Raw genomic sequence first — 56,229 nt, forward strand, 5'->3', positions numbered from 1 at the left:
CGACAGGATTTGTTTGGACACTCGTTTATTTCGTACTAGGTTCTTTATTTGGACAACATATTGAAAGAATTGTAGCAGTTGCGATAGAGTATGGTATGTATTTTGGCGGAAGTATTGCATTGATTGTGAGTGTGTTTTATTTATACAGACAAAAAAGAAATACAGTGATGAGTAAATAAAGGAGGCGAAAGCCTCCTTTTATTATTAATATGGATTCATTTATTGAAGTGCGGATGCAAAGCCCTGTTACATTAAGAAAAAGTTAAGAAACCGTACGAGTTTTTATTAAGAAATGCTCTCTATACTTAGAAAGGTCTTATAGAAAAACATAATGAAAGGCGGAATATAGATGAAAAGATTTATTTTTGGATCATTACTGGTTATCGTCGCAGGAGCGGCATATTTATTAAAGGGGAATGCTGCAGTGGATTCCATGAATCCGTTTCTTAAATTAGAATATCGTTATGCGGTAATTGATAACGATGGAGAAGATTTAGGTGAAAATAAAGGCCGTGCATACACAGTGAACACATATGATAAGGATGGAAATAAAAAAGAGATAACAATTGATGGAGTGGATACACTGCAAAAAGGTTCCTACTGGCATGTAATTACGAGAGGAAAGTCTGTGCACGATAAAGTGCAAATAGAAGAAGAAATAATTCCTGATGGCGCGAAGGTGAAGTTAGGATTATAAGTATAGAACCGATTCTCAATAGGGGAATCGGTTTTGTTATTTTATGGTAACATGTAGAAGGGGGAGTGAGAGTTATGCTACTCATTGTTAGTCTTATATTGATTGGGATTATGTGCAGTATGAGAATAGTATCCTTACATATGATAGAACGAGAAAAGATAGAAGAGAGATATGTATATTGCCCAAAATGTGATGCGAGAATTAGAAAAGGGAATGCTGCGCCTTTTTGTTCAAAATGTAATTTAATATTTTAGAGAAGGTAAAAAGGCAACAACGAACATATTTCATTTCGTTGTTGCCTTTTTTTATGAAGAATAATAACAACTTTCTATGTTCCACTGATAATTTCTATAGTTACCTCCGCAAGAATAGTGGGTTTTTTTAAATAAAATCATTTTTAATAATTTTATTTTGGAGCTACAGACGTTGAAACATAAAATTGTTACTTATTAGTATCTATAACACTTTAAAGTGCGTACTTTTTATTGTGTTGTAGATAAGACATAATTACATACGTGAGAGGGAAATGAGTAGTGTAGAACTAAAAAGCATATACGTTATTTTTCATAACTATCGTGTTTTGATCGGTCATCCCTTTTCACATTATTTACATCCATTAATCATTTTTATATAAATTTTAGGAGGAGATTTTAAATGAAAGATTTATTAAAAGGTACACTTGGTTTTGGTACGGCACCACTAGGTAATATGTACCGTAATATTCCGGAAGAAGAAGCAATCGCAACAGTGGATGCCGCTTGGGATAATGGTGTTCGTTACTTTGATACAGCTCCACTTTATGGATCTGGTTTAGCAGAGATTCGTCTTGGTGAAGCACTATCGAAAAGAAATCGTGATGAGTACTTCTTAAGTACAAAAGTAGGTCGAATTATTTCAGATGAATTGGAAGATCCATCTACACGTGATTTAGGTGAAAAAGGCGGACTGTTCGAATTTGGTCGTAAAAATAAAATTATCAATGACTACAGTGCGGACGCAACTCTTCGTTCTATTGAAGACAGTTTAAAACGTTTAAAAACAGATCGTCTAGATTTTGTTTATATTCATGACGTAGCACAAGATTTTTATGGAGATGAGTGGATTTCACAATTTGAAATTGCTCGAACAGGAGCATTCCGTGCACTTACGCAATTACGTGATGAAGGTGTAATTAAAGGCTGGGGACTTGGAGTGAATAAAGTAGAATCAATTGAACTTATGCTGGACTTAGAAGAAGCAAAACCAAATGTATCTTTACTAGCTGGTCGCTATTCATTATTAGACCATGAGCGTGCATTAGAACGTGTAATGCCTGCAGCTGTAAAAAATAATATGGACATTGTTGTTGGTGGACCATATAGCTCAGGTGTTCTTGCTGGAGGAGCTCACTTCGAATACCAAAAAGCGTCACCAGAAATCATTGCAAAAGTTAATAAAATGAAAAACCTTGCAGATCGTCATGGAATCAGTATTAAAGCTGCTGCTTTACAATTTGCATTGGCTAATCCAGCAGTTGCTGCTGTTATTCCTGGTGCAAGTAAACCGGAACGAATTGCAGAAGACCAAGCTGCATTGAAAACAGTGATTCCGGCAGCATTCTGGGAAGAAATGCGCGAACAAAAATTGGTTGCAGCTAATGCACCACTACCAATCAACGTTAAATAAAAAGGAGAGTAATTAACATGGCAAACACTATTACATCTATTGAAATTCCAGCTTCACCTGAACAAGTATGGAAATTAATTGGAGGTTTTGATGCACTTCCAGATTGGTTACCGTATATTCCTAGCAGTAAAGTAACTGAAGGCGGACGTGTACGTCATTTAGCTAATCCTGATGGCGATGCGATTGTAGAACGTTTAGAAGCATTTAATGAGAAAGAGCGCTACTACACATATTCAATTATGCAAGCACCATTCCCTGTAACTAATTATTTATCTACAATCCGTGTTAAAGAAGGTAAAGATGCTAACACATCATTAGTTGAATGGTCTGGTAGCTTCACTCCTGTAGAGGTTACTGATGAAGAGGCAATTAATCTATTCCATGGAATTTATAAAGATGGTTTAGAGGCATTACAACAAGCATATTTAGCTTAACCAATTTATTAAACATTTGAAAGTCTGCAGTGTAACAACTGCAGGCTTTTTTATGATTAGTGCATTTCTTTTTAAGAAAATATCTCTATACTCAATGCTGTTACTTAAAGAGGACAGAAGCACATGCAGATCGTGAGCGTTACATCGTTCTTCGAAAACTAGGTGTCACGAAAAAAGAAATGAAAAAAGCAATCGCAAAACAAATGAGATTTATCTTCTTCATTCCTTTAGTAGTTGGTATATTACACACTTTATTTGCGCTAAAAGGATTAGCGACAGTGATTCCGTATGAAATTGCAGTTCCGTTACTAATTAGCATCGGTGTGTATAGTGTTATTTATATTGGTTATTATTACTTAACAGTTCGTTCTTATTTCAGGATTGTTAGTAAATGAAAATAAGGTATACAGTTTTTGAAAAAGCGAAAGAGAGCATAGTGAAAATTATGTTCTCTTTCGCTTTTTTTAGTTAAAATGAGGTGTAAATGAAGATGGTATTTAAATGGAGTGTTACATTTGGAAATTCTTATCATAGCAGGATGTCTATTAATTGGTATCACTTTAATCAGTTTCAGTATTTATCGATTTGTAAAAGAATTAAAAGAAAAAAATTCAAAGAGAGAGAAATGGAAAGTAGTAGCTGGAAATTTGATAGAGTTATTTAGTGATCCATTGCACGGAGCGCCATTCTATTTTTTAACTGGGGGTCTCTTTTTGGTAATCGGACTGTTATTTCTTTCTATGGGAATGGGCTGGCTTGAAATTGATTAAGGCGTATTAACAAAGATATTTCATAGTTGTATTGCGAAGAGGAGAGAGCAAATGCCGGTTATAAGAGATATACAATTGAGTTTTCTAAAAGTAAAAGAGCATACCAGAAACATAGAGGCATTACAGTTAACATCTACAAGCAACTACGATGAAGATATCTCTTTTGGTAAAGAGACGAGCTGTATTACTTCTTTATATTGTCGACATATGCCAAAGTTAAGAATGGAGTATGAGAAAGGGATTTTGATTCATTGTGTGGATGATATTTCATTAATCGATGAGTGGGAGAAGAAATATCGAATTTTCCCTGAATATATGAATGCTTTTGTGGAATATGGGAGTGTGAGGGATTTTCCATACTTATCAGATAGAGAGAAAAAAGAATTAGCCCTTCAAATCGTTCATGCGGAAATGAAGCGTTTAGCTGTGAAATATGATTGGGATATAGAAGAGTTAGAAAAAGTGAAGAATAAAATACTAGAATTGAATTATAGAAACGAGTTCGTATATATAAAAAAGAGTAGTCCGAATAAAAAATACGTATGCAGTATAACATGTCAGCATGAAGTGGCTTATGCTGACGTGTACTTAGAAATAAGAGAGTATAGAACGAGGCGGTTAATCAAAAAGGAAAAGCTTATCAAAGAAGATATGTATAAGATGTTTCATCATGTTAGTGAAGTGGCTTGGAAGTTAAACCATAAAGTACTGCTGATGAACGATAAAGGAAAAACTGTATGGATGTTAACCTTTTTAGAGAAAGATATCCCAGCTAATTTAGTTTGGAAGATTGAAAGAATAGATTGAAAATAGATGAGAAGTGGAGTGCATATGATGGAGACACAAATCGTTATTGGAGTACCTGGTTTATGGAAAGATAGAACAGAATTAATACAAGAAGTTGTGAGTAAAAGTAACTATATATTAGCGGGAAATGTTATGCACCATAAGGAGAAAGAGATTGGTTTTGAAATTGATATATATGAACAAGACCCTTCTTTGAGAGAGGCTTTCTTCTATGCAGGTGGTGAGCGTTTTGATGAAGAATTGCTTCAGGAGTTGGAGAAGCATACTTATACAGTGTATGTTATTGCAAAAGTTGACGATACAGAGAGATTACAAGAAGTAATTGATGTAGGAATGGAACTTTTAAATGCAGGTGGACTTGCTTTAAAAGTTGAAACAGCAGGTGTGGCTTATTCGAAAGAAGAATGGCAAGAGCTTGCAGAGAATAAGGAAATATTCCCGATGTATTCGCACCTTGTAACTTTAGTTGGAGATGAAGAGGACGGTTACTATTCATGTGGAATGCAAGCATTTAATCTACCAGACGTTGTTTTAGACGGAGGGATAGATCCGGAAGTAGCTGTAGATTTATTAAATGATTTTAACCTACATAATATATTGGAAAAACCTAATTTGAAAGATGGAGATACAATTAGTTTCACAGAAGATGCTCCAGTGTATCTTTTATCTCATTATATAGATAATCGTTATGAACAAGAGGATCCATTTTATAATCCGTGTGGGGTATGGAAGTTAGAGAGTGCTTCGGCAAAGAAATCTATCTTTCAAAAATTGGGGAGTGTGCTAAAAGGATGGAAAAATACATAAAAGAACAGAGGAGTATATGTGATAAATATAAAGCGGAGTATGTAGAATCTCCGAATGACTTGAAATTAGGAATAGCGCAAAATGTGAAAGATGGTATCGCTCCGATTAATGGGTTACGAATGCCTATAGAAAACGGAACGACAGGTTGGTACATTTGGGCTGGTGAAGAAATGGGGACAGAAGAAGATTTCTTTCTTCCTTTACACGTTCAACATATTGATGAATGGGCACCTGAAATAAAGAAGTATTTAGGGTTACCACCTGGTTGGAGATTTTTAATTGCTGGAGATGAAGAGGACGTGTGGTATGATCCGAATTTGTTTGATGAAGATTTAGAAGAGGATGCAGATGAATGGGAAGAAAATATGCTACAAGAGTATGGATGGTACATGCATAGCATATTAGCAGAAGATATTGATGGCATCCATGCTAATTATCATACGCATGGTCTAAGAGATAACTTTAATCATCAAGATTTACAAATAACATTAAATATGGATTCTGAAGTCGCGCATGATGTTTTTTGTTCCATAATAGAAGAAATAAAGAGCGGAAAAAAGTTTGAACAAGGGATTGAGTATACGAATATTATTGAAGGATATCCCATTATTATGAAGTCTTTCGCAGAGATGGATCGAGAAGTTTTGAGGGTTTTATTACCTGATGAAAGAGGGATTCTTCCTACGAGTCCAGAGTGTGATAAATGTTATAAGACTCAATTGGATGATATTGAGGAGAGTTGATAAAAAAGAGCTTGAAACTATTCAAGCTCTTTTTTTATGACTATTTATGTCCTAAAATATGCTCAATCTCATGCAAACTTAATTTACTTGCCTTAGCAATCGTTTCAAGTGGTATACCAAGATCATACATATTCTTAATCATTTGAAATTTCCCCTGTTGGACTCCTTCTTTTCGACCTTGTTCAATGCCTTGTTCAATGCCTTGTTCAATGCCTTGTTCAATGCCTTGTTCAATGCCTTGTTCAATGCCCTGTTCAATGCCTTTTTCAAGCCCTTTTTTAATTCCTTGTTCCATTCCTCTTTTTATTCCTTCTGTCTCTGCATGGGCGAATTTTGCTGCTTCATCCATTAAAACTTTCTCCCTTGCGTCATAGGCTTGCCGGAAAGAAGAATCTTGACTCATACGTTCCCATTTATTGATCGCTTTTTGTAAAATAGGATCTTGGTTCATAGCAATATCCTCCAATAGTTTAGTTAAGTGCTCATCCTCATTTGCTGAAAGCAATAAAAGCCAACGAACAAATGGATCTTTCCACGGATTTACTTTTTCTTCATGCCATTGTTCAGTTAACTTTGGAATTTCTATAATGTGGATTTCTATGTCGTCACTTAGGAGTTTTTTTTGTTGTGTATTCCATAATATGCTCGTTGTATGGAAGGCTGGGTGTTCCGAAAACATTACGAAGTTTAGTAAGTTTATGGTGATGGTTTTGTGAAGTGCACTGTAGGGCATCCCTTTTTGTAGTTGAGATGTGTATAGTCTTCCCCAATAATATAAACTGCGTTTAACCATATCGTGATTATTATTGAGTTGTATTTCTACATTGACTTTTGTTCCTGTGTCTAATGTCGCTGAAATGTCTAAAATAGATAACTTATCCTCTTCATATTCCCTGTGTAAATGTGGATCTTCTAGTTGTAGAGAAGCAATGGGCGACTCTAAAGACTCTTGTAACATAGCATTTAAAAATGCAATTAGAATATCTTCGCTACCATTCGTACCAAACAATTGTTTAAATGCAAAATCAATGCGTAAATTAACTAACTGTTGGTTGAACAAAGTTTGTCCTCTCCCTTATATGAAGGTGCTTCTTTCCTTCATTGTACATAAAAAGAACTAGAGTATGCAAACAAGCCATTCCTCTATTTTTTAGTAGTGTTATTAGAATGTCACAGGTAAGTATGGTTATGTTATACTCTAGTGAAATTAAAAAAATATTTTTGTTTATATCGAGGTGAAGATGATACATATGCAAAAAGATATTTTAAAACTATTAGATAAAAAGCAAAGTAACTATGAATTTCCTGCATTTGATAATGAATATATGGATATTTCGCAAGTGAAATTCTCTCTTTTCTTTAAAGATACTAAGGATTGGTTAATGGTGTTTCAACTTGTTGGTGTAGGTTCATTAGGTGTATGTAATGATATTCAAGTATATGGCGATAGAATTACTCATTCAATGGGTGATGATTGCATTTTACAATTAAATGATGGCGATTATGAGTTGTTTGATGATGAAGGTGAATTTATACCGAATATTTATAACGGCAGTTTAAAAGTACGTGAGCATCATTTTGAATATGAATTTACAGAAGAAGAGTATGTGGATAATGGAATAGAAGTACAAACGGCAGAGCATTATCCAACATACTTCATGCGTATGCTTGCTACTAATGAAGAAGTTAGAACATTATTATGGTGGAGTAAAGAAGAGATTTTAGAAGAGTTCGGTTTAGAAGGCGATTGGGAAGTAGCGTATGAAACGGAAGAATGGAAACATATTGAAGACGAAAAAGTAAGTGAAAATGAATTCTTCCAATCAGTAGCCGCTGCAATAGAGAAGAAAGATCCACGTATTATTGTGAAGAAGGATTTTAATACGCATTGGAGAAATTGGGTAGCGTTTGATTGTGACTGAAAAGGATAGGAGAAAGAATAATAAATGAAAAGAAGAAGAAAATCCGGAGAAAAAGTACAAATGCATCGTTTTGCACTACCTCTATGCTACGGAAGTGAAGCACCATATTATTATTACGAGGTAGCGCCCCATGAAAGAGAGGGACGCTTCCATTTAACATCAGAACTTCGCGTAATGGACGATGAACATTACTTTATTAGAGGTTGTTTAGAGATTCCTATCATTGATTACCACGAAAATTTCATATGGACTGTGTGGGTATCGCTTAGTAAAGAAAGTTATGATGAAGTATTAGAAAAGTGGGATGAGAGAGGCCGAGAAAATAGTGATCCTTATTTTGGGTGGTTATCTGTAGAAATACCAGTTTATCCAGAAACATTAAATTTAAAAACAAATGTACATATAAGAGAAGTTGGAATGGCACCGTATGTTGAATTAGAGCCAACCGACCATCCTTTAGCAATTGAACAAAGAAATGGAATTACTTTAGACAGAGTTAAAGAAATAGAGGAAATTATTCAACGACATAACTAGATTAGAAGAGAAAAAACGAGTGCTAGCACTCGTTTTTTTCTTTACACAACCGCAGGATTATAAATCATCGTAAAGTGTCCTGGTAATAATTCAATGTGACAAGGTGTATGAAGCGAACTTTCTCCATCTGTATCTACTTCTTTTTTTTCCTCTGTTTCGATATGAATGGATTTCGCTTTTACGTGGAAGATGTCATTTTCATTTGAGTCTTCAAATAATTTCTTTCCGATGTAATCTTTAAATGCTTGAATCCCTGTTGATTTGACTACGAAAATATCAAGTGTTCCGTCATCACATTTTACGTTCGGAATAAAGGATGGAATACCACCAAGATATTCACCATTTCCAACCATGACAAGGACAGCTTCGTCTTCATATACTTGTCCGTCATAAGTAATTTTTACCGGGAATGTTTCAGCATTTTTTACAGTTCGAATTGTACTTAAATAGTAACCGATTTTACCAAGCTTTGCTTTTTCTTCTGCATCGATATTGTTTGATACTTCAGATACGAGACCAATCCCCCAGAAGTTTAAGAAATGTTGTCCATTTGCTTTTGCAACGTCAACTGGTTTTATATGTTCTTTTGTAATAAGTTTTGCCGCTTCTGCAATGTTTTGCGGAACACCAAGTGTGCGAGAGAAGTCATTGCAAGTTCCACCTGGAATAATTGCAAGTGTAGGTCTAGTTTCGAGAGGTGCTAAGCCATTTGTGCATTCAAATACTGTTCCATCACCACCAAAGACGATAATTAAATCTACTTTACTAGCAAACTCTTGGCAATATTTTGTTGCATCACCTTGTTTTTTCGTATGAAGGATATGTAGATCAGGAAAAGCTGCGGCAAGAGGTGGTACGATTTTTGTTAAATTTGTATGTAAGTCACCTTGACCAGCTTTCGGATTTACGATGAGGAGTACTTTTTCAAATTTTGTCTTTGTCATTTTTATTCTCTCCCTTTGTCTTTTACGAATCGTGATAGAAAATAAACTTCCATCAGTAATTGATGGAAGCTTATTTTATTATATTACTCCGTTACAACTGAAGCGATAAATGGTAAGTTACGATATTTCTCAGCACAGTCGATACCGTAGCCAACGATAAATTCGTCTGGAATTTGGAAGCCAACATATTCAGCTTTTAAGTCCACTTTACGGCGTTCTGGTTTATCAAGTAATGTACAGAACTTGAGTGCCTTTGGTTTATGCATAAAGAAGTGGTCTTTTAAGAAATGAAGTGTTAAACCAGAATCGATAATATCTTCTACAACAATTACGTTTTTTCCAGTAATGTTTACGTCGATATCTTTTAGGAGTTTCACTTTTCCTGTCGTTTCTGTTTGATTTCCGTAACTAGATGCAGAAATGAAGTCAATTGTTACATCGTTTTTAATGTGACGAATTAAATCAGCAGCAAATACGAATGACCCTTTTAATACTGCGATAACTACGATTTCTTCTCCTTCAAAGTCACGTTCGATTTGAAGTGCTAATTCTTTCACTTTTGCTTGTAATTGTTCTTCAGAAATTAAAGTGTCTTTTATTTCAATATTCATTGTAATCCTCCTACAGTGTAAAACTTGCGAACATTTCGACTGTAAAGGATAGAATAGAAAAAGTCAAAGAAGATAGTAATTTTTTACAAAGACAACGACAAAATCATCTGATGATATGATATACTAAGCATATTAAGAAAACGCTTCCATAAAGGGTGAATATGATGAAGAAGAAACAGTACACAAGTGTAACATTTATAAAAGCATTACTTTTAACAATTGTTCTTGGCCTGTTGGCTTACGTAATTGATGTACCTGCGATTCGTATTTCATTAATTGGAATGACTTTAGTGTTAGGAGCAATTTCGCACGGTATGATGTCGCAGCTAAAAGAAGCTGGACTTGATGATATGAGAGATCATATAGATAACAAGTAAGAAACCTTCATTATATAGAGTGAAGGTTTTTTTGTTTCTTACAAAAATGTAAGGTAGTTGTAAGGCAAATCGATAGTTGCATAATAGCATTTTGGATAAAATATGGGTGTAAGGTAAAAGGCAAGCATATTTTAGGTAAATTAAGTTTTAGGCACTCTATATGTGAAAAAGGAGTAGGAGGGCATGGAGAAACGTTGGACGACCTTTTCTTTTTTAGCGACTAGTAACACCGTAATGCTAGATGGAAAAATGGATTTTTTGCACTTGTTTGATCGTGAAGATGATCATTCTTCTTCTAAATTTACAATGAAATGGAATAAATGGAGCGAAAGTTGTAGGTTTGAAGAAGAGGCCCCTAACGAAGAGCAAAAGATTATTTTAACAAACCCTATTAAAGCGTGGGTTGTTCAACGTCGTAAGTGTAACGTCAAAAATCACTTCAAGAAAACTGAGCCGAGACAATTAGTTATCGCTCCGGCCTGTTCTACTTCCAAATCACGCGAAAGTAACATGTAAATATTGAGACACACACCCGAAAAAACATCGTACATATTGCGATGTTTTTTTCTTTTTCTACAATGAAATCTTTAAATGAAATATATTTCATCTGCATCTTATATTTATATCTCTTGCTTATTCTAGTAATACATCCGATGCGAGTTGATGTGAATAAAATATAAGGAGAGAATGAAGATGAAAAAGAGACTATTACCAATTTGTGCAATGGCACTTTTAACAGTAGGATATTCTTCAGTAGCGAGTGCGGATACTGGAACAGTAACAAAGGAAGAAGAAGCGCAAGTACAACAAGATAAAGCTAAAAAAGAAGAAGCAATTAAGGAACAGCAAAAAAATGAAGTAGAGAAAAAACAAGCGGCACAAGTACAAGAAAAAAATGATATGGCTAAAAAAGAGGAAGCAATAAAAGCTGTGAAAAAGAGTGAAGAAGACAAAAAGAGAATAGCGCAAGAACAGTTAAAAAATGATATAGCAAAAAAAGAAGCAGCGATAAAAGTTGAGCAAAAGAATGAAGTAGCTAAAAAAGAAGAAGCAAAGCCAGTTGTACAAGGTGAAAAATTACCAAACACAGCATCAAATAATGTAGCAATGATGGGATTAAGTGCATGTCTTGTAGCGATAGGTACATTATTTGGTTTGAATCGTCGCAATAAGGTTAAAGTGTAAATAAAATATTTTCCTATAAAGAATGGGATAATTTCATATATTAAAAATGGTAGGTTACTCCTACCATTTTTTGCATGGAGGGATGAAGAATGAAGTTACTCAATTATATCGGTATCATATTGATGGCTATTGGGCTATTCATGGGATCCTATTACGCTGTGGAATGGTATAAAGGAAAAAGCTCTGCTCAAGAATTAACGAAAGAAGAAATAAAGAGCCTTAAAAATATACAAGATATTCAACTTTCTCATGAAACACCTGTAACTTCTCAAATACCTTCTTCTCAAACAGAACATAAAGAAGGTGAAAAGGTAGCGATGTTAAACATACCGAAAATAAAGAAGAAGTTTTCTATATATTGGGGAGCGGATGATGCGACTTTGAAAAAAGGAGTTGGTATGTTTGTTAGTGATTTAACGACAACCCCATCTGGAGGAGGACATACTGTACTGAGTGGACATCGAGATACTGTATTTACAGATTTAGGAGAGTTGAAAGAAAAGGATACTCTTGTTTTAGAGTATGATAATAAAACGTACACATATGAAATTCAAAAGACATGGATTACTCATGCGGATGATCGTACTGTTATTATAAAAAAAGAAGAACCGATATTAACACTGACAACTTGTTACCCATTTGATTATATAGGGGATGCACCAGATAGATATATTATCGAGGCGACGTTAACTGGCAGTTATTCAAAGTGAAATTATAGTTTCTGAAAACGGGAGGGGGATATATCAGTTATGTCAAAAAACATTTTAATTGTTGAAGATGAAGACATATTACGTGAAATATTAAAAGATTATTTTTTAAGTGAGCAATATGTAGTGTTTGAAGCGAGGGACGGGAAAGAGGCTTTAGTTGTATTTGAAGAAGAAGAGGTTGATTTAGTTATTTTAGATATTATGTTGCCAGAACTCGATGGATGGTCTGTTTGCCGAAGGATTCGAAAGACGTCCGAGGTGCCTATTATTATGCTAACGGCGCGCGTAGATGAAGACGATACGTTACTTGGTTTTGAACTTGGGGCAAATGACTATGTGACGAAGCCGTATAGTCCGCCAATTTTATTAGCAAGAGCGAAAAGGTTGTTAGAAAGCAGAAAAGTGACAAAGCAACTTTTAGAGAATGAAGATGATACATTATCGATCCACGATATTCACGTTCATTTTCCGTCGCGCACTGTTACGGTAAATCGAACTGATATTAATTTAACGCATACAGAATTTGAAATATTAGCGTATTTCATGAAAAATCAAGGAATCGTTTTAACGCGAGAACAACTCATTTCAAGAATTTGGGGATATGAATTTGCTGGTGATGATCGAACGGTTAATAGTCATATTCGTAATTTAAGAAATAAATTAGGAGAGAAAGCAAAGTACATTACAACTGTAGTACGCACAGGTTATAAATTTGAGGGCAATGTATGAGGAAAGGAATTGTACTAAAATTATTTACTCTTACAACAGCATTGTGCATGTTGATTTTAGCGACGATATTTATTGGACAAACGATATTTTTTAAACAATATTATGCGAATCGAAAAGTGGAAGATATTAAAGTGAATTTAAATTCCTTTGGGAAGAACTATTTAAATCATGCAGGAAATGCAGAAGAAATTCAGAAACTAGAGCAAGACTTTTTAAGAGAAAATAATACGTGGATTACGACATTAGATAAGAACGGGAATTTAAAACATGCAGATGATTTTTATTTTGAAGTAACGATAGATCGTAGGCAACAAAAGAGCTTTGGACAACAAATATTCAAAATTCCCTTAGGTAATCTCGTCAATATAGAGGAGATTGATAATAAATTATCAGAGCATTTTTTAGGGCAAGAAATTTATTTTTCTGGAGTGAGAAAAGAAGATAGTTTTATTCCATTCTCTTTTTCTTTATCTAAACAGAATTTAAGCGGATCTAATAAACCGCTAGAAAAAGCATTTAATGAGAAAATGAGAAAATTATATGAGGAGAAAAAGAAAGCAACCGGGGAACAAGTTGTTAAGGAGAAGAGGCCAGCCGTTCAGGAGCAAGCTGCCCAAGAACCAGATGTTTACATAGGAGGGCGTGTTACGAAAGTACAGTTTCCAGATGTAAAAGGCCCCGTAAATCCAATTTATAAAAACTCTTTATTTTTGGATAGTATAAAAGAATTTCAAACGGATGTATTACTAAAAGAGAGTAATCAAATAGAGTATTCAACAAAGACAATGGACCATGAAAAGAATGATATAAAATATAAATTATTAATGAAACCAATAAAAGAAAAAGATGGATCAGTAACATATATTTATGCGATGGCTTCTTTACAGCCCGTAGATGAAGCTGTACAAATGGTGCAAGATTATTACATCTATATCATTGCATTTGTAGTCGTTCTTATTTTTTTAGCTTCGTTTTATTATTCAAAACAAATTGCAAAACCGTTATTAAAAATAAATGATACGACGAAGAAAATAGCACAATTAGATTTTACAGAAAAAATACCGATTACTTCAAAAGATGAAATTGGAGATTTATCGAAAAATATTAATGTGCTATCAAATAAACTCCATTCGCATATTGGACAGTTAGAAGAAGATATTGAAAAGGAAAGAAAGTTAGAAAAGACGCGAAAAGAATTCATTTCTGGTGTTTCACATGAATTAAAAACACCGCTAAGTATTATGAAAAGCTGTATTTCTATTTTAAAAGACGGGGTAGCTGAACATAAAAAAGAGTATTATTTTCAGGCGATGGAGAGAGAAGTAGACAAAATGGATACGTTAATTTTGGATATGCTTGAGTTAGCTAAATTTGAATCTGGTACATATAAAATGAAAAAGGCTTCGTTTTATATTGATACAGTAATTGAAGACATATGTGAACATCTATCAGTGGAAATAGAGAAAAAAGAGCTTCGTGTTCATAAAAATATATGTTCATTTGAAGTGATTGCAAATCAAGGCCGGATTGAACAAGTCATCGTGAATTTCATTACGAATGCCATACGTTATACACCAAATAAAGAAGATATTATTATTTCTACAATAGATGAGAAGGATCGTATAAAAGTGTGCATTGAAAATAAAGGTACTCACATTGAAGAAGAACAATTAGATAAAATTTGGGATCGTTTTTATCGAGTGGATACAGCTCGTCAGCGTTCACAAGGTGGGACGGGGCTTGGGCTTGCCATTTCAAAGAATATTTTAGAACTACATGATGCTGAATATGGGGCAGGAAATACAGAAGATGGTGTGTTATTTTATTTCTATTTACCGAAAAAAGCGTAGAAAATATGATCTACGTTTTTTTAAATTATTTTCATATTATCTTTACCTAATCTTTATTTTTAATCAGTATAATTTGTTTAGAATATGAGGTTATGTAAGGAGTCGATGAACCGTGCATAGCAATTGGCTAAGTATAATGGTATTTATTTTCTTTTGCGCATTTATTGTATTTTTAATTAATATTACGATATGAAAAAAGAGCGCTCATTAAGCGCCCTTTTTTTGTGTATTCATTTGATAAGCACTGATGCTTTTGAATAAGCGTGGTGAAGTGATAAATAAAAATATAAGTAAAACGGTACATAGAATATAGGAACCAATCATTGTACTACCGTTAAATATTAAAGAATATAGGAAAGCCGACTGGCCTTTTGGTGCATATTGTCCCCAGAAAATGATACCAGCGATAAAGTGACAGAAGTAACGAGCTAGACTACCGATAAAAGTAGCGACGATAATGTATCCAATTACTTTCTTTCCTTGGTTTGGTTTTGATGAAGGTTTGTCTTTACGGCTACCTAAATTTGATTGCTCTTCGCTATTATTATTGGAAGTTAAAAGTGCTTTTTGAATTGGACGATAGAATAACCCAGCAAATCCAATGAATGCGAAAGCAACGAAGTATTCAATTAGTACTTGAATTGGTGTGACGATAATGGCATCGCCTACGACAATTTGTAATAATCCCCAAATTAAGCCTCCTAAGAAAGCCATTTTGAAGCCCCAGCGGTATGCGATAATAAAAATAGGAATCATAGCAAATGAAATGGAACCGCCTGTTGCTGATATTTTGATTGAAAGTGGTAAAATATCGATGACCAAGGCGAAGGCTGCAAGAATAGCAGATTCGATCATCGCTTGTAAATTGGTGTTACGCATGTTGTCTCCCCCTAAATCCAAGTTGTACAAAAAAGAATAGATATCATAGGAGGATACGAAATACGTAAATAAAAATGAGGTATGTATTTCGGACGTTTGCACAATCCCTGCGTTAGCATTAACTAACAGGTTCGAAGGGTCGGAACGAAGTGTTCCCTCTCAGCGGCATGGCTCCCCCAGTGATAACGAGATTCTTTATTTGCTATTGTTTATTGTAAGCGAAATGGATGAGAATGGCAAACAAATGCTGTATGACAATAATTGAAATAGAATTGTAGCGAAATGTTAATAAATATGAAGCAAAAGGGTATAGTACAAGAGAAATTGGGTGTGGTATAATTTTTTTGAAAATAATTATCATTCTCTTCTGAGGGGGAAGGTTATGAGCTTAGTAGATATTAAAATTGGAGAGAAAGTGTTAGTAAAAAGTATTCAGTCTTTAGATCAGCTATTAAAGCGTAGACTAGCTGCTTTCGGTCTTGCGGAAGGAAGCGAACTTCGCTTGAAACAGAAAGCGATGTTCAAAGGTCCTTGTACATTGGAGTGTCGTGGACAGTTAATTAGTATTCGTCATTGTGACGCGAAAATGATAAAGGTGGAATTAGCGTGAATAAGGTAGCTTTGCTAGGGAATCCGAATACAGGGAAGACATCATTATTTAATGCACTTACTGGTTCTTATGAATACGTAGGAAACTGGAGCGGTGTAACAGTAGAAAAAAAGGTTGGTAAATTAAAAGATAGACAAGGAACATTAATTGATTTACCAGGTGTGTATGATTTAAATCCAGTTTCACGTGATGAAGGTGTTGTAACAAACTTTCTATTAACAGAAGAATTTAATCATATGTTAAATATCGTAGATTCTTCGCAGTTTGAGAGAAATATGCATTTAACGTTGCAATTACTTGAATTTGGTAAGCCGGTCTCAATTGGTTTAAATATGGTTGATGTGGCGAAGCAAAGAGGAATTGTCATTGATGTAAAACGATTATCAGAACTATTAGGTGTAACAGTCGTTCCTGTCGTTGCAAGAAGTGGAAAAGGTTGTGAAGAACTACTTACGACTCTTAAAGAAAATGACAAAAAAGAGAAAAAGCCATTCCTTATTTCATATGGTGTACAAATGGATGAAGGAATTGGAGAAGTAATTGCTCTTTTAGAGACAGTGAATTACGAGCATCCGAGATGGTTAGCTCTTCAATTTTTAAGTAATAACGAAGTAGTAGAAAAAGAAATGAAAGCATTACCAATTTATAAGGAACTCATAGCCATTCGATCTCGCTTAGAAGGAAAACTTGATTGTACGTTAGAAGAGCACATTTACAAAACTCGTGAAGCGTATATTGAAAAGTTAAAAACAAATGTTATGAAGCATGAGAAAGAAGGAAAAATTCCTTTTTCAGAAAAAATTGATAGATTAATTACACATAAAATTTTAGGACTTCCAATCTTTTTAGCAGTTATGTTTTTTATTTTTCAGGTTACGTTTACGTGGATTGGTACACCTTTATCGGATATGTTAGATGAGTTTTTTGGTGGTCAGCTTACGGATTGGGTGACGGCTGGACTTACAAGTATTGGAGCTTCTGATTTTATTCAAGCACTCGTTACAGAAGGTATTATTGCCGGTGTTGGTGCTGTATTAGTATTCGTACCACAAATCTTTGCACTATTCTTTTTCATTTCATTATTAGAAGACTCAGGATATATGGCGCGAATTGCAGTTGTTATGGATAGAATTATGGAGTTTTTCGGCTTAAACGGAAAAGCTTTTATTCCGATGATTATCGGTTTTGGATGTAACGTTCCAGGTATTATGGCAGCGAGAACGATTGAACAGGAGAAAGAGCGCTTACTTACAATTTTAGTAACACCGTTTATGTCTTGTTCAGCACGATTACCTGTATATGCATTATTTGCGGGCGTATTCTTCCCGCATAGTCAGGCGACTGTTGTATTTTCTTTATATGTTGCAGGGATTGTTCTTGCGTTATTAGTTACAAAAATTATGTCTCTTACGATTTTAAAAGCGGAAAAATCTATTTTTGTTATTGAACTACCGCCTTATCGTGTGCCACAAGCGAAAACGTTATGGCTGAGCACGTGGGAGAAAGGAAAGGGATTTGTTCGTAAAGCTGGTACATTCATCTTTGGTGGTTCGGTTGTTATTTGGTTATTAAATTATGCAGGTCCATCAGGATTTGGCGTTGATATGGGAGATAGCTACTTAGCGATGATTGGTGGATTTATCGCACCATTATTTGCACCGCTCGGCTTTGGAACGTGGCAAGCTGCGGCATCCCTTTTAACAGGATTTTTAGCGAAAGAAGTTGTCGTTTCTACAATGGCAATTATTTATGCGGTTAAAGAAGATGTGCTTGGAAATGTAATGGGAGCACATTATACAGCATTATCAGCTTATGCATTTATGTTCTTTATTTTATTATATGTTCCGTGTTTAGCGACCGTAGCTGTTATTAAACGTGAAACAGGATCAGCGAAATGGACGATTTTCTCAGTCGTGTATCCACTCGTAGTTGCTTATGTATTAACGCTCATTATATACCAAGTTGGATCCCTACTCGGATTCTAGAAGGAGATGTATTGTGATGATGGTCAATATTATAATTGGAGCTATCATTTTTGGTTATGCAGCATATACGTTAGTTAATTTTGTAAAGAGAAGTAAAAAAGGAAAATGCGCGGCATGTTCTTTAAATAAGTCATGTCAGTCGCAAACTTGTAGCCCGGATATGGAGCAAATTGCTCATAATAAATAGAAAAAAGCTTTGCGAATTTCGCAAAGCTTTTTTGTTTTACTTTTTACTTTTTAATTTTTACAAGTTGAGAAGCTTCTACGCCTTTGTAACCAGGGAATTCTTTACTCGGGTCTTTATCAAATTTTAATACACCTACAGATTTTTCATCACCTTTTACATTGCTGTAAGTTGCGTCATCGACAATCGCATACATATCTGTATATGCACGTCCACTTCCGATAATTGTGTTGCCTTCATATTTTAATTTCGCTCCATCAAGTGTAGCATTTTCTACTTTCTCTTTTGCAAATAATACACCTTGTTCTGTTGTTACAGCTGGTAATTTATCAAGTGGCTTCGTGTTGTCTTTTTCATCAACTTTGCTAAGTAACTCTTTTTTCATTAGTTCTTCACCAGTTTTCTTATCCATTACAAGAACTTTTTTACCATCTAATGTTGTCATTTTCATTTTATAGAAGTCTTTTTCTTTCACTTCTTTTTTGTTTTTATCTGTAATTTGTTGAACTTGTTCTTCTGAGCCGTACAGTACAAAACCGTTCGCTTTCTCTCCTAATAAAGAACAACCTGATAATGCTCCGAATGAAATTGCTGCTGCTAATCCGATTCCTACTAATTTTTTCATGATGATTTCTCCTTTTATATGTTTTATAGTAAATACAATTTTTGTATTATTGCTTACAAGTGAAGAAGCTTGTTTGTTGCTTCTGGTATTAGTGTATAAGAAATATCGGAATGCAACTATCGAGTTAGCTTACAGTAACATTACACTTATGTAATTTAGTGAAATTGCACAAAAGTAAGTTAATTCCAAAGAGGGATAATGAGAATATATTAGAAATACAATATTGTATATAGAATGTCATATTATAATGGATGTATTTTGGAAATAACATGTAAGGACATATTAGTTTTGTTATAATAAACACATAGGCTGTAAAAATGAATATTCTTTACTGTAAAGGGAGATTTTTCAGTTTTCCAAGTAGTGAATTTGAAATATGAGGTATATCATAGGAGGAATTTAGATGTCTGTATTTAAACGATTAAGAGATTTAACAATGTCGAATGTATATTCATTAATTGAAAAAGCGGAAGATCCAGTTAAGATGACGGATCAATATTTACGCGATATGCAAGCGGATGTACAAGAAGCTGAGAAAAGTGTAGCAGCTCAAATCGCGCTTGAGAAGAAATTCAAAATATTATTTGAAGAGCAAGAAGCACTTGTGAAAAAACGTGAAGAGCAAGCTCATATGGCTGTTCAAGCTAATAACTTAGATCTTGCGCGTCGTGCATTAGAAGAAAAACAAAATGCAGAGCAAAAGATGAATGAGTATAAAGCAAGCTACGAGCAAAATAAAGCTGCTGCTGATAATCTGCGTCTTAAGCTAGAAGAAATGCGCAAGCAATTAACAGAGCTGAAAAATAAACGTGAAACACTTGTAGCACGTGTAAATGCAGCGAAAGCACAGAAGAATATTAATCAGGCGATGTCTGGATTTGATTCGAATTCAGCAAAAGCTGGTTTAAGCCGTATGGAAGAAAAAGCTCTTCAATTAGAGGCTGAAGCGGAAGCAAGCGGTGAAGTTTATAAGAAAGAAAAATCATTAGATGATGAATTCGCAAGCTTAAACAAAAATTCTGCTGTTGATGATGAATTAGCCCGTATTATGAAGCAGTATGAGAAATAATATAGAATAGAGACAAATGAACCGACATGTCTAAACAAATTCATGTCGGTTTTCTATTACCCCGCATTAACGGGTAGTAAGACTCCCACCTCTACTTTTTGTGAAAGCAGAGAGGTGGGGGGAGATCTACTGCCCGTAAATGCCCGATTGGTTCAACTAATAATCAGCGGGGAATGAACACCTCCCCACTGATTAAAGTTTCACTTTATATTTAGAGGAGGTTTTGCAATGACATGGATGAATGTAGTTGCCATGCTTGTATGGACTGGAGCGAGTGCAGTACTTTTATTTGCAATTATGTGGGTTGATTCGATTTTTACAAAATACAATGATTTAAAAGAAATCAAAAATGGAAATACAGCTGTAACAACTCGTTTTATTATGAAATTATTTGCACAAGGGTACATTTTATCTCAATCGATAACGAAAGCAAATGATTTATGGCAAGCACTTCTTGCATCAGCAGTTTCTTTCGTTATTTTATTAGTGGTAGAAATGTTTATCGAATTCGTATTAAAGAAAATGTCTGGTCTTGATTTAGAAGAAGGTACGAAAGAAGGTAGCGTTGCACATGCGATGTTAGCCGGATCATTACATATTGTTGGTGCACTTATTTTAGGTGCTTGTTTATAAAGAGAAAAGGAGGGGTAGATCATGAGTTTATTTAAACGAATTAAAAATATAATGAAAAGCCCAGAGCCACCGAAGCCGGAAAAGAGTCTTTTAACGTTAGCTCCTGGTGATATGATTGAAGTTTCATTAGTCATGTACGAATTAACTGGGAAAACGAGTATGCATTCTCGCAAGGAAATTGTTTTAACACTGCAAGACGGGAAAGACATTCGTTATTTAAAAATTGAAGATCGTGAAAATACGTATTACAAATTATATACACCAATTGATGGTCGCTTAGATTCAATTGAGGAAATTCCGACGACAATTGAAATGGATGATACTGAGTATCATATGGAAGAACAATATAACGGACGTGTTGTTGTGATGGGGAAAACACCATTCTCCGCTTCAGAGGAACAGTACGTATGGGAATTCCAATCAGATAATCGAAAATTATTGCGTATTGAATGGCAAAATGGTCGCACAATGATGTATGAGGGAGAAGCAATCATTCCTGCTGATGTACAAATTATAAGAGCAACGTAAGGGGGCCTAATCATGTCAAACCGATTGTTTACCATGATTAAATCGTTTGTGATCCCTATACTTGCTATCGTTACATTACTTGTTGTTGCTGGTTATGCCTTATCAGGTTGTCAAGGCGGGCAGACAAAGTCGATTCAAGACCGTTATCCACTTGAATCTGTTGCTAAGGAAGGTAAACAAGAATCTTACGTGTATAGGGCCGCCAATCGGTCAGTTCCTGAAGTCGCGAAGGAACTTATAGCCGAAAGGAAACCGAAACAAGCATCTAAAGAAGACGAAAATCAAATGTTTCTCGTTTATTCGGATAAAATGTATAACCTTCAAAAGGATAAAGAGAAACCATCTGATACGTTAATTGAAGTGAGTAATGAAGAATTTGTCCGTCAAAATTACCAACCGTCCTTCTTGCAAGGATATATTATGGGTAGCATATTAAACGATATATTCGGTTCAAGAAAATCATCGCCCGGTGATTATCGAGGATATAATGACAGACAAAATCATAAACCAGTTATTCCAGAGAGACCACCTACGAAAGAAGAAAAGAAAACCCCACCTCCAATTACGAAGGAAGGGAAAGGGTCTATCATTAAGCGAGGCGATAATGTAGATTCGAAACCATCAGTAGGTGATAAGGGAAGTATTACTGAAAAAGGAAATAATACGACGCCTCCACCTTCTACTGGAAGCAAAGGTAAAATTACAAAAACACCAGGCGGTTCAAGCGGATCAGATGTGAAGCCGAAATCATCTATTAAAACGCCGCCAAGAAATACATCACCCCCGAAAACGAGGGTTGGTGGTTCAGGGAAAATTACGAAGAGAAGATAGTAGAGAGACCGAAAAGTGTGAGTTGCTTTTTGGTCTTTTTTTGTGGGAATTAATTCCTTATAACTGGTACAATTGAAGTATAAGGAGGGGATAGTATGACTACGTATAAAAGATTTAGTGTAATTATGTTCCTTGTATTATTCCTCAGCTTGTTTATTAGCACGACAATGAAATTTCATTTTGTAGTAGGTATTCTATGGATACTGTGTACATGCACTTTATTTTTGTATATCCCGCTGCGTTTTCAACATGAAGTGACGGCTTTTCAAAAGTATGTAGCATGGATTAAACGTGGGAGTCGGTGGGGCGAGTAAAAATATATCTACTTACTGAAAAAAACTGACAAATATAGCAACTTAATAATAAAAAGAGGGTGTGCCAAAATTTGGCATACCCTCTTTTACATAACGATTAATGAATATCACGTTTCTTGAAATTACCGCCTTTTACTTCTGCTACGTCATAAACTGTAATAAAGGCGTGTGGATCGATTTCATTAATAAGTTCTTTCATTTTACTTTCTTCTAAACGGTTAATTACGCAAGAAATTTCTTTGAATTTCTCTCTTGAATAACCACCGTATACTTCGTTATATGTTGCACTTCGGCCTAAACGATCGCGAATTGTTTCTACCATTAATTCAGGCTCTTTTGTGATGATTTTAAATGCTTTCGAACCACTTAAACCAACTTCAACGATATGAATCACTTTCGAAGCGATAAAGTAAGCAATTGCCGAGAGGATAGCTCCTTGAAGACCGAATACTGTTGATACGAAAATAAATACGAACATATTTAAGAATAAAATAAGGTCACTCGTTCCAAATGGTAACTTACGAGAGAGCAATACAGCTAGCATATCGATTCCATCTAATGCGCCACCGTTACGTAATGCTAGTCCCATACCAAAACCGATGATAATACCACCAACAACTGTAACTAATAATGTATCGCCTTCAATAATAGCTGGTATTCCGTGCATGACAACGGTACCTATTGCTAATGAAGCAATTCCGATAATAGAATAAATCGCGAAGCTTTTACCAATTTGCTTATATCCTAACCAAACGAAAGGAATGTTAATAACTGCGATTAGAGCTCCTAATGGCAATCCAAATAATCTTGAACTAACGATACTTAAACCAGTCACACCACCGTCTGATACGTTATTTGGAATTAATACTGCTTCTAATCCGTACGCTGTGATAAATGCCCCAATAATAATCATCAAAGCTTTCGAAGCAATTTTTAGCTTATTGGGCTTGTTTTTGATAATTTTCTCCATATAATTTCCTCGTTTCAAACTAGTTTCTTGTTTGTTACATAATTCACACCTAAATTTTATTTTAACATTTAATTTGAAAAATTTCTCCTTTAATGGATGTATGCAGGGAATATTATGACCATATTATTATTTTAAATACAACTGTAGAAGAGTAGAGAGTGGTCATAATTTTAATATGAAAAAGTAGAATGAATAGTATGGATATATACATTTGGGGCACTAACCTTAGGGAGGGGATTCTGTGGGATACTGTACGAAATGTGGAAATGAAACGAACGAGGGCAATAAATTTTGCGGACAGTGCGGGGAGAGTCTTAGCTATAAAACGGTAGAGGGAAGTTTTCCAAATAGCAGTTCTAATAGTAGTATAGAAGTTTTTTCTTTAGTTGGTTTCATCACTGGATTAATATCTTGGTTTATAAACTTATGGGGGCTTATTGGTAGTGTAGCTATCGTATTTTCTATATTGGGTTTAAACAAAAAAGTGACAGGTACGAGTAAAACATTTGCTATTGTTGGATTAGTTTCTGGAATAATTAATGTGTTATATGCTGTTGCGTTACTTATTTAAATCTGATGAACTGAAAGATATAAAAAAGGCCCCCTTTGTATAAAGCGTTCAGGGGACCTTTTATTTAATAGCTATTAAGAAACAATAAAACTAAGGGCTGTTAGGAATAAAGCGAAACCTAAAATAGTTCCACATATTTTCATATGGCGCTTACGTCCCATTACGACAATCGCAACATATTCACGGATCATTGCGTTAGGCCAGTAATAAAAGGCTGTTTTTGATCCGATCCCTTGGCTGTTAAGACCAGCTTGTCTTGCATATATACCAGCGCGGAAAAGGTGAAAATTATTTGTGGTAAAAATACTTTTATATTTACCTTCAGGCTTTAAAGAATCCATAATTTCTTTAGAGAACAACATATTTTGATATGTGTTTACAGAGCGATTTTCTTGCACTGTATGTTCAATCGGAATGCCTTTTTCAACAGCGTAATTTTGCATTGCTTCTGCTTCAGGAAGTCCTTCATCTGGACCTTGACCGCCAGAGAAAATAATTGTTGGTGGTGTATTCACAGCAGCTTGTTTCCAATAAAAGTCGATAGCTTTATTAATTCGGCTTGCAAGTAAAGGTGGTACTTTATCATTAATTAAGCCGCTACCGAGAACGATAATGAAATCTTGATTACGTCTTGGTCTGTTGAATTGGTATAAAAAATATGCGCTTAAGAAGTTAGATAAATGCACAAAGAAATACATAGTTATAAGAGAGATAGCAGCAAAGATAAATTGAAAATGCTCTGAGAATAAATTTGCTGGATTTATGATAGGGAGCATTATAAAGAATAAAATCCCTAAAGCAGCAATTAAAGTTAAAGAGTTTGTGAAGCGTCTTCCTTCACGTTGCATTAAAATTTTTGCATTAAGAAAGAGTCCAAACATTAAAGCAACTATAGCAAAAGGAATCATTACAAGTAGTGCTAACATGGGGATGATAACGATGAAATGTAAATCGTTATTACCAGACTCAAATGAGGCTATAGCGCAAAATAATAGAAATGAACAGATAAAGGCATTAAATAAAAAGCCGTTTATTATTTTTCGCGGATCTTTTAAATAGGAGATAAGAAAAATAATAAATAATATAAGGGGAATAATTCCGAAATACATCATAAATATAGTACACCTCAATTTGTATAAGAATTTGACATACCTTTTATATTACATGATTTTATAAGTGAAAATGAAAGAAAAAGGATTTTGAATTTTCTCAATAAAATATATAGATACGTATGTTACAATATATTCAAAGCGATATATTAAAAGTAAAATGGTTGAAAAGGCACTCAGTAGAGTGCTTTTTCTTTTTGTATGCAATTGTGCATATTATATTTTTTTTCAAATGAAGAGGATTACAATATAAGTTGTAGACAGACTTTATAAAGCAGAATTTAATACAAACATTTCCCTCGACTTTTTGTATCTAACAATCGTATAACAATAAAGAATTCTGTTTTATAGTGTCTGTTTTGAAAGGTGTCTTTTTGAAGGCGCCTTTTTGTTATTAGTATAGATAGTTTTCACTGTTGGTATAGTGGAAACTATCTATACTAAACATTAGCAATCTTCCGTATAAATATTATCAATTTACTATATATTCCAGTGGTGTTAACCTACATATGAAAGGCTTTCTTTTTCAAAATATTACCCCTAATAAAATTTTGAAGAAGTCAACTGTCTCCAAACTTGTCTTTATGCTTAAGGAAAAAGCACTCAATTTGAGTGCTTTTTCTTATTGAAACATGCTATTTTTCTAGGCGATTTTCATAAAATAAAAGTAAAGAAATGAAAGTGGGTGACAAAATGCCGGCAGTTGTGGAAGGTGTTATTATTGAAAACTGTAATGGAACAATTAATGTAGGTGATAAATATAACGTACAGCCGATTGAAAAGACGAAAGCTTACAATGGATCGGGATCATCAAATACAGGAATGAAAGTACAAACGTTTAGCGGGATTAGTACGGCGGATGTAAGGGATAATGATGTGTATGATCAAGTTATTCAATCAACGTTATAATTTTAAAATGCAAAATTGCATAAAGTAACATGTTTGTTGTATGTTACACTTTAGCTGTGAGCTGTTAATGATTCTTCTGTATTATAGTTGTTAGATTGGAAATATAACATCTTATCCCGCATTAACGGACAGTAAGACTCCCACTTCAAGAGTCAGCTGTAGTAAAGAGGTTAAGAGGAAGATTAACTGCCCGTAAATGCCCGATTGGTTCAACTAATAATCCGTAGGGGTGCCCCCACGGATTAAAGTTTCACTTTATCGAAAATCATACATGAAAAAGACACTTCAACCGAAGCGTCTTTTTTTATTTTAATGATACCCTTTAGCAGAGTCTTTATGAATTTTATTTTTAAAGATACTGTAGCTCCAAAGCTGATATCCAATAACGATTGGTACCATGACCATTGCAACGAAGAACATAATTTTTAAGTTTAATTGACTACCGGCTGCGTTGTATAACGTTGTACTGTATGCGTCGTTAATACGAGATGGTAACATTCTTGGGAACATACCTGCAAAGCCAGTTGTCATAAACATTGCGATTGTTAGGCAAACGAATGTGAATGCAAGGCCAATTTTATGTTTGTACACCATAATAAGTGCGAGTACACTCATTAGCATTGCAAGTACTGGAAGAATGAATAGTACCGGATATTCCGTAAAGTTTTGGAATAAGTTTGTCCGATTAGCAGTTGCTACATAGAAGATAGCTAAAATAATAGCTGCTGCCATTGAAAACGGTCTTGCAATTTTATAAGCACGGTCGGATACTTCACCAGTCGTTTTAATCATGACCCAAAGGGCACCGGATACGACAAATATAGCAGTGAAGAACAACCCTCCTAAAATACCGTAATGGTTTAGTAAGCTAAGTAAATTTCCTTCATAGCCATTTTTTCCGATTTGTAGTCCGTAATACAAGTTAGCAAATGTAACACCGAATAAAAAGGCGATTAAGAAACTCCCAATTGTAAATGCCCATTTACAAGTTTTTTGCCAAATTGGTGAATCATCTTTATGCATGAACTCCAGTCCAGCGGCACGAGCAAACAGTGCAAGTAATACTAAGAATAACGGTGTATAGAGATAACTAAACATATTGGCATATGTGACTGGGAAGGCAGCAAATGTTGCACCACCAGCTGTAATTAACCATACTTCATTACCGCCCCAGAATGGGCCAATTGCTTCTTGTAATTGATTTCGTTCTTGTCGATCTTTCGTAACGAAAGGAAAAATCATTCCGTTACCAAGTGCATACCCGTCAAGAATGAAGTAAACTGTCCAAATCACGCCCCATAAACCAAACCAAATGATTGCAAGCATATCATGAGACATGAGCCACGCCTCCCTCAGTAGCAGGATCTTCTAATGCTGCAGGTCCTTTTTTCGCGAACTTCAGCATTAAGTATACGTCTGCGATTAAAAGTAAAGTGTAGAACAAAATTAAACTAATTAATGAGAACCAAATTTGCGGGACAGATATAGGTGATACAGATTCTGCGGTACGCATTAGTTTATATACTGTCCAAGGTTGACGACCTACTTCAGCGACAATCCAGCCAGCATTAATCGCAATGTATGGAAGTAAGACAGACCATATTGTAATTTTTAAATAACGTTTTGAGTTTTCTAGTTTTCCTTTTCGGTTTAAATAGAAGCCATACCAAGTTAATGCCATAAAGAACATACCAAGTGCAACCATTAAGCGGAAGCTATAATACACGAGGTTAACATTTGGACGTTCATCTTTCGGAATATCTTTTAAACCAACAATTTCGCCATCAAATGAGTTTGTATAGAAGAAGCTTCCGAGTTTTGGAATCGTAAGGAATTCAAAGTTTTTCTCATTTTTCACATCAGGAATTTGAACAATTGAGAAGCCTTGTCCTTTTCCAGTTTCCCAAACTGCTTCCATCGCAGCTCCTTTTGCGGGTTGATATTTAGCTGCTGATACACCAGATTGATGTCCCATAAACGGTGTAATTGTTGCGGCGAATAAGCCTAACATTAAACCAAACTTAAATGATTTTTTGAAGAATTCCACTTCATTTTTACGCAATAAGTGATAGGCACTAATTGCCATAACGAAGAAAGCACCTACGATATAACAACCAATGACAGTATGGAAGAACATGTTCCAAGCATATGGATTTGTAACGAGTGCCCAGAAATCATTTAATTCAGCGCGGCCATTACGTACTACATAGCCAACAGGGTTTTGCATAAAACCATTTGCTGTAATAATCCAAAGTGCGGAAATATTTGTTCCAAGTGCAACCATCCACATACAGAAGGCACGGAACTTTGGTGAAATTTTGTCTTTACCGAATAACCATATTCCCATGAAAGTAGATTCTAAGAAGAAGGCAACAAGTGCTTCAATTGCAAGAGGTGATCCAAAAATGTCTCCCATATATTTGGAGTACTCAGACCAGTTTGTTCCAAATTGGAATTCCATCGTAATCCCGGTTATAATCCCCATTACGAAGTTAATTGTAAATAATTTACCCCAGAAATTTGCCATTTTACGGTATGTTGGATTCAATGTGCGGGCGTATTGAGTTTCCATACATGCTACTAAAATGACAAGTCCGATTGTCAAAGGTACAAATAAAAAGTGATAAAAAATAGTAATTGCAAATTGAAAACGACTCAGTAACAGAACGTCGGACATAATGAATATTCACTCCTTTTTTACATTATCTACAATCAGTTTATAGTGAAAATACGTTTAAAATAGAGGGGACTTGTTACAAAGGTGTGTGTATATTTTGAAAGAATTATGTCGATTATCTGAAAACATCCTATTTTTACTATAAAGCAATATCCTTTTTGAGTTTTTTAAATTTTGGTACACTATATAAGTAATGTAAATGAGAGAAAAGAGGGTTTTTTATTATGAAGTCATTAGAAGAGATTTTACAATACAATGAAAAATTCGTTGAAGAGAAAAAATACGAAGAGTATGAAACAGGAAAATTCCCGAATAAAAAAATGGTAATTATCTCTTGTATGGATACTCGTCTTGTTGAATTATTACCAAAAGCAATGAATATGCGTAACGGTGATGTGAAAATTATTAAAGTAGCAGGAGCTGTTATCTCACATCCATTCGGAAGTATTATGCGTAGTATTTTAGTTGCTGTATATGAACTTGGTGCTGATGAAGTTTGTGTAGTTGGTCACCACGATTGCGGTATGGCAAAAATTCAGGCAAGCAGTACAATTGAGAAGATGAAAGAGCGCGGTATAACAAATGAGAAATTAGATACACTCCGTTATTCTGGAATCGATTTAGAAAGATTCCTACAAGGATTCTCTAGTGTAGAAGAAAGTGTAGAACATAGCGTATCGATACTTCGCAACCATCCATTACTTCCAGAAGAAGTACCTGTTCATGGTCTTGTTATAGATCCTGATACAGGAAAATTAGATTTAGTTGTGAATGGTTACGACAATTAAGAATTTACTTTGTCATCCTTTTTATCTGGGACAGGATCAAATCCTCCCGGGTGGAAAGGGTGACATTTTAATATACGCTTACAAGTAAGCCAAAAGCCTTTGAGTGCACCATGTTTTTGAAACGCTTCTAATCCGTAATGAGAACAAGTCGGATAAAAGCGGCAAGTTGGTGGTGTCATCGGAGAAATGAACTTTTGATAAAAGCGTATAATCCCAATAAAAATCTGTTTCATAATGGTCTCCTTTTCAGCATAGTCTTAAAGTATTATAGCACGACTGTACATAATACTTTACTAATGTGCATTTCCGTTATATCATATTGGATATAACGGAATTAAATTAAAAGCGGGAGAGATGTTGTATGCCATCAGTAGAAAGCTTTGAATTAGATCATACGATTGTAAAGGCACCTTATGTAAGACATTGCGGAGTTCACAATGTAGGTAGTGACGGTATTGTAAATAAATTTGATATTCGTTTCTGCCAACCGAATAAACAAGCAATGAAACCAGATGTTATTCATACGTTAGAGCATTTATTAGCATTTAATTTACGTAAATATATTGATCGTTATCCGCATTTTGATATTATCGATATTTCACCGATGGGCTGCCAAACAGGATATTATCTTGTAGTAAGCGGAACACCGACAGTACGAGAAATCATTGATTTATTAGAATTAACATTAAAAGATGCGGTTCAAATTACAGAAATTCCAGCTGCAAATGAAACGCAATGTGGTCAAGCGAAGCTTCACGACTTAGAAGGAGCACAACGCTTAATGAACTTCTGGTTAAGCCAAGATAAAGATGAACTTGAGAAAGTGTTTGGATAAAATAAAAAACTGCCTGTGAAAGGGCAGTTTTTTTATTGTATTAAGAGCGAACATGTTCTTTTTTTATGAAAGTATACTAGACACTCCAATATATAAAACAAAGGCAGAACAGAGAAAATAAACAAATGCTTTCGTTTTTTGCTGCTCTTTTATTTCATCGATTCCAAAAAGGATACACATAATACTTAAAAGGATAAACACGTAAGGTAAAAGAATAGTGAAGTTTGCAAAGAAGCTAAATAGGGCGAGAGAAAGAGCGATAGTGGCGATTATAATTTGAATGTTTTTTAACATGGAATCCCCCTTAAGTAGAAAGAAATAGTTACTGAGAGAAAATAGTTCTACATGCTAAATTGGTCGGAAATTCATTTTACATATAGCGAAAGTAATACGATATTAAAACGAATAATATAAGACCAGAAACGAAAAAATACGGGATACTCATTGATTTTCGGCCAGATTTCAATTCATTAATTCCTAGAAGAATAAAGGAGCAACTGAGAATAAATTGTACGTATGGGAGAAGTGAAAAATTATCGGTAACATGGATATAAGTATTTAGAGTGAGTAAGAGAAGCATGAGAAATGCTAAAAAACTCCGTAATATAGTTAGAGTTAGCATTGTATAGCCTCCTTTAGACCATTTATCGGAATATTTCTGTGAAACCAATAAATAAAGCAGCGGCACCTGCTAGTAGAGCGAGCACACTACCTCCTGTTTGCCGTTTTAATATTTCCTCTAAACTTATGGTGAGGGCCATAACTCCTAAAGAGATAAACATATACGGCATTATTTCTCTATTACTAGTAAAAAATCCATAGATTGCTATACATAAAGCAATAAGTGATAAAGTAATCCGTACTCCTTTTATCATAAAAGACCTCCTCTATTTTATGTAGGTAATGATGAGAACAATCCAACTGAATGCTCCAGCAGCGATACAAATAACCCCAGTTCCGGACTCCTTTTTCTTTATTTGTTCAAATGCGATGAGAAACATTAAAGCCCCTAATAGAAATTGTGAAAGAGGTAAAAAATTATTTTGACCTGTATATAATCCAATTGCCGACATAACGATCACAGTGAGTGCTACTATGATGCGAAGTATACGAAGCATATTAGGAATTCTCCTTATTCTTTTTTGTATAAGGATTATCTTCTAGTTTATCGACCGAATGTTTATAAGCGTAGCCTTTATTAATTGTCATGATGGAGAGTACAAGGATGATTAGGACGATGATAATACCGATAATTAATATTTTGAACATAAAACCCCTCCTTTTCTTTATTTTACATAATTTTGTAATTGATGAAAACAATAGAAAATAAAAGGATGAAAGAAGGGTGTTACATGGAGACGAAAAAAACATATTATATATCAATAGGAAATGGTCAAATTTCACAAGTGAAGACGGCGGATACGTATAATTTTGAGATTTCCGCAAATGATGAGGAAATTACGGAATTAAGAGAGCACTTTGATCAAGCATATGTAGAAGATTTAGGGTCATTTGTACGCTCCCACGTTCCATTCGTTGAGTATCATCACGATTCAAATAATGACCGATATGATGAACAACTACAAAAAGCATATAAAATGATTTACGATTTAGGAAATCATGAGACGAAAGAATTAGTCGCGCAAATGGGAATAATCAATGGATTGTAATTGGATAATATTATGCAGAAAAGCGAGAATATGCTACAATTTGTGGTAGGAAAAACTTGTAACCATCAATAGGGGAGTAATGGCATGTACAAATTTAAAGATTATTACCACAACACTGTACAATTATCGTTTGAACGTTATCCATTTTCTCCTGAGCCAAAGCATGTTTGGGTTGTATGCCGGTACGGGGATCAATGGTTATTAACGCATCATTTACGTCGCGGTCTTGAATTTCCAGGTGGTAAAGTAGAACTAGGGGAAACACCGGAAGAAGCGGCAGTTCGAGAGGTTCATGAAGAAACCGGCGGCATAGTTTCTGATTTAACTTACTTAGGACAATATAAAGTATCTGGAAAAGACAAAATAATCATTAAAAACATTTATTTTGCAACAATTAGTGCGGTAGAAGAACATACGCATTACGAAGAAACGAAAGGGTCTGTTTTATTAAAAGACATTCCTGACAACATTAAAACGAATAGAAAATTTAGCTTTATAATGCGCGACGATGTATTGGCGCGTACGATGAAACATATAGAAGAAATCGGCTGTTTTACGAAGTAAAGTGGCCGGTTTCTTTTTTTGTATGTAAGAATAAATGTAAATATATCTTTATATTATTTTGGGTATATTATACAATTTTGTGAAGATATATTTGCATTTTAGGAGGGGAAAGATGGAGAATAGAAAAGAAACGACTGTTGCTGTGTCTATGGTTAAATTAAATGTCTATGCATTTCTTATAATATTTGTTTTGGCATTTGGAATTAGTTTTTTACATGCACTTCTTTCAGGCGGGGTTCAAGTTGAAATTACGTTACCAACTGTGTTTCTTTTTATTAGCGCAATGATTGTTCTCGTTTGTATTCATGAGGCAATACATTTAATTGGCTTTCGCTATATCGGAGGTGTTCCGTGGAGTGAACTAAAATGGGGCGTTAATTGGAAATTAGGTGTTGCATATGCTCATTCTAAACAGGCGGTTACAGTAAAGCAAATGAAGAAAGTGTTAATGCTTCCGTTTTTACCAACTGGAATTTTGCCAATTGTATTGGGATTAGCTATGAATCTGGAGCCACTCTCATTTTTAGGAATTCTACTAACAGCAGGTTGTATCGGCGACATTGCCTTATATCAAAAAGTTTCAAAATTTCCAGATGATGCGCAAGTGATAGATCATCCGAGTAAACCGCAGTTTACAGTATATGAATAATAAGAGGAGGCGTTTTTGAACAACTGCCTCCTCTTATTATTTTTTGTCGGTGAATCAATATATTGTGAAAATTGTTGATATAATTTAATTACTATTATTGTGTTTTTATCTCCACCTCTAAAAACGAAAGCACCTCCAACAAATCATCTACGATACGTGAATGCTTAAAATCACCCCAAAACGAATCTTTTTTCCAAACACCAAGAATTCCTACTTGTTCAGAACCAAGCACATCGTTTTCTGGATGATCTCCAACATAAAGACATTCTTCTGCCTTAACATCTAGTTTTTGCAAAGCACGTTCGAAAATTTCAGGGTGAGGTTTTTTAATTCCTTCAGCTTCTGAAACGAGAATGGTGTTTGTATACGTATGTATATGTAGTGCTCGAAGGTTGCTCATCTGAAATTCAGTAAAACCATTTGTGATAATACCAATTTTAATGTTTCGCTGTTTTAACTGTTGAAGTAGTTCATGCGTGTTTTTGAAAGGAATACAATGATGTTGGAAGTTTGTAATATAGTCGTGTAGCAGTTGCTCTTGCGTTAAAGTAGTAATGTTGTATTCGGAAAGGAGAGTAGCATATACTTTATCCTTCCACGTATAGCCATTATTATCGAGTTCAAGAAATTGAGAACAATACTCTGATTTCTCTATACTCATCAAATGTGAGGAGAAGCGATTATATTGCTCACAAATAAATTGTTCTAAAGATTGGCGCCGATCTAATAGTGTTCCATCTAAGTCGAATAAGATTGCACGAATCATGAGAAGCCTCCTTGCAGTTTTTATAATTAATTATCGCATATTCGTAAAAAAATGATTATGATATTTTGTAGAATGGAATAATGGGGGATTGTATGAAGAAACTGTATGGCAAGTTAGTGTGTTGTATTATAGCAAGCAGTTTAGTTGCAGGATGCGATAGTGCTATCGAGGTTACGAAAGAAAAAGAAATTTGTAAAATAGAAGAAGTTTGCACGCAAATAGGAGATAAAAGATTACAAAAAGTATATAAAAAGATAGAGGGACTTTCAGAACTTGAAAAAGTAGAGGATTATGACATAGAAGAGTATGAAAGTATGAATATGAAAGAGGCGGAACAGAAAAAAGAAGAGGATGACAATTACTTTTTTTTAGCTTCTTATTATATCGATGATGATGAAATTGTAGATCCTTATTTTGAAAAATTGGATCGTAAGAGATTGAATAAAGTTTTTGCAGATGACGAAGTAGCAAAAGATGATTTGTTAAGTCAGCGACAAGATAGAGAGTATCATGAAACCTTATGGGACATGTATCGCACTCTCGTCCCAGTGAAATATCGTGAGAATATAACAGGATTTGGTCTAATAACAGATGGTTATGATGGCGTTGTTGCCCATGTCATGCCAAGTATGGATGACCCGAGAGATTGGGTGCTTAGTTTAGATGTGCTTGATTCTGGGGTGAATATAGATGAAGTGATGAAAACATTAATTCATGAAACGGCTCACGTATTAACGATTGGACATAAACAAGTACCAGTGGATAGAAAGTATTTAGAGGCGTTTGATGAAGAGAAAGACATTTCATCATATCGAAATAAATGTAAAACGGTGTTCGTGAAAAATGGATGTGTGAGAAAAAGTTCGTATATTAACCAATTTTATAATGAATTTTGGAAACCAATTGAGCAAGAGTGGACAGAAAAGAAAGTAGAAGAAAGTGAAGAGGCACAAATTGAATTTTATAAAGAAAAGCATGATGATTTTGTATCACTATATGGAACAACAAATGTAACGGAAGATATCGCAGATACATTTACAGCGTTCATTTTACAAGATTCAAAAAAGGTGAAAGAAGGTACAGAGTTAAAATATAAGAAAATTGCTTTCTTCTATCAGTTTCCTGAGCTTGTAAAAATGAGAGCGGAAGTGCTGTCGGGATTATATGATGTTTCAAAAACGATAGAACAACAAAGTGGAGACTAATGTGAGTTATGCTTTCGATATAGTTTCGTTAAAGAAAAGCGTGAAGAATTTTTAATTCTTTGCGTTTTTTCTTATGTTGATAAAATTGAAAATTCTGTATTTTTATTAAAAAGAAGAAGGAACTGGAGGCACAAAAGAGAATTAGTATAAAAATGTCACAATTTAGACACAATTATAATGCGCGTGTTGTAGGGACTATAAGTTTACTCTCGAGGAGGTAATGAAACGTATGAAAACGATTCTTGCTGTTGCTGGTCTCATTTGGGTAATGTCTCACGGTTTTCCGATTTTTGAAGGGGAGCAAATTCGTAGTGCTTTGAATGAAAAGTTTAATGATTATCATGTGATAGATCGAAAAGATAATGTCGTTACAGTACGTGTGAAAGACTGTTTCCATACAGTTACGGTTGCGGATGGAAACATTACAAATGAAACGAAAATGTGTGATAAAAGGTAAAAGAAAGAAGCTGACTATAGCGCACTGTTTTGAGTCAGCTTCTTTTTCTTTTTCCAATTAGAATTTTTTCAAATGCCTCAACAAATACATACATAAGAGTTGCAAGAACACATGTGAGTAGTACGCTAAGTAAGACGAGTGTGAAGTTAAAGACTTGGAATCCGTAGCTAATTAAGTAGCCAAGTCCTTGTTTGGAAACGAGAAGTTCTCCGAAAATAACACCGACCCAGGATAAACCAACGTTTACTTTTAACGTTGAGATAATTGCTGGAAAAGATGCAGGGAGAACGACTTGCTTATAACATTGCCATTTATTTGCACCAAATGTGTCCATCACTTTTATATAGTTAGAATCGACTTCTTGAAATGCACTGTAAATAACGAGAATGGTAATGATGATGGAAATGATTACTCCCATTGCGATAGAAGATGAAATGTTTGGACCGAAAATAACGATGATGATTGGACCGAGTGCAACTTTTGGCATTGCATTTAGGACGACGAGATAAGGATCAAGTACGCGGGCTAGAAGTGGCATCCACCAAAGGAACGTGGCAATAATAGCACCAAGTACTGTTCCGAGAATGAAGCCTACTCCTGTTTCCAGTAATGTCGTCCATATGTGGACCCAAAGTGAACCGTCGATCCATTTCGTTAAGAAGAGATCCCAAATACTCGAAGGAGAGCTAAAGAGTAAAGGATCAATCCATTCTTTTTTACTAGCTATTTCCCATAGTGCAAAGAAAAGAATAAGTAGTAAAAGTTGTAGCGAGCGAGCAATCCAAGCGCGTCTGCGTTCGTTCTTTCGAAATTGTTCATGTAGTTGTTTTATATTATCCAAGTCGTTCCAGCTCCTTCCATATATCTTGAAAGAGGGCTGGGAAATCGTAGTGATGGCGTGCTTCTAACGGTGATAAAGAACGGATACTTTCCGGGACGATAAAGGTTTTTGCGATTTTTCCGGGATTCGCTTGCAGTAAATAAATACGATCACTCATCGCAATCGCTTCTTCAATATCGTGAGTAACAAGTAGTGATGTTTTCTTATATTTATTTAGTAAGTTGAAAACGAGTTCTTCTAGTTTTAACTTCGTTTGATAATCGAGTGCGGAGAATGGTTCATCTAGTAATAAAATTTTCGGATCAGTCGCTAATGTTCGAACGAGAGCGGCACGTTGACGCATACCGCCGGATAGTTCACGAGGATATTGTTCTTCTACACCATGCAGACCGACTTGTTTTAAAAGGTTTAAAGTATGTTCTTTCATCTGCTCATCATAAATCTTTCTAATATGAAGTCCGAGCATAATATTTTCTTCAATCGTTTTCCAAGGGAATAAGTAATCTTGTTGCAACATATATCCCATAGATGATGTTTTCGTTGTAATCGGTTCACCATCTAAAAAGACGATACCGTCAATTGGATCAAGTAGCCCAGCAATGATTGAGAGGAGCGTTGTTTTACCGCAACCACTTGGACCGAGTATAGAAATAAATTCGCCTTCTTCCACTTGTAAGCTCATATCTTCGAGAATAAGTTTGGCATTCTCTTTTGCAAAAAAACAGTGAGAAACGTTACGTATTTGTAAAAAACTCATACCCTTCGCCTCTATTTCTTAATAACGCTTTCGGCAATTTTTGTATTGACGAGCGCTTCATGTGGGACTTCTTTTTGTAATTCGCCAGCGTCTTTCATAATAGTTTGGAGCTGTTTCCATTCTTCCGCATCTAATAGTGGATTTGTTGCATAAGAATGTTGCTTTTTGTACCGTTCAATTACTTTTACTGTTATGTCTTTTGAAGTGTCTTTAAATAGCGGGGAAACGGCATCAGCAATTTCTTCTGGACTATGTGTATCAACCCATTGTTGTGCTTTATAGAGCGCACGTGTGAACTTTTCAGCAGCAGCTTTATCTTTCTTTAAGAAACTTTCTTTTGCCATGAACGTTGTATAAGGAACAGTACCAGATTCATTTCCGAATGAAGCGACGATATAACCTTTACCTTCTTTCTCAAGTATACTTGCAGTCGGTTCAAAGAGCTGTACAAACTCTCCAGTACCAGATGCGAAGGCATTTGCAATATTAGCAAACTCGATATTTTGAATTAAGTTTGTATCTTTATGAGGATCAATGCCGTTTTTCTTTAAAACATATTCCCCCACCATTTGCGGCATGCCGCCTTTACGCTGTCCTAAAAACGTAACACCTTTTACATCATTCCAATTAAAAGAGTCTAGTTTTTTACGTGAAACTAAAAATGTCCCATCTGTTTGTGTAAGCTGTGCGAAGTTAATGACAGGGTCTTTCGCTCCTTGTTGATGAACGTAAATAGACGTTTCAGAACCGACGAGAGCAATATCAATTCCGCCAGATAATAGGGCGGTCATCGTTTTATCGCCACCAGCTGTTGTTTGTAGGTCAATATTTAGTCCTTCATCTTTAAAAAATCCTTTTTCAATCCCAACATATAATGGGGCATAGAAGAGAGAATGGGTAACTTCGCCGACGCGAATGTTTTGAGTTTGTTCTTTAGTACCTTCTTTTTTACTACTACAAGCAGCAAAAGTAAAAACAGCTAGTAACATGATGCAAAAAATCGCGATTAATTTTTTCACTATATAACACCTCCTAGAAGTCACTCTACAAGCATGATATGTAGGTAAGTGCCCATATGTGAGTGTAGATAGCAGGAATTTTTTGGGTGGTAAAGAAGTACAAATATAAGGGGTGATAAAATGGAGTACGAATACGATAATAGCGTACATTTACATCTTGATTATTTCGGGACAGAATGTGATATGGAATCGATTGCTTATAAGAGGAAGAATGAAGACGTATGGGATGTGTATTTTAATTTTGGAGTATACGGTATTCAGAAAGACGATGTAGAGTTAGGGAGATTTATGGACGAATATGCTGGTCATTACGTTTTTTCTGTACATGCTCGCGATCTTAGCTGGGAATTTGGAAGTGCCCAGTTTGAAGAGTGGGTTTTGAAAAATCGGATAGTAGAAAAAACGCTACAAAAATAGGAGGAATTTTGTGATTGGATTTCTCATCTTATTATTTATTTTTGTGGCCGGATTTTTTATCATGCAAATGCTTATTTACCGATTTGCAAAGAAAAACATCCATAAATATACAAAAATAAAATGGTTTCATATGTGGCTACATATGAATATGAAAAAAGGTCCGAGATTAGATTTTTTTGATTTTGTAATTATAGTACTCGTATGTATCGTATGGAAAATATGGCTGCTTCCTTTTATATAATACACATGCTAATCATTTTCTCTTTTATCATAAAATAACGAAAAGAACCTGTCTTGTGGCAGGTTCTTTTCGTTATAGTAATAGTTGTTAAAAATGAGCAACGCCTTTTTATTAATTTTTTCGTATTTTCATGTGAAATCTTTAATAGCATTAAGGATTTCTAAAAAGTAGTTATTATATCATAAAGTGGAATGCTGAAATTAACCTTTTCAAGAATGAATAATTTGTATACCACAATTTAACTATTGATTAAGGAAGTATTAAGGAAATATATTTATAGTAGAAGCAAGTTTGCAGACGAAATATAGGATATATGTTATTTTAATACAAATAGTTTTTTCGATGCGGGGTGAAATTAATACATAGAAACGAGGGAATGAATTGAAATATGGTTCTACACTTTTTCATCTTCCAAAAAGAAATATATTAATTTCTAGCATTATAAGTAGTATGGTGACATTATTAGTAATAACTATGCTGTTTATGATTTTAAAGGTTTTTAATTTAGACATGATGAAAGATCATTTAAATCAAAAGCTTGTTTTAAGTGTTATGATGATTTTCATATGGGGCATAACATTTTATATTACGCATTTCAATAAAAAAGAGATGTCTATATGTAAGGCATCCCTGAGAGTGCATTTTATATTATTTTTGCTAGCTCATACAGTAGCATTATTTTATATTGTCATGCAAGTTAATATGAGTTTCATAGAGACAATGAATTGGATTTACATTTATAATATGCAGTTTATATTAAGTGTTGTAGTAATTTATGCAATATATATTCTTGTATATAATTTAATAGGTAAGGTTTTTCTAAGTATGGTTTTAACGAGCTGTACGTTAGTCATTTTAGGTATTGTGAATTATTTGAAGCTTATTTTCAGGGGTGATCCGTTATATCCTTCTGATTTCACACAAATTACGCATATGCAATCTGTTATACCGATGGTGATGGACTATTTTAGCTGGAGTTATATTTTTGTCATTATCTTAAGTATCGTAGCTTGTATTGTTGCAGGGATATATATGAGAAGATATATTCAAAATGTAAAGATTCATCTAGGAATAAGAGCTTTATTAGTAGTAGGATCTATTTTTGTTCTATATGCGTACGGTAATTTTGCGAATACATTTATGAATAAAGTATTTCAAAAGTCAGGTGTAGATTTTGTTTTGTGGAATCAAAATGAGAACTATGCTTCAAATGGTTTTGTACTAGGGTTTATTAGCAATTTAGATACAACAGTTATGGAAAAACCAAAAAATTATTCTAAAGAAAATATGCTTCAAATAGCAAACGATATAAAAAAACAATATAGTGGAAATATAGGGAACGAAAAGAAAAAAGAGAAACCGAATATTATTTTTGTAATGAGTGAATCGTTTTGGGATCCGACGAAAGTAACCAACCTTTCATTTAGTGAAGATCCTGTACCAAATTTACATCATTATATAGAAAACTTTCCTGGTGGACAAACTATTTCTCCTACATTTGGGGGAAATACAGCGAACGTTGAATTTGAGGCATTAACGAGCTATTCAATGAGTTTGTTAAAGCCAGGTTCTATACCATATCAGCAGGTTATTACAAATAAGAAAGAAATTCCATCAATCCCTACGGCGTTGAAAAAAGAAGGTTATTACACAAGTGCAATTCATTCATTTGGTCGCACATTTTTTAAACGTGATGATGTATATAAGGTGTTAGGATTTGATAAGTTTAATGCAGATGACACGATGGAAAATGTGGATATTGATGGAGATTATATTAGTGATTTAGCGATGAGTAAAGAGATAATTGCTGAGTTAGAGAAACAAAAACAACCTACATTTATTCATGCAGTTACGATGCAAAATCATTTTCCATTTACAGAGGGCCGATTTGGTGAAAACCTAATAGAAATTAGCGGTCTAGAAAATGAAGAATCAAAGGGAGAATTAGAGACATATACAGAAGGATTAAGACGTTCAGATGAGGCTCTTCAATATTTAATAGAACAACTAGATAATTTAGACAGACCTACATTATTAGTATTCTTTGGAGATCATCTTCCATCATTAGGAACAAATAAATCTTTTTATAAAGAAAATGGGTATATAACGAATGAAAAAACACCGAGTGAACGTTTATCAATGGCGCAAACGCCGCTATTAATGTATGCAAACTTTGATATGCCAAATGATAATTTAGGTTTAGTAAGCCCAATCCATTTTTCTAATCTTATTTTTGATTATACAGGATTAAATAAATCCTTATTTTATCAATTTTTATCGGAACTTTACAAGGAAATACCAGTGCTTAGAGATGAATTAAAAGTTGATAAAAATGGAGAAGTAATCAATGATTTAACAAAGAAACAAAAAGAAATGTTAGAGCAATATAAAATGCTTCAATATGATTTACTCGTTGGAAATCAATATAGTAAAGATATCCTCTTTAAATAAAAGAAACAAAAAGAACTTGTATAACGATACAAGTTCTTTTTTCATAGTATTTAACGGGGTAACCAGACAAGCTGGGTTTAGGGAGTATTACTTGTACATTTAGTATATATGAAAATGTAATCGTTTTATTTGTGTGTTTGTGAGAAATGTGTGAATTTTATGTTTTGTAAAAAAACGATTATGTTAACTTTCATTCTTGTATTGCAGTTGTTATGCCTGTAAAAATTTTATCAGTTCTTTATTTAAGTCATCCGCTTGATCGATTGGTGAACCATGGCCACTATTTGTAAGAGCATGTAACTGAGAATTTTTAATTCGTTGTTGCGTAAGCTCAGCACTTTTGTAAGGAATTAGTTGGTCGTGAACGCCGTGGAAGATTTTCGTTGGGACGTTAATTTTATTTAAATCTTTCGTTACATCTTCATTTGCAGCTGCTTGTAAAATTTTGATAAGGGCATAAGAAGCGGACTGCATACCGAGATAAGAAAACCATTCAAGGGTTGCGGCTCCTAAGTTTCTATTAAAAAAGGATAAAGATACATCATTTAAAAATTTTGGTAAATTAGCATACATTTGATTAATAAGAGCATCTGCTTGTTCTTTCGGTACACCGTAAGGGGACTCTTGATTTTTAACGAAAGAGGGGGAGACAGCGTCAATTAATGCGAGCTTAGAAATACGGTGCCCGTTATAGCGAGACATATAGCGAATAGAAAGAGCACCACCAACTGAGAAACCGACTAACGTAGCGTTCTCTACTTGGAGTGCTTCTAGAACAATTGCGATATCATCGGCTAATCGATCATACGTGTAACCAGTCCATGGTTTATCAGATTGCCCATTCCCTCGTATATCCATGGCGATACAGCGAAAGCCATGCTCGGGTAAAACATTGAGTTGATATTGATACATTTGATGATTTAAAGGCCATCCGTGAACGAAGAAAACAGTCTTACTACCTGGACCAGGATTAACGTCTTGCACAAAAATATGCACATCTTTCTCGACAGTAATAAACATAAATGTCCCCCTATTTTATGAATATGCTCGATCCCAAAAGCGTTGTTTTGTCATAGCTTTAATAAATTCATTTGCTAGTCGTATAGGGTCTTGTTCTATTAAAACACCAGGATTTCCTTCGATATTTAAAGATTGAATAATAGACGAGCCGTTTTGGAAGGAGCCAATTGGCTTAAAGTGATTATATGATTCTACGACAAATGAACTTGCTTTGTTAAGAAAATGATCATCCATCTTTCCGCCGATAAGAAGTAATCCATCATAAAGGAGTGGTGAGCCTGTTAAGAAAGTATCATTTACTTCCCACTGTCCATTTTGCGTTCCCTGCACTATGCCTAATCGTTCGGAAACGATCACTGGTTGAAGACCTACTTGTTTGAACTGATTTATTATATATTGTGCGCTGGGCCCATCATATCCATTTGCAACAATGACACCTACTCGTAATGTATTAGGACTAAAGGTCGTATTTGCCATACTGAGTGCTGGAGATGATTTTGTAACGTTGGATTCTTGCACATTTGGGATTTTTGCCCCGATAGCTTCTGCAACTAAAGTAGCCAATTCTGTACTAATATGTCCAATCATATCCACGACTTGTTGGCGGACAGATTTACTTTTGACTTTTCCTAATTCAAAGGAGAAAGCCTGCATAATGTGGATTTTTTCGACGTGACTCATACTATTCCAAAATAAACGAGCTTGAGAGAAGTGGTCTTTGAAGCTAGCAGCAGTTTCCCTTGTTTTATGACCAGATACAGTAGAAGGATATGTAACGAATCCCCCCTTTGTCCCAGGTACAGTATAAGGAGAATTATTTGCTAAGGAATTGTTATGGTAGGCAACTTTTCCTTTGTCGATTATATATTTAGACGCACCATCTCTTTGGTTGTTATGAAATGGGCATATCGGGCGGTTAATCGGTAGTTCTTGATAATTTGTACCAACGCGTGCTAATTGTGTGTCTGTATAAGAAAAGAGTCTACCTTGTAAGAGAGGGTCATTGGTAAAGTCAATACCACGGACGATACTTCCAGGGTGTAGTGCCACTTGTTCAGTTTCAGCGAATACATTATCTACATTGCGATTTAAGGTCATTTTCCCAATGATTTTAACGGGAAAATCTTCTTCAGGCCAAATTTTCGTTGCATCTAATATATCGAAGTCGTATTTAAATTCGTCCTCTTCTTCTAAAATTTGAATGCCAAGTTCGTACTCAGGGTAGTTTCCAGCATTAATATTTTCCCACAAATCACGGCGATGGTAATCTGGATCAGCACCGCCTAGTTTTTGTGCTTCATCCCAAATTAACGAATGAACGCCGAGCTTTGGTTTCCAATGGAATTTCACGAATCGTGACTTTCCATTTCTATTAACTAGACGAAATGTATGAACTCCAAATCCTTGCATCATTCGAAAGCTTCTTGGAATTGTACGATCGGACATAATCCACATCATCATTGCAGCTGATTCTTGATTGTTGGCGATGAAGTCCCAAAAAGTATCATGTGCTGTTTGGCCCTGTGGAATTTCATTATGTGGCTCTGGTTTAAGGGCGTGAATTAGATCAGGAAATTTAATGCCATCTTGAATAAAGAAAATGGGAATATTATTTCCTACTAAATCAAAATTTCCTTCTTCTGTATAAAATTTAACGGCGAATCCTCTTACATCTCGATTCGTTTCATTTGCTCCTTTTGATCCAGCTACTTCAGAGAAACGAATAAAAAGCGGTGTTTTTTTTGAAGGGTCTTGTAGAAAGTGGGCCATTGTTAGCTCTTCTAAAGATTCATATAACTCAAAAATGCCATGTGCTCCGTATCCTCGTGCGTGAACGACTCGTTCTGGAATTCGTTCACGGTCAAAGTGAGAAAGTTTTTCTCGCATAAGGAAATCTTCTAGAAGGGTAGGGCCACGATCACTGGCAGTTAAAGAGTTTTCATCATTTGAAATTTTAACACCTGTATTTGTTGTCATCTCTTTTCCTTCATTCTCACGCGTGAAAGATTGGAGTTGTTCTGTCTTTTTATTTTTTTTGCCGTCCATAAAAAACACCTCCCATAATATACGTATTATTGTTTATGTTTTTTATGCTTGTATATAGCATGAAGATATTGCATAGTTGGGATGATTTTCCTCAAATGTTCGATTTATCTTTGTTTGTCTATGAAAATCATTTATTATAATAAATGGTATTCTTCGAGATATTATTTTGAAGGGGTGTTGAAGTGAAAGAAAGTTTTCTATCATATAAAGAAGAAGAAAGGAATGCAAAAATCCTTTTATGGGTGTTATATGTCATTGTTATTGTATATCAAATTTTCTATGCAATCGTATTAGACGATAAATCAATAATGGATAAGGGGTACAACATAGTATGGCAAGTTATTTGCGGAGTAGCAATACTGTGCGTGAATATATATTTAATGAAAAAAGAGAAGGCCAACCTTGTTAAATATGCATGGATATTTGCATACATAGGGATAGAAATCGCTAATATATTTTCGTATGTTTTTTATAATAAGGCGGCGTTTGATGCGACAAATATAATAGAAATTATTCTCATTTTCTTTGTACCCATATTTTTAAATAAAAAATTTTATGTGATTTTACTTTCTTCTATTGTAGGAAAATATTTGATTTATTTATTTGTATTAGAGGAAGTAAAAGCATTTATGTACCTTATTATGTATACACTTATGTTAATAGCGGCATATATCATTTTAAACCGATTTTTACAATATCTTTCAGCTGTAAAGGAAAGTATTGCGATTGCTAGTGAATCGCAAAAATTAGCGGTAATTGGGAAAATGGCAGCGACGGTTGGACATGAAATTAAAAATCCACTCGCTTCATTAAAAGGATTTACACAATTACAACGAGAGAAGCATGAAGAGGATCCTATTTATAAACGTATGATTTTTGAAATAGAAAATATGAATAATATGATAAGTGAGTTGATGGAAGTTGCTACATGCAAACCTTCTATTTATAAGAAACATGATGTGGGGAAAATTGTATTACAAGTAATAACAAGTCTTCGCGAAAAAATGAATGAATTAAACGTACAGTTTATTTCTAATGTGGAAGAAAAAACAGTAGAAATTGAATGTGATGAACGAAGAATAAGAGGAGTCTTTATATATACGATAAAAAATGCTTTAGAGGCAATGGAACAAGGTGGCATATTACATGTAAGATTAGAAAATAAAGGGAAAGAGTATGTAATGATCAGCGTGATTGATAATGGTCATGGTATTAAGCAAGAAAACTTAATTCGTGTTACAGAGGCCTTTTATACAACGAAACAAGATAAAATTGGTCTGGGACTTACGGTAGCGAATCGAATTGTCGCCGAGCACCTTGGTGAGCTGCATATTTCAAGTGAAAGAGATACTGGAACGAGAATAGACATCATTCTCCCAAGGAAGTGTGGAAATACTGAAATCCAAGTGGAAGAAAAGCTAGGAGTTACCATATGAATAAAGGCTATATATTTAAAAATGAAGAAATAAAGGCGCTGAAAGCATTTTTAAGTTTATTTTTCATTATATTTTTTGTATATGATCTTGCCTATGAATTTATCGTACCATTAATCGGTGGAGAGCAAGAAGGCGTAGGAGAGTTTGAAGATGGCTTAGGTTTATGGCTTTACTTTTTGATGGTGGTATTGTTTTGTATTGGAATATACTTTATGAAATGGAAGAATGTTTTTGCGGTAAAGTATATTATTCTAATTGGCTATAATGTATTAGATTGTATCCATAACATTATGATTTATTATGGTAGCGATGCAGAATTTGACGGTGGAAATATAGTAGAAGGATTTTTTATTTTGTTCGCACCAATCTTTGTGAATAAAAGATATTTCTGGTTAGTTCCAGCGATACTTGTCGGAAAGTATGCTCTTACAGGAATCATTATTCAATCTTCTCTCGTTTTAATTCCAATGGCATTATATAGCGTATTTACTATCATATGTTGGATTATATTTTTGAGGGTTCAGTCTTACGTTCGTACGCTTGAGATGATGGATAAAGAAATAAAACAGACAGAAAAACTAGCAGCTGTTGGAAAGATGGCAACGGTTATTGGTTATAAGATTAGAAGACCTTTAGCAAACTTAAAAAAACTTGTGAATAAACAAGCAGACAAGCATCCAGAGGATAAAATTTATAGTGATATTATGAAACAAGAAGTAGATCGGATTCATATAATTGCTACAGAACTTAGTGGATTTGAGAACTCTAAATCACTAGAATCAGAAACTCATAACATAGAAGAAATTATCTCTTATGTTATTCGAGTTATGGAAAAGCCTGCGTTAAAACAAGGAGTCAACATACAAGGTATTTACAGTAAAGACTTACCATCAATTACATGTGATGAAAAACGATTAAAACAGGTCTTTTTTAATTTAATTAAAAATGCAATTGAAGCAATGTCAGTTGGCGGAACAATTACGATTAAAGTTACTGTAAAAGATGGAATCATCATTCAAGTGAAAGATGAGGGATGCGGCATTCCGAAAGATAAAATTCCAAAGTTAAATGAAGCCTTTTATACAACGAAAGAAACAGGAACTGGTCTAGGTTTAGTAGTTACAGAAAAAATTATTAAAGACCACAACGGTAAAATGAGTTTTGAAAGTGAAGTTGGGGTTGGAACGACGGTTGAGGTTATGTTACCACTGCATTAAATAGAAAAAACATCACTTCCAAATAAGTGATGTTTTTCTATTTTATCTTGCTATTTGTGGATAGTAAAAATCTCATTTTATCGATAAAGAATGTATGATGTGTTTCTAAGATCAAAATGTTTTTATAAGTTTTTATTATGGATTTTTTGGTAAAAAATTTAGACTATAAAAATTAATTGTTTTTTTCTAAAAAAACTATTTTCTTTTTTGGGTTTTAATGGTATATTCAAAACACGATAAATAAATACCTATTTTTGGCACACTATTCGAAAGGATAGGTCGCAAAGCTAAGAGTCTAAAGTAATGAAAATTACTATGATAGTCTGGTTGCAGTTTGGATTTTCACACATAGTTGTATGTATGAAAATCGAAGAGGCAACCGGATTTTTTATTGTCTCAAAAAGAAAAAATAAATGGGCACACTATTCGAAAGGATAGGTCGCAAAGCTAAGAGTCTAAGGTAATGAAAATTACTATGATAGTCTGGTTGCAGTTTGGATTTTCACACATGTTGTGATGTATGAAAATCGAAGAGGCAACCAGGCTTTTTATTTTTTAGGAATACACATTATGATTGTAAATTTAGTCGATTAATACATCTAATATTCGAAATATTCGGTACATAGAAAGTGGGGGAGGGAAGTACATTGCAAAATCAAATAGGTAAATTTGGGCGTATACTTCTCGCTGGAGGAATATTATTTACGCAAGTTGGTGTGCTAGATTACTCTGCAACGAAAGTTTATGCGGTTACAAACGACGAGCAAGGACGTTTTATCGTTCATATGGATAAACAAGAAATAAAAGTTGATGAAAATGTAGTATTAAAGATTACAAATACAAATAAACAAGATGCTAATATCGAGCTGAAATTATCTAATGAGCAGCTGTTCAATGAAGCAGAAACGAAAAAAATGAACGAAAACAATAAAGCGATTCAAAGCATTTCAGTAACAGAAGATCACATTGTAAAAATTGAAAAGAATGAGCAAAGTAATTTTATCGGTGACGTATATGTAGTCATTCAAATGAAAAAAGCTGGAGAGTACAAATTTGAACCGATAGTGAAGTTTGAAGGAAATGAAAAGAAAATTGAATCTCCTTCTCTACATGTTGTAGAGAAAAAAGAGGCTTTAAATATAGCTATTTCTGATGAAAATCCAAAGGCTTCAGAGGAAGTTGTGAAAAAAGAAATCAGTGAAAAAGTGAAAGTATCGGAAGAAAATAAAAAACAAGAAATAAATGCTACTAATGCTGAAGTTCCAAAAGAAACGAAGACTTTAGCGAAAGAAAAGGTTAATGAGGAACTCGTACCAAAGGAAAATGAATTAAAAGAGAGCAATAGGATAAACGAAAATAATCAGGAATTACCTGCTATTCAAGCTGAGAAGGTATTAAAGAGCCAATCTCTACTAGCTGCTAGTCCTGTTACAAGTATTCTTAAATATCCAAATGTAAAGGTAATAAATAATAGAACAGGTGAAGGGCCTTCTATCTCGGGTAAATATGCTTTTAGATTTGTTTGGAGCCCACAAGTAACATATGAGGTAAAGGGTAGTAGCAATGACAGAACTGGTCAAAGTCAATATACATTTAGAAATTCAAATAGAGAACAGTACGTATTAGTAAAAAAAGCTGGTGAATATCAAGGGAAATGGATTGATGTCCGTATTAATATTCACTCTATGACAGCTTCATCTGTAGATGTTAAAACACCAATAACTAAAGGTGATGCAAAAAACTTTTTACAATTATATGGGAACGGAAGGTCAGGACAAACTTATAATGCTTCCTTTGAATTTTATGAACACGGAACAAGTAAAAAAGTACCATTAACGGCAATGTGGAATTTCAAAAGGATAAATAGTTATAAAAATGTAACGTTACGTAATGATGGTAGTCATTTAACGAATTTATACGTGTATGATACGAGTTCAATTAGGTATCAAGACAAAGGGAATAATAAAATCGAGTTTTCTGGAACAGCAGGTCCAGTAGCTACTCCAGAAGCAGATATGACAATTACATTTGATAATTTAACAGAATTACCGCTAGAAGTTAGATTAAATGCTTCAGGTGTTAATGTATCATACGACCAATTAGCGATTGCACAAATTGAAATTCCAGCTCCAAGTGTAATAGGAGATATTGTGGAAGATAATTCCCGTCAACTTTCTTATAAGGTATATCAAAATATGCCTGCTCAATCGAAAGAGATTCACTATGCGAAATCTTTTGTATTAGAAAGTGAAGTGAATAAGGATTTTACTGTGAATGATGTTTCCATTCAAGATGTGGAGAGTGGAGATGATGTAAGTAGTTTCTTTGATATTAGCAGGACAAACAATAAAGTCACTGCGGTTGCGAAAGTAAATGCGCTAAAAACAGAAGAATTCAACGGGAAAATTTATGAAATGACAATTACGGGTTCTCCTGTAAAAGGTGCTGATGTAATGAAATATTACAAAGGTGGTTATCTTGAAATACCGGTGTCAGCTAAAAATTATTTAGATGGCGATAAGAATGGACAAGATAGTAATCGAGATGGAATCGCAAAAATAAGGTATAAAGGTATTCCAACTGGGAAACCAGTCCTACAAAAAGTAGTGCAAGGAACAGATTTAACAAAAATGGATATTTCTAAATTTGTGACAGATTTATCTGTAGATACGAATTTGGATGTAGATAAACCAATATCAGTAGTGAAGTTAATCAATATTCCAGATACCAAAACAATAGGGAATCATACTGTAACGGTTGTAATTGAAACGAAGCAAGGTGTACAAGCGGAGATTCAAGTGCCGGTTACTGTCGTTGATGGGACTTTAAAGTTAGTAGACGTACCAAAAGAAATTACATTTGGAGATTTAACAATTCCATCGAAAACAACGACATACGCACCGAAGGCGATTTCAAATCCTTTAAAGGTAACCGATGATCGTGTTAAAAAGCAAAAATGGAGTGTATATGTAAAGGAAATTACACCATTAACTTCAGCGCAAAATGACACATTGACAGGAGCATTGATTTACAAACGAAATGGAAAGGATACACCTTTAAGTACTTCTAGTATAGAAGCATTCTCGTATACTTCTAAAAACGACGAGGAGGTTTCACTAAATTGGAAGGAAAACGAAGGAATTCATTTACAAGTAAAACCAGGGCCGAATGTCAAAGCAAATACTAAATATGCTGGACAGCTAGAATGGACATTAACCGATGCTCCTCTCTAAAAATATATGAAATATATAAATTTTAGAAAGGAGAGAGTAATGAAAAAAATAGTTGGTATTATCGTTTCCACAGTTATATGTGTGCCGTTTCTTATGGCAAATGTAGTAACGGCTACAAGTACGAATTCAAAAGCGGGTATTACATTTTCGAATAGCTATACACCAAATACATCAACTGATCCGACAAAGATAAATACAAAAAAAGAGACAGTTGATAAAAATAAAAATGGAGATAAATATTTACCGAAAACAGGAGGCCAGACACGGGACTTCAAACAATATATAGGATTGTTTTCGATTGTTTTATCTCTATATGTATTCAAAAGAATTAGGGGAAAGCAAGTGTATTCAAAATAAAAAATAGATGAAAACAGAGAAAAGGGGAAGGTACATATGAAACTAGCAAAATTAGCATTAATCGGTGCAGTATCATTAACATCAGTTGCAGCAGTAGGAACTTCAGCATTTGCGGAAGAGAAAGCAAATATGAAATCAAAAACAGATGTAACGTTTATTGAAGATACAAGCACAACAGATCCAAACAATCCAGAAACTCCAAATGAAAAAGTTACACCAGAGAACCCTGGTGACCATGAAAAAGGAACAAAAGGTCCATTAAGTATTAACTACGTTTCTAACTTACACTTCGGCGAGCAAGTTATCTCTGGTAATGATCAAACGTACTTTGCAAAACTGGATAAAGTAAAACAAGCGACTAAAACAGTTGAAGTACCTAACTTCATATCTGTAACAGATAACCGTGGTACAAATGCAGGATGGAAATTAAAAGTAAAGCAAAATGCACAATTTAAAAGTGGTAATAGTGAGTTAACAAATGCAGCTTTAAGCTTAAGTAACCCAGTTGTAAATTCTGTAACTGATGCACAATATGCACCTACAACATTTAAAAATAAAGTAACACTAGCTCCAGGTGGAGATGCGGTGGAAATTACTACTGCCGCAAAGAATAAAGGTATGGGTGATTGGACGACTGCATTTGGTAAAGGGACAGAACAAGGTAAACAGAGTGTGAGCTTATTCGTACCAGGTACGACAGCGAAAGAAAAAGGTGCGAAATATTCAGCTGAGTTAACTTGGACTTTAGAAGATACACCAAACTAAGCTTTTATAAGCTTGAAAATTAAGAATAAATGAATTGAAAAATGATTATAAAGGGGTATAAAACTATGAAACTAGCAAAATTAGCATTAATTGGAGCGGTAACATTATCATCAGTATCAGTAGGGACGTCTGCATTTGCAGCTGAGAAAGATGGCGGGAAATTAGACTCAAAAGCATTCATTAAATTCGAGAAAAATACAGATAAAATTGATGTTGTTAATCCAGAGAATCCAGATGAAACTGTAGATCCAGTTGATCCAGATAAAAAAGGTACAGATGGTCCACTAAGTATTGATTATGTATCTAACTTCAACTTTAAAACACAAAAAGCATCAGGGAATAACGAAATCTACTTTGCAGAATTAGATAAAGTAAAGAAAAAAGTAGACGGTTCTGTAATTGACGTCCCAAACTACGTTCAAGTAACAGATAACCGTGGTACAAATGCTGGATGGCATTTAACAGTAAAACAAAATGGTCAATTCAAAACTGCAGATGATAAAGCGTTGGATGGCGCGGCATTAACATTAAAAAATTCAGCTTTGAAATCAAACGCAGGTAGCGACGCACCAACAGCAGAACAATCTATCACATTAAATCCAAGTGGTGCAGCATCTGATTTAATCGATGCAAAAGAAAACCAGGGTATGGGTACATGGGTAAATACGTTCGGTAAAGATGCAGCAGAAGCGAAACAAAGCGTAGAGTTATCTGTACCAGGTAAAACGAAAAAAGAACAAACACAATACACAACTTCACTAACGTGGGAACTAACAGACGCTCCTATGTAAGTAAGAGGAACTTTAAGATAAAAGAGGAAAATGAGAAGAGATAAGGGAATGGCTTTAACCTTATCTCTTTCTTGTCTATAAAATGGATATGAAGGGGACTACATAAGAGATGGTAAAAAAACTATTTACTAGCTTACTATTAATTACATTCTTCATGATAAACGCTTTTTCAGTATATGCAGCTGAAATGAAATTTGCTGTGACAGCAGTTATACCAGAAAATCAAATTGATAAAAATCAAACGTATTTTGATTTGAAAATGCAACCTGGACAAAAGCAAACAATTCAAGTCCAAATGAAAAATGATACGAATAAAGAAGTTGTGGTAGAATCGTTTGCTAATGCAGCAATTACGAATAGCAATGGTATTACAGATTATAGTACAGTAGAACCAAAAACGGATTCTACTTTGAAATATCCGTTTTCTAAAATTGCTAAAATGCCAAAAGAAACGAAAGTACCGGCTAACAGCATAGTGACAGTTGATATAAACTTGGAAATGCCAAGTGAGTCGTTTGATGGTGTTATTTTAGGTGGTTTATACTTTAAAGAAAAAGAAGATGAGAATGCAAAGAAAAAAGATGAAGGTGTGCAAATTGAAAATAAATATGCATACGCAATTGGTGTTGTTTTAAAAGAGACAGATGCTGAAGTAAAACCAGACATGAAATTAAACGAAGTAAAGCCAACACAAATTAACGGGCGTAACGTTGTTACTGCAAATTTACAAAACGTAAAGCCAGCAATGTTAAAAAATTTAAGTGTTGATGCAAAGGTATATAAAGAAAAAGGTACAGATGTTTTATTTGAAGCGAAAAAAGAAAATTTAAGAATGGCGCCAAACTCAAACTTTGATTACGCTATTAGCTGGGAAAACAAAGCGTTTGATCCAGGAACGTACCGAGTAGAAGTGAAAGCTACTGATGGCGATCAAAAGTGGGAATGGACGAAGAAATTTACAATTGAAGGAAAGACAGCCGATAAGTTAAATGATACAGCGGTAGAAGCGAAAAAAGACTACACGCTATATTACATTATCAGCGGAGTACTACTGGTAATTATATTATTAGTTCTTGTGTTCTTCTTAGGTAGACGCTCTAAAAAAGAGGACGATAAAGAAAAATAATATATTGATAGTGTAAAAAGAAAATAATGGATGTTTTACTATGAAAAATATATAATGGCTTTGTCTGTTATTTGTTGTAGTTCATTTATATTTCTATTTGTTGACCCGAATCTCGGGTCTTTTTTTATGGAATGAATTGCTATATATCAGTAATGAGAAAAACAGAATATACAGCACCTGCAGCATGAATATAAAGAGGGGTTGTATACTCTCTCAAAAATAGGTTTCCAGCTGTAATACTGTTGGCACCAGTAAATTCGGTGCTAACAGTAGGTTCGTTTTCTGGCACAACGAAAGCATTTACGTTGGTACATGTGCTTTCTCATTTATCTATTTTTCTGTGGTCGATTGTATTGTGTATATAAATTAAAAAATGATAGTGTTAGAGCCACCATTTCTCCTGCGGAAGCAAAATAACATCCACATCAAAATTCTCTTTAAACCAATCATACATCAATGTCTCTTTCACTAAATATTCAGAGGCAGAGTGTGACACCCCAATTAGAGACATATTCGTTTCTTTTACATAATTCATAATGAGAGAATATTTATGTCGGCCGTAATCATTGTCGATATGGCAATGGATTTCTCCTGTAATATATGCTTCAGCACCTTTTTCTTCTGCTTCCTTCATTAAAGATACAACATCGCCACATCCAGCGATAATTGCGATTTTTTTGATGGAATCATGTCGTTTACCTTCGAAGTCTGTGTAAGGAATGTGGAAGAGTTTTTTTAGATGTTTTTGGAGTGCTTCTGTTGATGTTTCATCTATTTCACAAATAAGGCCAACTGGTTCTTGTTCTGGACCTCCATATGCAAAGTTGTCCACTACAGTAGCATTTAATGCTTTTGCAATTGAAATACTCGTTCCATGCGTTTGATGAAAATCCATTGGTACGTGACATGTATATATAGAAAGTTGTTTTTCTTTTATTCCTTGCAAATATTTTTCAGGAATTGGTACGAAACCGCGGCCTGATCTTCCAATTGGATCACCGCACTCCATTACAAGGGGATGGTGCATAAAGAGTAAATCACCGGGTGTGGATTGTGAAATGAATGTTTCAAGAACGTCATCTGTAGGGAATACAGCTAAAAATACTTTGTTTACATTTTCAGATCCGTGCATCATAAGGCCGTTAAATAAATCTACAAAATTTGCTTCGAAAAATTGTTGCCAAGGAAATTTGATAGGATCATATACGGCTGGGATAAATCGACTAAAGGCGCTATCTTTTCCGTATTTTTCAATTTGAAATAAGTGATCGAGTGATTGCTCTATTTTTTTTAAGGCTGGCATGTTTAATAATCCTCCTTAAGATGATTCTTGCTTTATGAGTTGTTTATATTCTTCGTAGCAAAATAAGAAGCGGATAGGAAACAAATAAAACCTAGAATCCAGTCAATAGAAGGAGAATAGGGAAGTACATGCTGTAATAGCATTCCGCTAGAAATGAAGAAACTACTAAATAGACCTAATAACATAGGATATCGTTGTAGTTTGAACACGGATAGTAAACATCCTTTCTCCTGCATGAACTACTCATAAAAGCTCGATTGCTGAAACTTTATCACATACATTGTATATTAGTCTTAATTTTCTGTATATAATTTTTGAGAAAAATGGTGATACAATATATGAATGATAAGAGAAGAGAGGATGAAGATTAACATATGTACGTTACTGTAACAGAAGCAGCATATAAAAAGATTATGGATACGATTCCGAGTGAAGCGAAATATATAAAGTTATTTTACGATAATGAGGGTTGCGGTTGTGTTATGAGCGGAATCATCGATTTAGTAGCTGTAGCAGAAAAAGATGAGCGCGATGTGGATATTGAATCAAGCACAATGAATTTTATCGCTGATCGTACAAAGCTTGTATTTATGGATGATAAGTTAACGGTTGATTGGCATGAAGGTGGAGGAACTTTTCAGTTGAAGAGCCCAAGCCAGTTTTATAATCCAAATATGAAGTTACACGTTCGAGTATAGTAAAGGAAATGTGAGTCCAAAATGTATTTTGGACTCACATTTTTTTATTTTATAAGTCGCTATTATTGTCGATTTTTGTTGATTAGTCGATATATTTGGGAAATCGCCGATATAATTTCATTTACCAAAAAGTTTCATATAATAAAAAGATTTTTTCACATAATGAAATGTACATATGATTGAATTTTCTGTATAACCTTCTTTGCGGAGGGGATACGCATGAGAAGATGGGGAATTGAGTTATTAATTTTAAGTGTTGTTATTATTTGGGGGATTAACTATACGATTGCGAAGTATGGACTGTTAGAATTTACAGCAATTGAGTTTACTGCACTTCGTATGATGGTGGCGGCACCGCTTCTGTTACTCCTTACCTTTTTTATTGAAAAGTCGGTTTATATGGAGCGAAAGGATATACCTAGATTAATCATTGTTAGCGCTGTAGGTATTGTACTGTATCAAACGTTATTTATGGAAACTGTCAAATATACATCCGCTACAAATGCCTTTTTACTCATTTCTATATCACCTATTTTTACAACTGTATTTGCGATTTTTCTGAAACAAGAAAATTTTTCTTCTCGAAAGTTAATCGGTTCTATGATTGCTTTTGTTGGTGCAGCATTAGTTTTAGTAGCAGGACATTCACTTACTAGTTCTTTTTATGGCAATGGAATTGGACTTATTACATCAATATGCTGGGGGCTTTATCCTGTTTTAGCAGGACCATTAATTAAAAAATATTCAGCATTACGTGTTACTGCATGGTCTGCATTAGTGGGTGCGATTCCGCTATTATTGTTAAGTGGTCCGCATGTGTTTGTCATGCCATTTCAAATTACTCACGGAATGACACTATTTGCTTTACTATATTCTATTTTCTTTGTCACAGTATTCG

67 protein-coding genes, 1 pseudogene and 3 riboswitches (2 of these 71 running past the window's edge) are annotated in these 56,229 nt (G+C 34.5%); of the genes and pseudogenes, 47 read left to right on the plus strand and 21 right to left on the minus strand.

What is annotated here, in order from left to right:
- The 10 genes and pseudogenes from RT27_RS02280 to RT27_RS02325 all read left to right on the plus strand — a co-directional run.
- Positions 1-179, plus strand: partial view of a DedA family protein gene (locus tag RT27_RS02280; RefSeq protein WP_016079930.1) — the 3' end only. 421 nt of this gene lie to the left of the window's left edge; only the last 179 of its 600 coding nucleotides appear in the window; the start codon falls outside the window, past its left edge; its stop codon occupies positions 177-179.
- A 170-nt stretch (positions 180-349) separates the two neighbouring features.
- Positions 350-697 (plus strand): YxeA family protein, encoded by a 348-nt coding sequence (locus RT27_RS02285; RefSeq protein ID WP_016079931.1) that lies wholly within the window; start codon positions 350-352, stop codon positions 695-697.
- A gap of 74 nt (positions 698-771) precedes the next feature.
- The gene (locus RT27_RS02290; protein ID WP_043935205.1) at positions 772-951 is read left to right on the plus strand and encodes a hypothetical protein; all 180 of its coding nucleotides are present in this window, start codon (positions 772-774) and stop codon (positions 949-951) included.
- 400 nt (positions 952-1,351) lie between these two features.
- A complete protein-coding gene (locus RT27_RS02295; RefSeq protein ID WP_016079933.1) occupies positions 1,352-2,362 on the plus strand; it encodes an aldo/keto reductase in 1,011 nt (336 codons plus the stop codon).
- 17 nt (positions 2,363-2,379) lie between these two features.
- A complete protein-coding gene (locus RT27_RS02300) occupies positions 2,380-2,796 on the plus strand; it encodes an SRPBCC family protein (RefSeq protein ID WP_016079934.1) in 417 nt (138 codons plus the stop codon).
- A gap of 107 nt (positions 2,797-2,903) precedes the next feature.
- Positions 2,904-3,191: pseudogene (locus tag RT27_RS32695) on the plus strand (FtsX-like permease family protein); the annotation flags it as partial.
- Between the two features lie 120 nt (positions 3,192-3,311).
- Positions 3,312-3,566 (plus strand): hypothetical protein, encoded by a 255-nt coding sequence (locus RT27_RS02310; RefSeq protein WP_000404317.1) that lies wholly within the window; start codon positions 3,312-3,314, stop codon positions 3,564-3,566.
- A gap of 51 nt (positions 3,567-3,617) precedes the next feature.
- Complete coding sequence (locus RT27_RS02315; protein WP_043935207.1) at positions 3,618-4,373, plus strand: hypothetical protein; 756 nt, start codon at positions 3,618-3,620, stop codon at positions 4,371-4,373.
- Positions 4,374-4,400: 27 nt separating this feature from the next.
- Positions 4,401-5,180: a DUF4261 domain-containing protein gene (locus RT27_RS02320; RefSeq protein WP_043935208.1), complete on the plus strand. Its 780-nt coding sequence runs from the start codon at positions 4,401-4,403 to the stop codon at positions 5,178-5,180.
- Positions 5,165-5,923, plus strand: a complete 759-nt coding sequence (locus RT27_RS02325) for a DUF4262 domain-containing protein (protein WP_043935209.1) — start codon at positions 5,165-5,167, stop codon at positions 5,921-5,923. The genes RT27_RS02320 and RT27_RS02325 overlap by 16 nt, the downstream gene beginning before the upstream one ends.
- 40 nt (positions 5,924-5,963) lie before the next feature.
- Here RT27_RS02325 and RT27_RS02330 read toward each other — a convergent pair whose 3' ends face one another.
- A complete protein-coding gene (locus RT27_RS02330) occupies positions 5,964-6,983 on the minus strand; it encodes an Rpn family recombination-promoting nuclease/putative transposase (protein ID WP_043935210.1) in 1,020 nt (339 codons plus the stop codon).
- A 190-nt stretch (positions 6,984-7,173) separates the two neighbouring features.
- Here RT27_RS02330 and RT27_RS02335 point away from each other — a divergent pair, with 190 nt between their 5' ends.
- Together RT27_RS02335 and RT27_RS02340 are read left to right on the plus strand one after the other, a co-directional pair.
- The gene (locus RT27_RS02335) at positions 7,174-7,845 is read left to right on the plus strand and encodes a hypothetical protein (RefSeq protein WP_043935211.1); all 672 of its coding nucleotides are present in this window, start codon (positions 7,174-7,176) and stop codon (positions 7,843-7,845) included.
- 24 nt (positions 7,846-7,869) lie between these two features.
- Positions 7,870-8,379, plus strand: coding sequence for a DUF2199 domain-containing protein (locus RT27_RS02340; RefSeq protein ID WP_043935212.1), 510 nt, complete (start codon positions 7,870-7,872; stop codon positions 8,377-8,379).
- Positions 8,380-8,420: 41 nt separating this feature from the next.
- On the opposite strand, the gene RT27_RS02345 is transcribed toward RT27_RS02340, so the two are convergent.
- Complete coding sequence (locus RT27_RS02345) at positions 8,421-9,323, minus strand: YegS/Rv2252/BmrU family lipid kinase (RefSeq protein WP_043935213.1); 903 nt, start codon at positions 9,321-9,323, stop codon at positions 8,421-8,423.
- Between the two features lie 83 nt (positions 9,324-9,406).
- Entirely contained in the window at positions 9,407-9,934 is a 528-nt protein-coding gene (gene hpt / locus RT27_RS02350; RefSeq protein WP_001019294.1) for a hypoxanthine phosphoribosyltransferase, read from the minus strand.
- Positions 9,935-10,095: 161 nt separating this feature from the next.
- On the opposite strand from hpt, the gene RT27_RS02355 reads away from it, so the two are divergent.
- From RT27_RS02355 to RT27_RS02380, 6 genes are all read left to right on the plus strand, one after another.
- On the plus strand, positions 10,096-10,311 hold the full coding sequence (locus RT27_RS02355) for a hypothetical protein (RefSeq protein WP_002041936.1): 216 nt from the start codon (positions 10,096-10,098) through the stop codon (positions 10,309-10,311).
- A gap of 183 nt (positions 10,312-10,494) precedes the next feature.
- On the plus strand, positions 10,495-10,827 hold the full coding sequence (locus tag RT27_RS02360) for a hypothetical protein (protein WP_016079947.1): 333 nt from the start codon (positions 10,495-10,497) through the stop codon (positions 10,825-10,827).
- Between the two features lie 177 nt (positions 10,828-11,004).
- Positions 11,005-11,496: an LPXTG cell wall anchor domain-containing protein gene (locus RT27_RS02365; RefSeq protein WP_043935214.1), complete on the plus strand. Its 492-nt coding sequence runs from the start codon at positions 11,005-11,007 to the stop codon at positions 11,494-11,496.
- A gap of 89 nt (positions 11,497-11,585) precedes the next feature.
- Positions 11,586-12,206, plus strand: coding sequence for a class D sortase (locus RT27_RS02370; RefSeq protein WP_043935216.1), 621 nt, complete (start codon positions 11,586-11,588; stop codon positions 12,204-12,206).
- A gap of 39 nt (positions 12,207-12,245) precedes the next feature.
- Positions 12,246-12,935 (plus strand): response regulator transcription factor, encoded by a 690-nt coding sequence (locus RT27_RS02375; protein ID WP_016079950.1) that lies wholly within the window; start codon positions 12,246-12,248, stop codon positions 12,933-12,935.
- The gene (locus tag RT27_RS02380; protein ID WP_043935217.1) at positions 12,932-14,785 is read left to right on the plus strand and encodes a HAMP domain-containing sensor histidine kinase; all 1,854 of its coding nucleotides are present in this window, start codon (positions 12,932-12,934) and stop codon (positions 14,783-14,785) included. The genes RT27_RS02375 and RT27_RS02380 overlap by 4 nt, the downstream gene beginning before the upstream one ends.
- Positions 14,786-14,992: 207 nt before the next feature.
- On the opposite strand, the gene RT27_RS02385 is transcribed toward RT27_RS02380, so the two are convergent.
- The gene (locus RT27_RS02385; protein WP_043935218.1) at positions 14,993-15,664 is read right to left on the minus strand and encodes an energy-coupled thiamine transporter ThiT; all 672 of its coding nucleotides are present in this window, start codon (positions 15,662-15,664) and stop codon (positions 14,993-14,995) included.
- 86 nt (positions 15,665-15,750) lie between these two features.
- Positions 15,751-15,852: riboswitch (TPP riboswitch) on the minus strand.
- Positions 15,853-16,046: 194 nt separating this feature from the next.
- On the opposite strand from RT27_RS02385, the gene RT27_RS02390 reads away from it, so the two are divergent.
- Genes RT27_RS02390 through RT27_RS02400 form a run of 3 tightly spaced genes read left to right on the plus strand, consistent with a single transcriptional unit; the run spans position 16,047 to position 18,446 of the window.
- Positions 16,047-16,274 (plus strand): FeoA family protein, encoded by a 228-nt coding sequence (locus RT27_RS02390; protein WP_000060512.1) that lies wholly within the window; start codon positions 16,047-16,049, stop codon positions 16,272-16,274.
- A complete protein-coding gene (gene feoB / locus RT27_RS02395; RefSeq protein ID WP_043935219.1) occupies positions 16,271-18,259 on the plus strand; it encodes a ferrous iron transport protein B in 1,989 nt (662 codons plus the stop codon). Before RT27_RS02390 ends, feoB begins: the two co-directional genes overlap by 4 nt.
- Positions 18,260-18,275: 16 nt before the next feature.
- On the plus strand, positions 18,276-18,446 hold the full coding sequence (locus RT27_RS02400; RefSeq protein WP_000989598.1) for a FeoB-associated Cys-rich membrane protein: 171 nt from the start codon (positions 18,276-18,278) through the stop codon (positions 18,444-18,446).
- A 43-nt stretch (positions 18,447-18,489) separates the two neighbouring features.
- Here the strand turns inward: RT27_RS02400 and RT27_RS02405 are convergent, their stop codons facing one another.
- Positions 18,490-19,068 (minus strand): lipoprotein BA_5634 family protein, encoded by a 579-nt coding sequence (locus RT27_RS02405; RefSeq protein ID WP_029443487.1) that lies wholly within the window; start codon positions 19,066-19,068, stop codon positions 18,490-18,492.
- 403 nt (positions 19,069-19,471) lie between these two features.
- Here RT27_RS02405 and RT27_RS02410 point away from each other — a divergent pair, with 403 nt between their 5' ends.
- From RT27_RS02410 to RT27_RS02430, 5 genes are all read left to right on the plus strand, one after another.
- The gene (locus RT27_RS02410) at positions 19,472-20,137 is read left to right on the plus strand and encodes a PspA/IM30 family protein (RefSeq protein ID WP_000110281.1); all 666 of its coding nucleotides are present in this window, start codon (positions 19,472-19,474) and stop codon (positions 20,135-20,137) included.
- A gap of 228 nt (positions 20,138-20,365) precedes the next feature.
- Positions 20,366-20,770, plus strand: coding sequence for a DUF350 domain-containing protein (locus tag RT27_RS02415; RefSeq protein WP_000220087.1), 405 nt, complete (start codon positions 20,366-20,368; stop codon positions 20,768-20,770).
- Between the two features lie 21 nt (positions 20,771-20,791).
- Positions 20,792-21,298, plus strand: coding sequence for a DUF4178 domain-containing protein (locus RT27_RS02420; RefSeq protein WP_000051755.1), 507 nt, complete (start codon positions 20,792-20,794; stop codon positions 21,296-21,298).
- 12 nt (positions 21,299-21,310) lie between these two features.
- Positions 21,311-22,129: a DUF4247 domain-containing protein gene (locus RT27_RS02425; protein WP_016079958.1), complete on the plus strand. Its 819-nt coding sequence runs from the start codon at positions 21,311-21,313 to the stop codon at positions 22,127-22,129.
- Between the two features lie 95 nt (positions 22,130-22,224).
- Positions 22,225-22,443, plus strand: a complete 219-nt coding sequence (locus tag RT27_RS02430) for a hypothetical protein (RefSeq protein ID WP_000214757.1) — start codon at positions 22,225-22,227, stop codon at positions 22,441-22,443.
- Positions 22,444-22,540: 97 nt separating this feature from the next.
- Here the strand turns inward: RT27_RS02430 and RT27_RS02435 are convergent, their stop codons facing one another.
- A complete protein-coding gene (locus RT27_RS02435) occupies positions 22,541-23,413 on the minus strand; it encodes a YitT family protein (RefSeq protein WP_000411240.1) in 873 nt (290 codons plus the stop codon).
- A gap of 241 nt (positions 23,414-23,654) precedes the next feature.
- Between RT27_RS02435 and RT27_RS02440 the strand changes: the two genes are divergently transcribed.
- The gene (locus tag RT27_RS02440; RefSeq protein WP_016079960.1) at positions 23,655-23,984 is read left to right on the plus strand and encodes a zinc ribbon domain-containing protein; all 330 of its coding nucleotides are present in this window, start codon (positions 23,655-23,657) and stop codon (positions 23,982-23,984) included.
- A 74-nt stretch (positions 23,985-24,058) separates the two neighbouring features.
- Here RT27_RS02440 and RT27_RS02445 read toward each other — a convergent pair whose 3' ends face one another.
- Entirely contained in the window at positions 24,059-25,093 is a 1,035-nt protein-coding gene (locus RT27_RS02445) for a YdcF family protein (protein ID WP_042969141.1), read from the minus strand.
- A 675-nt stretch (positions 25,094-25,768) separates the two neighbouring features.
- Between RT27_RS02445 and RT27_RS02450 the strand changes: the two genes are divergently transcribed.
- A complete protein-coding gene (locus RT27_RS02450) occupies positions 25,769-26,002 on the plus strand; it encodes a spore germination protein (RefSeq protein WP_003308072.1) in 234 nt (77 codons plus the stop codon).
- Positions 26,003-26,311: 309 nt separating this feature from the next.
- Here RT27_RS02450 and cydB read toward each other — a convergent pair whose 3' ends face one another.
- Positions 26,312-27,340: a cytochrome d ubiquinol oxidase subunit II gene (gene cydB / locus RT27_RS02455; RefSeq protein ID WP_043935220.1), complete on the minus strand. Its 1,029-nt coding sequence runs from the start codon at positions 27,338-27,340 to the stop codon at positions 26,312-26,314.
- Positions 27,330-28,679 carry a cytochrome ubiquinol oxidase subunit I gene (gene cydA, locus RT27_RS02460; RefSeq protein ID WP_001286164.1) on the minus strand — a complete coding sequence of 450 codons (1,350 nt, stop codon included), beginning with the start codon at positions 28,677-28,679 and terminating at the stop codon, positions 27,330-27,332. The genes cydB and cydA overlap by 11 nt, the downstream gene beginning before the upstream one ends.
- Before the next feature lie 224 nt (positions 28,680-28,903).
- On the opposite strand from cydA, the gene RT27_RS02465 reads away from it, so the two are divergent.
- Complete coding sequence (locus RT27_RS02465) at positions 28,904-29,467, plus strand: carbonic anhydrase (RefSeq protein ID WP_000838168.1); 564 nt, start codon at positions 28,904-28,906, stop codon at positions 29,465-29,467.
- On the opposite strand, the gene yidD is transcribed toward RT27_RS02465, so the two are convergent.
- Positions 29,464-29,700 (minus strand): membrane protein insertion efficiency factor YidD, encoded by a 237-nt coding sequence (gene yidD, locus RT27_RS02470; protein WP_000809334.1) that lies wholly within the window; start codon positions 29,698-29,700, stop codon positions 29,464-29,466. The two genes, RT27_RS02465 and yidD, sit on opposite strands and share 4 nt — an antisense overlap.
- A 128-nt stretch (positions 29,701-29,828) precedes the next feature.
- On the opposite strand from yidD, the gene luxS reads away from it, so the two are divergent.
- Positions 29,829-30,302 carry an S-ribosylhomocysteine lyase LuxS gene (gene luxS / locus RT27_RS02475; RefSeq protein WP_001141371.1) on the plus strand — a complete coding sequence of 158 codons (474 nt, stop codon included), beginning with the start codon at positions 29,829-29,831 and terminating at the stop codon, positions 30,300-30,302.
- A gap of 63 nt (positions 30,303-30,365) precedes the next feature.
- Here luxS and RT27_RS02480 read toward each other — a convergent pair whose 3' ends face one another.
- The 4 genes from RT27_RS02480 to ytzI all read right to left on the minus strand — a co-directional run bounded on the left by RT27_RS02480 (position 30,366) and on the right by ytzI (position 31,571).
- Positions 30,366-30,596, minus strand: coding sequence for a YczI family protein (locus tag RT27_RS02480; protein WP_043935222.1), 231 nt, complete (start codon positions 30,594-30,596; stop codon positions 30,366-30,368).
- Between the two features lie 350 nt (positions 30,597-30,946).
- Positions 30,947-31,177: a DUF3953 domain-containing protein gene (locus RT27_RS02485; RefSeq protein WP_016079966.1), complete on the minus strand. Its 231-nt coding sequence runs from the start codon at positions 31,175-31,177 to the stop codon at positions 30,947-30,949.
- Between the two features lie 12 nt (positions 31,178-31,189).
- Entirely contained in the window at positions 31,190-31,420 is a 231-nt protein-coding gene (locus RT27_RS02490) for a DUF3953 domain-containing protein (protein ID WP_043935223.1), read from the minus strand.
- Between the two features lies 1 nt (position 31,421).
- Positions 31,422-31,571: a YtzI protein gene (gene ytzI, locus RT27_RS02495; RefSeq protein ID WP_000472791.1), complete on the minus strand. Its 150-nt coding sequence runs from the start codon at positions 31,569-31,571 to the stop codon at positions 31,422-31,424.
- Between the two features lie 83 nt (positions 31,572-31,654).
- On the opposite strand from ytzI, the gene RT27_RS02500 reads away from it, so the two are divergent.
- The 3 genes from RT27_RS02500 to RT27_RS02510 all read left to right on the plus strand — a co-directional run bounded on the left by RT27_RS02500 (position 31,655) and on the right by RT27_RS02510 (position 33,185).
- Positions 31,655-31,972, plus strand: coding sequence for a hypothetical protein (locus RT27_RS02500; protein ID WP_000448409.1), 318 nt, complete (start codon positions 31,655-31,657; stop codon positions 31,970-31,972).
- 84 nt (positions 31,973-32,056) lie between these two features.
- A complete protein-coding gene (gene mutTA / locus RT27_RS02505) occupies positions 32,057-32,536 on the plus strand; it encodes an antimutator 8-oxo-(dGTP/GTP)ase (RefSeq protein WP_000276385.1) in 480 nt (159 codons plus the stop codon).
- Between the two features lie 112 nt (positions 32,537-32,648).
- The gene (locus tag RT27_RS02510; RefSeq protein WP_043935224.1) at positions 32,649-33,185 is read left to right on the plus strand and encodes a DUF3267 domain-containing protein; all 537 of its coding nucleotides are present in this window, start codon (positions 32,649-32,651) and stop codon (positions 33,183-33,185) included.
- Positions 33,186-33,279: 94 nt separating this feature from the next.
- Here the strand turns inward: RT27_RS02510 and RT27_RS02515 are convergent, their stop codons facing one another.
- Positions 33,280-33,951 (minus strand): HAD family hydrolase, encoded by a 672-nt coding sequence (locus RT27_RS02515; protein ID WP_043935225.1) that lies wholly within the window; start codon positions 33,949-33,951, stop codon positions 33,280-33,282.
- A 92-nt stretch (positions 33,952-34,043) separates the two neighbouring features.
- Between RT27_RS02515 and RT27_RS02520 the strand changes: the two genes are divergently transcribed.
- Together RT27_RS02520 and RT27_RS02525 are read left to right on the plus strand one after the other, a co-directional pair.
- On the plus strand, positions 34,044-35,156 hold the full coding sequence (locus RT27_RS02520) for a hypothetical protein (protein ID WP_043935226.1): 1,113 nt from the start codon (positions 34,044-34,046) through the stop codon (positions 35,154-35,156).
- A gap of 229 nt (positions 35,157-35,385) precedes the next feature.
- On the plus strand, positions 35,386-35,613 hold the full coding sequence (locus tag RT27_RS02525; protein WP_000849112.1) for a hypothetical protein: 228 nt from the start codon (positions 35,386-35,388) through the stop codon (positions 35,611-35,613).
- Positions 35,614-35,647: 34 nt separating this feature from the next.
- Here the strand turns inward: RT27_RS02525 and RT27_RS02530 are convergent, their stop codons facing one another.
- From RT27_RS02530 to RT27_RS02540, 3 genes are read right to left on the minus strand one after another with little or no spacing between them, the layout of a single operon-like run.
- Positions 35,648-36,454, minus strand: a complete 807-nt coding sequence (locus RT27_RS02530; RefSeq protein WP_000368798.1) for an ABC transporter permease — start codon at positions 36,452-36,454, stop codon at positions 35,648-35,650.
- On the minus strand, positions 36,447-37,211 hold the full coding sequence (locus RT27_RS02535) for an ABC transporter ATP-binding protein (RefSeq protein WP_000009022.1): 765 nt from the start codon (positions 37,209-37,211) through the stop codon (positions 36,447-36,449). Before RT27_RS02535 ends, RT27_RS02530 begins: the two co-directional genes overlap by 8 nt.
- Before the next feature lie 11 nt (positions 37,212-37,222).
- Positions 37,223-38,230 carry an ABC transporter substrate-binding protein gene (locus RT27_RS02540; protein WP_000733140.1) on the minus strand — a complete coding sequence of 336 codons (1,008 nt, stop codon included), beginning with the start codon at positions 38,228-38,230 and terminating at the stop codon, positions 37,223-37,225.
- A gap of 120 nt (positions 38,231-38,350) precedes the next feature.
- On the opposite strand from RT27_RS02540, the gene RT27_RS02545 reads away from it, so the two are divergent.
- The 3 genes from RT27_RS02545 (at position 38,351) to RT27_RS02555 (ending at position 41,339) form a co-directional block, all read left to right on the plus strand.
- Positions 38,351-38,647: a DUF3986 family protein gene (locus RT27_RS02545; RefSeq protein ID WP_043935227.1), complete on the plus strand. Its 297-nt coding sequence runs from the start codon at positions 38,351-38,353 to the stop codon at positions 38,645-38,647.
- A 10-nt stretch (positions 38,648-38,657) separates the two neighbouring features.
- Positions 38,658-38,888 (plus strand): hypothetical protein, encoded by a 231-nt coding sequence (locus RT27_RS02550; RefSeq protein WP_000578980.1) that lies wholly within the window; start codon positions 38,658-38,660, stop codon positions 38,886-38,888.
- 381 nt (positions 38,889-39,269) lie between these two features.
- A complete protein-coding gene (locus tag RT27_RS02555; RefSeq protein ID WP_043935229.1) occupies positions 39,270-41,339 on the plus strand; it encodes an alkaline phosphatase family protein in 2,070 nt (689 codons plus the stop codon).
- A gap of 210 nt (positions 41,340-41,549) precedes the next feature.
- Here the strand turns inward: RT27_RS02555 and RT27_RS02560 are convergent, their stop codons facing one another.
- Together RT27_RS02560 and RT27_RS02565 are read right to left on the minus strand one after the other, a co-directional pair.
- Positions 41,550-42,359, minus strand: a complete 810-nt coding sequence (locus RT27_RS02560) for an alpha/beta hydrolase (RefSeq protein WP_016079974.1) — start codon at positions 42,357-42,359, stop codon at positions 41,550-41,552.
- Positions 42,360-42,374: 15 nt separating this feature from the next.
- The gene (locus RT27_RS02565; protein ID WP_043935230.1) at positions 42,375-44,405 is read right to left on the minus strand and encodes a catalase; all 2,031 of its coding nucleotides are present in this window, start codon (positions 44,403-44,405) and stop codon (positions 42,375-42,377) included.
- 182 nt (positions 44,406-44,587) lie between these two features.
- Here RT27_RS02565 and RT27_RS02570 point away from each other — a divergent pair, with 182 nt between their 5' ends.
- The 7 genes from RT27_RS02570 to RT27_RS02600 all read left to right on the plus strand — a co-directional run bounded on the left by RT27_RS02570 (position 44,588) and on the right by RT27_RS02600 (position 53,330).
- A complete protein-coding gene (locus tag RT27_RS02570) occupies positions 44,588-45,841 on the plus strand; it encodes an ATP-binding protein (protein WP_043935231.1) in 1,254 nt (417 codons plus the stop codon).
- Positions 45,838-47,058 carry an ATP-binding protein gene (locus tag RT27_RS02575; RefSeq protein WP_043935232.1) on the plus strand — a complete coding sequence of 407 codons (1,221 nt, stop codon included), beginning with the start codon at positions 45,838-45,840 and terminating at the stop codon, positions 47,056-47,058. Before RT27_RS02570 ends, RT27_RS02575 begins: the two co-directional genes overlap by 4 nt.
- Positions 47,059-47,304: 246 nt before the next feature.
- Positions 47,305-47,393, plus strand: a riboswitch (cyclic di-GMP riboswitch).
- A 71-nt stretch (positions 47,394-47,464) separates the two neighbouring features.
- Positions 47,465-47,553: riboswitch (cyclic di-GMP riboswitch) on the plus strand.
- A gap of 152 nt (positions 47,554-47,705) precedes the next feature.
- The gene (locus tag RT27_RS02580) at positions 47,706-50,291 is read left to right on the plus strand and encodes a WxL domain-containing protein (RefSeq protein WP_043935233.1); all 2,586 of its coding nucleotides are present in this window, start codon (positions 47,706-47,708) and stop codon (positions 50,289-50,291) included.
- A 39-nt stretch (positions 50,292-50,330) separates the two neighbouring features.
- The gene (locus RT27_RS02585; protein ID WP_000724871.1) at positions 50,331-50,648 is read left to right on the plus strand and encodes a hypothetical protein; all 318 of its coding nucleotides are present in this window, start codon (positions 50,331-50,333) and stop codon (positions 50,646-50,648) included.
- Positions 50,649-50,684: 36 nt separating this feature from the next.
- Positions 50,685-51,413 carry a WxL domain-containing protein gene (locus RT27_RS02590; RefSeq protein WP_043935234.1) on the plus strand — a complete coding sequence of 243 codons (729 nt, stop codon included), beginning with the start codon at positions 50,685-50,687 and terminating at the stop codon, positions 51,411-51,413.
- A 65-nt stretch (positions 51,414-51,478) separates the two neighbouring features.
- Complete coding sequence (locus RT27_RS02595) at positions 51,479-52,204, plus strand: WxL domain-containing protein (RefSeq protein WP_043935236.1); 726 nt, start codon at positions 51,479-51,481, stop codon at positions 52,202-52,204.
- Positions 52,205-52,313: 109 nt separating this feature from the next.
- Positions 52,314-53,330, plus strand: coding sequence for a DUF916 and DUF3324 domain-containing protein (locus tag RT27_RS02600; protein ID WP_043935238.1), 1,017 nt, complete (start codon positions 52,314-52,316; stop codon positions 53,328-53,330).
- A 382-nt stretch (positions 53,331-53,712) separates the two neighbouring features.
- Here RT27_RS02600 and RT27_RS02605 read toward each other — a convergent pair whose 3' ends face one another.
- Positions 53,713-54,633: a Nif3-like dinuclear metal center hexameric protein gene (locus RT27_RS02605; protein WP_043935239.1), complete on the minus strand. Its 921-nt coding sequence runs from the start codon at positions 54,631-54,633 to the stop codon at positions 53,713-53,715.
- 374 nt (positions 54,634-55,007) lie between these two features.
- Between RT27_RS02605 and RT27_RS02610 the strand changes: the two genes are divergently transcribed.
- Both RT27_RS02610 and RT27_RS02615 read left to right on the plus strand, forming a co-directional pair.
- Positions 55,008-55,331, plus strand: coding sequence for an iron-sulfur cluster biosynthesis family protein (locus RT27_RS02610; protein WP_000289570.1), 324 nt, complete (start codon positions 55,008-55,010; stop codon positions 55,329-55,331).
- Between the two features lie 219 nt (positions 55,332-55,550).
- Positions 55,551-56,229: the 5' portion of an EamA family transporter gene (locus tag RT27_RS02615; RefSeq protein ID WP_043935240.1), read on the plus strand. It continues 227 nt past the right edge of the window; the window shows 679 of its 906 coding nt (coding positions 1-679); the start codon lies at positions 55,551-55,553; the stop codon falls past the right edge of the window.

Source organism: Bacillus sp. L_1B0_5 (genome assembly GCF_000836715.1).
In the GTDB taxonomy this organism is placed as follows: Bacteria; Bacillota; Bacilli; order Bacillales; family Bacillaceae_G; genus Bacillus_A; species Bacillus_A thuringiensis_S.

Bases quoted from the DNA above. Each gene is read 5' to 3' on its own strand.
- RT27_RS02285 (WP_016079931.1), top strand. From the start codon at position 350: ATGAAAAGATTTATTTTTGGATCATTACTGGTTATCGTCGCAGGAGCG.
- RT27_RS02290 (WP_043935205.1), top strand. From the start codon at position 772: ATGCTACTCATTGTTAGTCTTATATTGATTGGGATTATGTGCAGTATG.
- RT27_RS02295 (WP_016079933.1), top strand. From the start codon at position 1,352: ATGAAAGATTTATTAAAAGGTACACTTGGTTTTGGTACGGCACCACTA.
- RT27_RS02300 (WP_016079934.1), top strand. From the start codon at position 2,380: ATGGCAAACACTATTACATCTATTGAAATTCCAGCTTCACCTGAACAA.
- RT27_RS02315 (WP_043935207.1), top strand. From the start codon at position 3,618: ATGCCGGTTATAAGAGATATACAATTGAGTTTTCTAAAAGTAAAAGAG.
- RT27_RS02320 (WP_043935208.1), top strand. From the start codon at position 4,401: ATGGAGACACAAATCGTTATTGGAGTACCTGGTTTATGGAAAGATAGA.
- RT27_RS02325 (WP_043935209.1), top strand. From the start codon at position 5,165: ATGGAAAAATACATAAAAGAACAGAGGAGTATATGTGATAAATATAAA.
- RT27_RS02335 (WP_043935211.1), top strand. From the start codon at position 7,174: ATGCAAAAAGATATTTTAAAACTATTAGATAAAAAGCAAAGTAACTAT.
- RT27_RS02340 (WP_043935212.1), top strand. From the start codon at position 7,870: ATGAAAAGAAGAAGAAAATCCGGAGAAAAAGTACAAATGCATCGTTTT.
- RT27_RS02345 (WP_043935213.1), bottom strand. From the start codon at position 9,323: ATGACAAAGACAAAATTTGAAAAAGTACTCCTCATCGTAAATCCGAAA.
- hpt (WP_001019294.1), bottom strand. From the start codon at position 9,934: ATGAATATTGAAATAAAAGACACTTTAATTTCTGAAGAACAATTACAA.
- RT27_RS02355 (WP_002041936.1), top strand. From the start codon at position 10,096: ATGATGAAGAAGAAACAGTACACAAGTGTAACATTTATAAAAGCATTA.
- RT27_RS02360 (WP_016079947.1), top strand. From the start codon at position 10,495: ATGGAGAAACGTTGGACGACCTTTTCTTTTTTAGCGACTAGTAACACC.
- RT27_RS02365 (WP_043935214.1), top strand. From the start codon at position 11,005: ATGAAAAAGAGACTATTACCAATTTGTGCAATGGCACTTTTAACAGTA.
- RT27_RS02370 (WP_043935216.1), top strand. From the start codon at position 11,586: ATGAAGTTACTCAATTATATCGGTATCATATTGATGGCTATTGGGCTA.
- RT27_RS02375 (WP_016079950.1), top strand. From the start codon at position 12,246: ATGTCAAAAAACATTTTAATTGTTGAAGATGAAGACATATTACGTGAA.
- RT27_RS02380 (WP_043935217.1), top strand. From the start codon at position 12,932: ATGAGGAAAGGAATTGTACTAAAATTATTTACTCTTACAACAGCATTG.
- RT27_RS02385 (WP_043935218.1), bottom strand. From the start codon at position 15,664: ATGCGTAACACCAATTTACAAGCGATGATCGAATCTGCTATTCTTGCA.
- RT27_RS02390 (WP_000060512.1), top strand. From the start codon at position 16,047: ATGAGCTTAGTAGATATTAAAATTGGAGAGAAAGTGTTAGTAAAAAGT.
- RT27_RS02400 (WP_000989598.1), top strand. From the start codon at position 18,276: ATGATGGTCAATATTATAATTGGAGCTATCATTTTTGGTTATGCAGCA.
- RT27_RS02405 (WP_029443487.1), bottom strand. From the start codon at position 19,068: ATGAAAAAATTAGTAGGAATCGGATTAGCAGCAGCAATTTCATTCGGA.
- RT27_RS02410 (WP_000110281.1), top strand. From the start codon at position 19,472: ATGTCTGTATTTAAACGATTAAGAGATTTAACAATGTCGAATGTATAT.
- RT27_RS02415 (WP_000220087.1), top strand. From the start codon at position 20,366: ATGACATGGATGAATGTAGTTGCCATGCTTGTATGGACTGGAGCGAGT.
- RT27_RS02420 (WP_000051755.1), top strand. From the start codon at position 20,792: ATGAGTTTATTTAAACGAATTAAAAATATAATGAAAAGCCCAGAGCCA.
- RT27_RS02425 (WP_016079958.1), top strand. From the start codon at position 21,311: ATGTCAAACCGATTGTTTACCATGATTAAATCGTTTGTGATCCCTATA.
- RT27_RS02430 (WP_000214757.1), top strand. From the start codon at position 22,225: ATGACTACGTATAAAAGATTTAGTGTAATTATGTTCCTTGTATTATTC.
- RT27_RS02435 (WP_000411240.1), bottom strand. From the start codon at position 23,413: ATGGAGAAAATTATCAAAAACAAGCCCAATAAGCTAAAAATTGCTTCG.
- RT27_RS02445 (WP_042969141.1), bottom strand. From the start codon at position 25,093: ATGTATTTCGGAATTATTCCCCTTATATTATTTATTATTTTTCTTATC.
- RT27_RS02450 (WP_003308072.1), top strand. From the start codon at position 25,769: ATGAAAGTGGGTGACAAAATGCCGGCAGTTGTGGAAGGTGTTATTATT.
- cydB (WP_043935220.1), bottom strand. From the start codon at position 27,340: ATGTCTCATGATATGCTTGCAATCATTTGGTTTGGTTTATGGGGCGTG.
- cydA (WP_001286164.1), bottom strand. From the start codon at position 28,679: ATGTCCGACGTTCTGTTACTGAGTCGTTTTCAATTTGCAATTACTATT.
- RT27_RS02465 (WP_000838168.1), top strand. From the start codon at position 28,904: ATGAAGTCATTAGAAGAGATTTTACAATACAATGAAAAATTCGTTGAA.
- yidD (WP_000809334.1), bottom strand. From the start codon at position 29,700: ATGAAACAGATTTTTATTGGGATTATACGCTTTTATCAAAAGTTCATT.
- luxS (WP_001141371.1), top strand. From the start codon at position 29,829: ATGCCATCAGTAGAAAGCTTTGAATTAGATCATACGATTGTAAAGGCA.
- RT27_RS02480 (WP_043935222.1), bottom strand. From the start codon at position 30,596: ATGTTAAAAAACATTCAAATTATAATCGCCACTATCGCTCTTTCTCTC.
- RT27_RS02485 (WP_016079966.1), bottom strand. From the start codon at position 31,177: ATGATAAAAGGAGTACGGATTACTTTATCACTTATTGCTTTATGTATA.
- RT27_RS02490 (WP_043935223.1), bottom strand. From the start codon at position 31,420: ATGCTTCGTATACTTCGCATCATAGTAGCACTCACTGTGATCGTTATG.
- ytzI (WP_000472791.1), bottom strand. From the start codon at position 31,571: ATGTTCAAAATATTAATTATCGGTATTATCATCGTCCTAATCATCCTT.
- RT27_RS02500 (WP_000448409.1), top strand. From the start codon at position 31,655: ATGGAGACGAAAAAAACATATTATATATCAATAGGAAATGGTCAAATT.
- mutTA (WP_000276385.1), top strand. From the start codon at position 32,057: ATGTACAAATTTAAAGATTATTACCACAACACTGTACAATTATCGTTT.
- RT27_RS02510 (WP_043935224.1), top strand. From the start codon at position 32,649: ATGGAGAATAGAAAAGAAACGACTGTTGCTGTGTCTATGGTTAAATTA.
- RT27_RS02515 (WP_043935225.1), bottom strand. From the start codon at position 33,951: ATGATTCGTGCAATCTTATTCGACTTAGATGGAACACTATTAGATCGG.
- RT27_RS02520 (WP_043935226.1), top strand. From the start codon at position 34,044: ATGAAGAAACTGTATGGCAAGTTAGTGTGTTGTATTATAGCAAGCAGT.
- RT27_RS02525 (WP_000849112.1), top strand. From the start codon at position 35,386: ATGAAAACGATTCTTGCTGTTGCTGGTCTCATTTGGGTAATGTCTCAC.
- RT27_RS02535 (WP_000009022.1), bottom strand. From the start codon at position 37,211: ATGAGTTTTTTACAAATACGTAACGTTTCTCACTGTTTTTTTGCAAAA.
- RT27_RS02545 (WP_043935227.1), top strand. From the start codon at position 38,351: ATGGAGTACGAATACGATAATAGCGTACATTTACATCTTGATTATTTC.
- RT27_RS02560 (WP_016079974.1), bottom strand. From the start codon at position 42,359: ATGTTTATTACTGTCGAGAAAGATGTGCATATTTTTGTGCAAGACGTT.
- RT27_RS02565 (WP_043935230.1), bottom strand. From the start codon at position 44,405: ATGGACGGCAAAAAAAATAAAAAGACAGAACAACTCCAATCTTTCACG.
- RT27_RS02575 (WP_043935232.1), top strand. From the start codon at position 45,838: ATGAATAAAGGCTATATATTTAAAAATGAAGAAATAAAGGCGCTGAAA.
- RT27_RS02585 (WP_000724871.1), top strand. From the start codon at position 50,331: ATGAAAAAAATAGTTGGTATTATCGTTTCCACAGTTATATGTGTGCCG.
- RT27_RS02590 (WP_043935234.1), top strand. From the start codon at position 50,685: ATGAAACTAGCAAAATTAGCATTAATCGGTGCAGTATCATTAACATCA.
- RT27_RS02595 (WP_043935236.1), top strand. From the start codon at position 51,479: ATGAAACTAGCAAAATTAGCATTAATTGGAGCGGTAACATTATCATCA.
- RT27_RS02600 (WP_043935238.1), top strand. From the start codon at position 52,314: ATGGTAAAAAAACTATTTACTAGCTTACTATTAATTACATTCTTCATG.
- RT27_RS02605 (WP_043935239.1), bottom strand. From the start codon at position 54,633: ATGCCAGCCTTAAAAAAAATAGAGCAATCACTCGATCACTTATTTCAA.
- RT27_RS02610 (WP_000289570.1), top strand. From the start codon at position 55,008: ATGTACGTTACTGTAACAGAAGCAGCATATAAAAAGATTATGGATACG.